This window comes from Denitromonas halophila (genome assembly GCF_007625155.1).
GTDB lineage: Bacteria > Pseudomonadota > Gammaproteobacteria > Burkholderiales > Rhodocyclaceae > Nitrogeniibacter > Nitrogeniibacter halophilus.
Genome location: NZ_VMNK01000004.1, coordinates 1 through 57,671, shown reverse-complemented (window position 1 = coordinate 57,671; position 57,671 = coordinate 1). Strand labels below are relative to the sequence as shown.

The following is a 57,671-nucleotide window of genomic DNA, read 5'->3' as shown; positions in this document are numbered from 1 at the left end:
TGCCCTTGCTGCCGGGCGTCGACGCCGAGCGCGTGCTGGTGGTCAGCCTGGGCGCGCAGGAGGAACTCAATGACAAAGCCTACCGCGACGCGCTGAACGCCGCCGGCAAGGCACTGGCCGGCCTGCGCGGCAAGGAAGCCAGCGTGAGCCTGGCCGAAGCCGAAGTCCCCAATCGCGATCTAACCTGGCGACTGCGTCAGGCCGCGCGTGTCGTTGCGGCAGCAGCCTATCGCTTCGACGCGCCCAAAAAGGGCGCCGACGAGAGCGCCAAGCGCGGCATCAAGAAAATCCAGTTTCTGATTCCCGGCAAGTCCTCCAAGGCGCTGACCACGGCCGTCGCGCAAGGCTTGGCCATTGCCGAGGGCATGGCGCTGGCCCGAGACCTGGGCAACCTGCCGCCCAATGTTTGCTCACCGAGCTATCTGGCCAACACGGCCAAGAAGCTCGGCAAGGATCACAAACTCAAGGTCACGGTGCTCGACAAGGCGCAGATGAGCAAGCTGGGCATGGGCGCGCTGCTGGCCGTCGCTCAGGGCGCAGAGCAGCCGCCCAAGTTCATCATCATGGAACACCGCGGCGGCAAGGCCGACGATGCGCCGGTCGTGCTGGTCGGCAAGGGCGTCACTTTCGACACCGGCGGCATCTCGCTCAAGCCATCCGCCGAAATGGACGAGATGAAATACGACATGTGCGGCGCCGCCAGCGTGTTCGGCACGCTGCAGGCAGCTGCCCAGCTGAACCTGCCGATCAACGTCATCGGTGTCGTGCCGGCTACCGAGAACATGCCCGGTGGAAATGCCACCCGGCCGGGCGACGTCGTCACCTCCCTGTCCGGCCAGACCATCGAAATTCTCAATACCGACGCCGAAGGCCGCCTCATCCTGTGCGACGCCCTCACCTATGCCGAGCGCTTCAAACCGGCCTGCGTGATCGACATCGCCACGCTCACCGGCGCCTGCGTCGTCGCCCTGGGCAAGATCCCCAGCGGCTTGCTGAGTACCGATGACGCCCTCGCCCGCGAGCTGACCGATCACGGCCAGAGCAGCGGCGACCGCGTGTGGCAGCTGCCGCTATGGGACGACTACCAGGAACTGCTCAAGAGCAATTTCGCCGACATGGCCAACATCGGCGGGCGCTACGGCGGCACCATCACCGCGGCGGCCTTCCTGTCGCGCTTTACCAAGGCCTACACCTGGGCGCACCTGGACATCGCCGGCACGGCCTGGATCTCCGGCGAAGCCAAAGGCGCCACCGGCCGCCCGGTGCCGCTGCTGACCGAGTTCCTGATCGCCCGCGCCGGCCAGCTTTGAGACCGGCGTGACGGACATCCACTTCTATCACAACGCCGAGGACCTGCTCGGCGTCACCTGCCACCTTGCGGTGCGGGCCTTCCGCTCGGGCCGCAAGGTGTCGGTGCTGCTGCCCGACGAGTCCATCGCGCACCAGCTTGATCAGTTGTTATGGACCCGTCCGCCCACCGACTTTTTACCGCATACGCACTTCAGCTCGCCACTGGCCGCCGAGACCCCGATCACCCTGGGTGACGCCCCGCCAGCGGATGGCTGGCCGCACTACGACGTGCTGATCAACCTCGCCGCCGAACTTCCGCCCGACTACGCGCACTTCAAGATGGTGGTCGAAGTGGTCGGCACTGACGAAGCCCTCAAAGTACCCGCCCGCAATCGCTGGCGCCACTACGCCAGCGAGGGGCACACCCCCTCTGCCCACAACACGGCTGCGAGCTGACATGTTCGAGTCCAAGGATCCGTTCATCATTCTTCCGGAAACCGAGGAGGCCGACCGCCTGCTCGACAAGGCCGACGCGCTGCTCCAGCGCCACCGCGCGCCCGGCCCGGACACCGACATTCCGGTACTCACCGAGCAGGTCGAGGACGACGACATTCCGGTGCTCACCGGCGCCGTCCGCGAAGCGCCCGCCCCGGCCGCCGGCTTTGTCGAACAACTGATTGATCTCGACGCCACGCTCAACCGGCGCATTGACGAATGGCTGAGCAACGAGCTGCCGCAAGTGCTGGCCGACGAGCTCGAACAAGCGCGCACCCGCATCCTCAATCAAATCCATACCCGCGCCCGCGCCACCTTGCTGGCCGACATCTCGCAAGAAATCTCCGAACTGCTCGACGCCAACGATCCGCGCAATCGCTGATCACCCCCACGTCAGCGCCGGTCAGCACGTCTGCCATCCGCTATAATCGCGGATTCGCCCCCATTGCCACGCTTACGGAACACCATGGAACTGGCCAAGAGTTTTGAGCCTGCGGAGATCGAACGCCGCTGGTACCCCGACTGGGAGTCGCGCGGCTATTTTGACGCCGGCCTCGACACCTCCAACAAAAACGCCTTCTGCATCCTGCTGCCGCCGCCCAACGTCACCGGCACGCTGCACATGGGTCATGGTTTCAACCAGACCATCATGGATGCGCTCACCCGCTATCACCGCATGCGCGGCGACAACACGTTGTGGCAGCCGGGCACCGACCATGCCGGCATCGCGACGCAGATCGTCGTCGAACGCCAGCTCGACGCGCAGGGCGTGAGCCGCCACGACCTCGGCCGCGAGAAGTTCCTCGAAAAGGTGTGGGAGTGGAAGGAATACTCCGGCGGCACCATCACCGGCCAGATGCGCCGCCTCGGCACCAGCCCGGACTGGAAGCGCGAGCGCTTCACCATGGACGAGGGCCTGTCGGTCACCGTCACCGAAACCTTCGTGCGCCTGTTCAACGAGGGCCTCATCTACCGTGGCAAGCGGCTGGTCAACTGGGACCCGAAGCTCGGCACCGCGGTGTCCGACCTCGAGGTGGTGCAGGAAGAAGAAGACGGCAAGCTGTGGCACATCCGCTACCCCTTCACCGACGGCCCGATCGGCGAGCTGACTGGCCTGACCGTCGCCACCACCCGGCCCGAGACCATGCTCGGCGACGTCGCCGTGATGGTGCACCCGGAAGACGAGCGCTACGCCCACCTCATCGGCAAGACCGTGCGCCTGCCGCTGACCGAGCGCGACATCCCGATCATCGCCGACGACTATGTCGACCGCGAGTTCGGCACCGGCTGCGTCAAGGTCACGCCGGCGCACGACTTCAACGACTACGCCGTCGGCCAGCGTCACGGCCTGGACATGATCGTCATTCTCAATCTGGACGGCACCGTGCCGGCCTGCGCCGAAGTGTTCGACACCAAGGGCCAGGCCAAGAGCACGGTCGCCCTGCCGACCAACGTCGCCGGGCTGGATCGCTTTGCTGCCCGCGCTGCCGTGGTGGCCGATCTCGACGCCGCCGGCGCGCTGGTCGAAACCGAGGCGCACAAGCTGAAAGTGCCGCGCGGCGATCGCACCAATGTGGTCATCGAGCCGATGCTCACCGACCAGTGGTTCGTCGCCATGACCAAGCCGGGCAATGACGGCAAGAGCATCACCCAGAAGGCGCTCGACTGCGTCGCCTCCGGCGAGATCACCTTCTACCCCGAGAACTGGGTCAACACCTACAACCAGTGGCTCAACAACATCCAGGACTGGTGCATCTCGCGCCAGCTGTGGTGGGGTCACCAGATCCCTGCCTGGTACAGCGACGATGGCCGCGTATGGGTGGCCCGCAACGAAGCCGACGCTGTCGCGCTGGCTGCGGCCGACGGCTACACCGGCACGCTCACGCGTGACGAAGACGTGCTCGACACCTGGTACTCCTCCGCCCTGTGGCCATTCTCCACGCTGGACTGGACCGCCGAGTGGCCGGCCAAATCCAACGACGCGCTCGACCTCTACCTGCCCTCGACAGTGCTGGTTACCGGCTTCGACATCATCTTCTTCTGGGTCGCCCGCATGGTGATGATGACCCAGCAGATCACTGGCAAGATCCCCTTCAAGCATGTGTATGTGCACGGCCTGATCCGCGACGCGGAAGGCCAGAAGATGAGCAAGTCCAAGGGCAATGTGCTCGACCCGATCGACCTGATCGACGGCATCTCGCTCGACAAGCTGGTTGAAAAACGCACCTTCGGCCTGATGAATCCCAAGCAGGCTGCCAGCATCGAGAAGAAGACGCGCAAGGAGTTCCCCGAAGGCATCCAGGCCTTCGGCACCGACGCCCTGCGCTTCACCTTCGCCTCGCTCGCCAGCCCGGGCCGCGACATCAAATTCGACCTCGCCCGCTGCGAGGGCTACCGCAACTTCTGCAACAAGCTGTGGAACGCCACCCGTTTCGTGCTGATGAACACCCAGGACCAGGATTGCGGTCTGGGCACTGACATCGCCTGCGACGCCAGCGTGCTCGATTTCTCCTTTGCCGACCGCTGGATCGTCTCCAAGCTGCAGCGCACCGAAGCCGAGATCGCCCAGCACTTCGCCGACTACCGCTTCGATCTGCTCTCCAAGGCCATCTACGAATTCGTCTGGGACGAGTACTGCGACTGGTATCTGGAGCTCGCCAAGGTGCAGATCCAGACCGCTCAGTTGGCAAACTCGGAGGCCCAGCAGCGCGCCACCCGTCGCACCCTGCTGCGCGTGCTCGAAACCGTGCTGCGCCTGGCGCACCCGGTGATGCCCTTCATCACCGAAGAGCTGTGGCAGACCGTGGCGCCCATGGCCAAGCGCCGCGATACCGAGTCGCTCATGCTCGCCCGCTACCCGCAGGCCGACCTCAGCCGCATTGACGAAGCCGCCGAAGCGAAAGTGGCCGAGCTCAAGGGCATGATCTACGCCTGCCGCAACCTGCGCGGTGAGATGAACATCTCCCCCGCCCAGCGCATGCCGCTGATCGCCGCCGGCAACACCGACACGCTGACTGCCTACGCGCCCTACCTCGCCGGGCTGGCCAAGCTGTCGGAGGTTCAGGTCGTCACCGACATCAGCGCCGATGAGCTGGCCCCGGTCGCCGTGGCCGGCGACTTCCGGCTGATGCTCAAGGTCGAGATCGACATCGCCGCCGAACGCGAGCGCCTCACCAAGGAGATCACCCGCCTCGAAGGCGAGATCACCAAGGCCGAAGGCAAGCTCGCCAACGAGAGCTTCGTGGCCCGCGCCCCGGCCGCCGTGGTGGATCAGGAACGCGCCCGTCTGGCCGGCTTCCGCGACACCGTCGCCAAGCTCAAGCCGCAGCTAGACAAGCTACCCGCCGCCTGAGTCCCATCCCCGGTTCTGGCACCTGCCGGAACCGGGGCGTTTTTCTGCGGTCGGACTAGCATCAACTTGACGAGATCAACGCATGCCGATCCCCTGGCTCGCCGCCGCCAAAATCATCCCCTGGACAGAGGTCATCGCCGCCGCCCCCGGCATTGCCCGTGGCGCGCGCGATCTGTGGAAGCGCACCAAGGCGCGCGACGAAGCCCAGGCCGCGCCTGATACCGTCATCGACGACCCGGTCGCCCGGCTGGCGGCCCTGGAACGCTGCATGGCCGACCTGACGCAGGAAGCGGAACAACGCTCCGAACTCATCGCCCAGCTCGCCGAACAGAACGAACGCCTCGTCGCCACGCTCGACCGCCAGAAGCGCAACACCCAATGGGCACTCGGCCTGGCCATCGCTGCGTTGCTCGGGCTGGCGGTCGTTCTGATGACCGCCTAGCGGGGCTTAGCCAACGCGCCGCTTCACGAAGTGGTTCACCAGATACGTCAGCACCGTGTCGCCGTGCTGATTCACCGCCACATACTTCAACTTGAGAATGCCGCGATCGGGCTTTGAGCGCGACGGCGTCACCTCAAGCACCGCCACTTCGGTATGCAGTGTGTCGCCCGGGCGCACCGGCGCCAGCCAGCGCAGCTCATCGATGCCCGGCGAGCCCATGCTGCACGCGGCCAGCAGACCGCTCTGGATGAACAGCCGGAAAGACAGCGACAGCGTCTGGAAGCCGCTGGCGATCAGCCCGCCATAGAGCGACTCGGCCGCCGCGTTCACATCCAGGTGAAAGGCCTGCGGGTCGTACTGGCTGGCGAAGTCGATGATCGCCGCTTCGGTCAGCGTGAAACCGGGCGAGCAGAAGCGCTCACCGACAGAGAAGTCATCCAGATAGCGCGCTTCTGTCATCAGAAAACCTCCGGCAAGGCCCCTCCGTCCGGTGGCGGGCCGCTAAAGCAGAATGTGATCGACCGGCGCCAGCGGTTCCGGCACCGGCTCGTCGAGCGCCTCGGCGATCGAGATGTCGACAGTGCGGCAAATCGCGTCGAGCGACAAGGCATTGGCCGTCTCGCCGAACGGTTGCTCGAGCTCCTCGGCCAAGGCGTCGAGGCCAAAGAAAGTGTAGGCCACGATCGCGGTAAACAAGGGCGTAAACCAGCCCATCGACCCCACCAGGCCGAAGGGCAACAGATAGCAATACAGATAGGCGGTGCGATGCACCAGCAAGGTATAGGCATACGGCAGCGGCGTGCGGCAAATCCGCTCAGAGGCAGCCTGCACCTCAGCCAGCCCGGTCAGCCGCTCATCGAGAATCCGCAGCCCCTGGCCATCGATGCAACCGGCCTCAAAGCAGCGACCGAGCGAACGCCCCGCTTCCCGCAAACAATAGTCCGCGGGGTTCTGCGCGGCCAGCGCATTGGCGGCGCGCGCTTCACCCAGCACCGCTGCCACCTCATCACGTACATCGCGCTCACGCAGACCGCCCCTCAGGGCATGCCCGAAGGCCGACAGCCACACCAGCAGTTCGCGCCGCTCGGGATGCGTCGCACCCAACAGCGCCTCGCTCACCCGAACCAGGCTGCGCACTTCATAGACCATCCGGCCCCATTGCTTGCGTGCCTCCCACCACCGATCGTAGGCCGCGTTGTTACGAAAGCCGAGAAAAAGCGACAACGCAATGCCGAGGAGGGTAAAGGGGCTGGTGGTGTATTGCGCGACATTGGCAAAGTGGCTGCTGTGCACCGCGGCGACCATGAGGCCGAACATGCCTGCACACAGCACCTGCGGAAAAATGCGCGGCAACACCGAACCTTGCAGGGCAAACAACAACGCCAACGCGTTCTGGCGCTTTCGTACGATCATGGCAAAAACTTGATCCATGGCAATTGTGCGGAGGAACGGCATACTGTCACAACTGGCGAAAAAAATCCCGCCACGGCGCCTGGCGACAGCAGGACAGGGTAACGGCCGCTTGCCCGCACGCCGGTTCAATGCCAACATCCGCCTCTCATGGAATCGCTTCTCAAACCCCTCATTACGCTGCTCGCTATCGTCAATCCGATCGGCGTGGTGCCCTTCTTCATCCACTTCACACGCAGCTTTTCGGAACGCCACCGCACCCAGACGGCGCGGGTCGCAGCGTTCTCGGCTTTTGTTGTGATCTCGCTCAGCGCCCTGCTGGGTTTGCAGATCATCGGTTTCTTCGGCATTTCGCTGGCCTCTTTCCAGGTGGGCGGTGGCCTGCTTCTGCTGATGAGCGCCATCCAGATGCTCGGCGCCGAACCGGCCGAATCCAAACCGCAAGACATCGACGAAGGCGCCCACCGCGCCGACGCGGGGTCGAGCATTGCCGTCGTGCCACTCACCATCCCGCTGCTCACCGGCCCGGCCACCATCTCGACGATGGTGATCTATGCCGAAAAAACCGTGAAATGGTGGGAGCTTGGCGTGCTGGTGCTCTACGGCGTCATCGTCGGCCTGGTCACGCTCGCCGTGTTTTCAGCCGCCGAGCGCATCGGCCGCTTCCTCGGCCAGACCGGCATCAACGTCATGACCCGCCTGATGGGCCTGATCCTGGCGGCGATTGCCGTCGAAGTCATGGCCGACGGCCTCACCACCCTCTTCCCCGGCCTGCTCGGCTAAGCGCCGTCCGGTCGTCTATCCTCCAAAGAACGCGTCCGTCATGACGCGGGTGTCGCGTGGCCGGTGCCAGGGCGCAGCCGCCGACCTTTGGAGGATTCTGTTGAGAAAGTTTCTGGCCGTCTGCCTGATGGTGATCCCGCTCGCGCTATTCGCGCTGGTCTTGGGCGTGGAGCTCACGCAGAACAAGACGTTGCTGACCACGACCGCCGGGCAACTCGCCAGTGCAGATGTCCGCCAGCACGATTACCTCGCTGTCCATGGCGGCACGATCGCTCTGGATGGGCCGTACCTGCCCCAACGTGTCTCACACGCCGACTACGTCCCCGTCTTTGCCATCGCGGCCGACGGCACCGCCTCCGCCCACCCCAGCTTCATTGCCATCATGCCGGCCGGCACAATGGCCGGGCTGCTCCAGCCGCCGGCCAGCTCCGACGCCCTGCGGCGGGTCGACATTCTTGGCATGCACGACAGCAGTTGCGGCAAACTGACAAAAACCAGTCTCCCCACCAGCCCGGCGCTGCCCTGCATCACCCACGGCAAGCATCCGCATGACACGCTCGGTATGCTGATCGCCAGCAGCGTCATGCTCCTGCCTTTCGCCGGCCTTGGCCTGTGGCTATGGCGACGCCGTGGCCCTGTCGCCGTCCCGCATCCGCCGCCGGGCTGCCTGATCAAGCTGGGCAAGGCGGTGATGGTGGCGTTGATCTTCGGCGCCATCGCCGTCGCCAAGCTGGGCGACGATGTCTTGCCCCCGCTCGCCAAGACCGCCCCGCACCTGGGCAACACGGCGCCTGCCGCCACCAAGGTGCTGGACACCCTGCGCGCCTATCTGGGCAGTGAAAGTTTCGCCGCCGACACAGTGAACTACGGCTACAAGCTGGCTTCGTTGAAGAAGAACCTCGACACACTCAACATCCAGCCCGGCGACACGCTTGAAGTGCAACTTGTCCAGCTCGACGCCGCCAGCATCTACACCCGCGACACGCTGGGCGCGTTTCGCCGGCGCGCCGCCAACGCGCTGATCGATCACCAGATTTACCTCAACGGCGAGCTCGTCGGCGGACAGTTCTCTACTGCCGACACGACCGACCACTGGCACGCATTGGCGATGCGCCAACGCGAACCGGGCGGACCAGTCGAACTGATTGCCGAACAAACGGTGCACACCGAAAAGGGCGAGCGCCGTTTACGCGTGGCCGGCGAAATCGAATTTCTCGAAGGCGATGCCGCCGCCTACCAGCGTGGCGACAAGGTGGTGTTTCGCTATACCGGGCCCGCGCTGCAGCAAGTCGCCCAGAGGCGCGAGGAAATCTTCCGTGCCGTCGGCCGCAATCCGCGCCTCGCGTTCGCCATGTCAAATGTGTTGTTCACCGCCGAACGCGACATCCTCGTCGCCCGCGCAACCGGCCCCGATCGGCGCAGTTTCACCCCCTGAACGCCCGCCGGTCGGAAAATGCCAATCGGTTGATCCAGCGCAACGAGTGCACCGCCCATCGCGCGAAGATAGACATGAACCCACTGCCTCGGCGCCAATCGCCCGCGGTAGTGCGACGCTCCTTGTCTCGCCCGGTGTATCGGGCGTCAGACGCAATCTGTGGAGGTGAATCATGCGACCACGATATTCCCTGCTCTCAACAGCACTGCTCGCCGCGGCAATCAGCCTATCTTTCGCGCTGCCCGCTCACGCACAAACCCCGCCACCGCGGGGCCCGGCACCGTTCGCAGCCTATGACCAGAATGGCGACGGCGCGGTCACCGAGGCCGAATTCAACGCCTTCCGCGCCAGTCGGCAGGCGGCCGCGGCGGCCGAGGGCCGGCCCATGCGTGGCGCTGCCAACGCGCCCGCGTTCAACAGCCTCGACACCAACGGCGACGGCAGCCTGAGTCCGTCTGAGTTGGCGGCCGGTCAGGCCATGCAGTTCCAGAACCGTCCCGGTGGCGGGATGGGACCGGGTGGCGGTCGCGGACCGGGTGCAGGCATGGGGCCGGGCGGTGGCATGGGCCAGAACCAGCCCGCATTTGCCGATTTCGATCTGAACGGTGACGGCAGGATCCTGCCCGACGAACTCACCCAGGCGCGCAACCAGCGCATAGGCGAGCGCGCTCAGCAGGGCTACCAGATGCGGGGCTTGGCCAATATGCCAGCCTTTTCTGAGATGGATACCGACGGCGATGGTGCGATCAGCCAGGCGGAATTCGCTGCCCACCAGCAAAGCCGCCGACCTGCTCCGCCCGCACAGTGACGCGGCATGCTGAACACAGCACGAATGCCAAGGCATCCGTGCTGTGTTCAGCCTAATCCGACTTGAATCCCGCCTTGACGTGACTGCCGTCGCAAAAGGGCTTGTTCTTCGACGTGCCACAGCGACACAGCGCCACCGTCGTCCCCTGCCAGGCCAGACGGCCGCTTGCCGCGTGCACGCTCAGATTGCCCTTGAACAAGAGCGGGCCATCCTTGAGCGGCGTGATCTGCAGCGACCCGCCCGAGCCAATGGCCGAATCACCCCGCTCGCCCACCGCGCCGTAATCCTTGAAGTCCGCCGCTTCATGGCTGTTGTCGCAAAATGGCTTGTTCTTGGACGCCCCGCATCGACACAGCGCGGCCCGAAACTGCAGGCCCGGCTGCGCCGCCGGATCGACGCCGTCGATATGCAGGTCGCCATGCACGAACAGCGGCCCGTTGCAGGCCACGAACACCGTATTCGCCCCCGGCGCGACCTCCGCCGCACCGCCGCCCTTGTCGCGATAGGCCAGTGCGCCGCTCGGGCAGCGCTCGACAATCTGTTTCGCCTCGTCGGTATCTGACAGATCCGGCTGACACCATGGCTTTCGCCCGCCGACAAACAGCTCACCCGCCGCCTGCCCGCACTCGGCCACATGGATACACAGACGGCTGTCCCACGTCACATCGAGGGTTTTGCCGGAGAACATCAATGGCTTCGCTCTGCTGCTCATTGCGCACGCTCCAAAGGTTCAGGCCCACTACCGCTATAGACCAGCACGCGCACCGACGCGAATTCAGACAGAGAACGCCTGCCAGATCAGGCGCAAGGCCAGCAGCGTCAGAATGACATCAAAGATTTTGGCGAAATGTTTGTCCTGCATGCGTTTGAGCAGATGCAGGCCGATCCAGGTGCCGATCGCACCGCAGGCGATCATGGCGCCGATCAGCGGTAGCAGCGCACTCAGATCGAAGCCGGCCTCCTGAAACACAACGGCCTTCATCCCGTGCTGGAAGGACATCGCCGCCGAAAAGGTCGCCACGGTCGTGAAGCGATCACGATGAATCTGCTTGATGAACGCGCCCACCAGCGCCCCCGTGGCACCCACAAACAGCGACACAAAGGTGGTTACACCGCCCGCCACGGCAATGCCTGGTCGGCTCAGCACCAACCTGGGCAGCCGCGGCCCCCAGCACAGATAGAGAATGAAGCCGGCGATGCTCAAATACATGGTTTTTGGCGGCAGATTGACCAGCACCGCCGCGCCAATCAGCGCACCAACCAGCGCGCCCGGCAAAAAGACACCCAGCGTCCGCCAGTCGATATGCCGCCAGCTCATCAGCGCGCGACCCCCGTTCGACCCGAGCTGCACCACACCATGCACCGGAATGATCACCGCCGGTGGCAAAACCTGCGCCATGATCGCCAGCAGCATGATGCCGCCACCAGCCCCAAGACTCGCGGTCAGCGTCGAGGTGACGCAGGCACTGACAAGCAACAGCAGCACCACAGCCATCGACAGATCACCAAACACGGACAGAGACAGGCTCACAGCGATGACTCGAGGCGGAAAACCCGCATTCTACGGGGCGCGCCAGCCCCCGACCAGTCAGGCTCACTCGTGGCGCAAGGCGTCGATCGGATCGAGCCGCGCTGCGCGCCGCGCCGGAAAGAAGCCGAACACCACGCCGATCAAGGCCGAGATACCAAAGGACAACAGATTGATGGCCGGATCAAACAGATACGGGATACTCATCAGCGACGACAGCCCGATCGACGCGCCGGTGGCCAGCGCCACCCCGATCAACCCGCCAAGGCTCGACAGCACCACCGCCTCGATCAGAAACTGCAGCAACACCTCGTGCTCCAGCGCGCCAATGGCCAGACGGATGCCGATCTCGCGGGTGCGCTCGGTGACCGACACCAGCATGATGTTCATGATGCCGATGCCGCCCACCAGCAGGCTGACCGCCGCCACTGCGCCGAGCAGGGTCGTCATGATGCGGGTGGTGGTCGACAGCGTCTGGGCGATCTGCTTGGTGTCGAGCACGTTAAAGTTGTCGTCCTCGTTGGCGCCGATCTTGCGCCGCTCGCGCAGCAGGGTCTCGACCCGCGCCTTGACCGCATTGGTGGCGTTGCCGTCGCTGGCCGACACCAGCAGCGTGCGCACATCCTGATCGCCGGTCAGACGGCGCTGCACCGTGCGAATCGGCATCACAATGGTGTCGTCCTGGTCCGAACCGAAGGCCGACTGCCCCTTGGCGGCCAGCACGCCGATCACCTGGCACGAGAAGTCTGCCACCCGCATCGACTCGCCCAGCGGGTCGCCGCCGCCAAACAGCTCGCGCTGCAAAGTGGCGCCGATCACACACACCGCCTTGCCACCGCGCTCCTCGGCCTCGGTGAAGATCCGGCCGCCGTTCAGCGTCCAGCCCGCCGCGGTGAAGTAGTCCCGCGTGCTGCCGGTGGCCACGCTCGACCAGTTGCGCGCGCCCACCACCACCGACACCGCCTTGCGCGTCTCCGGCGCCACGGCCTTGACGCCCGACACCTGTGCCGCGATGGCTTGCACATCAGCCACTTTGAACATCGGCGCCCCGGCGCTGCCGCCCGGGCCGATGCGCTGGCCGGGCCGCACCATCAACAGGTTGCTGCCCAGGCTGGCCACCTGGTCGGAAATCGACCGCGTCGCCCCGTTGCCGAGCGTGACCATGGTAATGACTGCCCCCACGCCGATGACGATGCCGAGGATGGTCAAGAAGGAGCGCAGCAGGTTGCGGCGGATCTCGCGCAGTGCGAGCAGGAAGGTATTCCAGATCATGCGCCCACCTCCGCCACCGGTGTGCGCGAGTCGCGATCGACCCGGCCATCGACAAAATGCACCTGCCGATGCGCATACGCCGCCATCTCCGGCTCGTGGGTGACCATCAGAATGGTGATGCCGCGCTGACGGTTAAGCTCGGAGAGCAACGCCATGATCTCGCGGCTGCGCTGGCTATCGAGGTTGCCAGTCGGCTCGTCGGCCAGCAACACCGCCGGATTGGTAACAATGGCGCGGGCAATGGCCACGCGCTGCTGTTGCCCGCCCGAGAGCTCGGCCGGCGTGTGGTCTTCCCAGCCGTCGAGGCCGACCTGGGCCAGCGCGGCGCGCGCCGCCGCGTGGCGCCGAGCCACCGGCTCGCCGCGGTAGAGCAGCGGCAGCTCGACATTCTCCAGCGCCGAGGTGCGCCCCAGCAGATTGAAGCCCTGGAACACAAAGCCGAGAAAATGCCGCCGCAGCAAGGCGCGCTGGTTGCGGTCCATGGTCTCGACATGCACGCCCTGAAATTCGTAGCTGCCGCTGGTGGGCGTATCGAGGCAGCCGAGGATGTTCATCACCGTCGACTTGCCCGAGCCGCTTGGCCCCATCACCGCCACGAACTCGCCGGCCTGGACGCTCAGGTCCACCCCGCGCAGCGCCTGAAAAGCCGCCGGCCCGCTGCCATACACCTTGGTGATGCCAGCCAGCCGGATCAGCGCCTCGGGCGTGTCGATCATGGTGTTCATCGTGCGCTGCTCACCGCTTCGGTGATCACCGCCGTGCCTGCAGGCAGATCGCCCGACATAATCTCGGTCACCCGGCCGTTGGTAGCACCGGTCTTCACCGTCACCGGCGTCGGCTGCCCGTCGCGCAGCATCCACAGCTGGCGCTCGCCGGCGGCTGGGTCCTTCAGCTTGACCGTCTTGGCCTGTCGCGGCGGGCGCGGCATCAGGCTCGACATGAGGCTCTGCTTGCGCTCGCCACGCGCCACCGTGGGTGTATAGCGCAGCGCCGCGTTCGGCACCAGCAGCACGCCAGTTTTTTCCAGTGTGGTGATCTCGGCGGTGGCGGTCATGCCGGGACGCAGGCTGAGGTCTTCGTTACTCACCTCCAGCGTGGTCAGATAGGTCACCACGTTGTCGGTGGTCGTCGCGCCGTAGCTCACACGGGTGATGTGCGCCGGATAGCGCCGGTCGGTGTAGGCATCGACGGTAAAGCTCGCCCGCTGCCCCTCCTTCACCTGGCCCACATCGGCCTCATCGACCTTCACCTGCAACTCCATTTTCGCCAGGTCTTCGGCCAGGGTGAACAGCGTGGCCACCTGCAAGGAGGCCGCCACGGTCTGGCCTGGCTCCACCGCGCGCGACAACACCACACCGTCAATCGGCGAGCGGATCGAGGCTTTGGAGAGATTGGTTTCGTTGGTACGCAGCGTGGCCTTGGCCTGCAGGACACCGGCCTGGGCACTGGCCAGATTGGCGCGCGCACGCGCCCGGGTCGCCTCGGCAGTTTCGAGCTCTGTTTTTGACGGCACCTTGCCGCCGGAGAGCTTGAATACCTCATGCAGCCGCGACAGGCTGGCGCCCGACTCCTGCACCGTGGCCTCGGCCTGGCGCACACCGGCTTCGGCCACTTTGACGGCCGCGCGGGCATTGGCCACCTGGTCTTCAAGCTTCGACACATCCAGCCGGGCCAGCACCTGCCCTTTGCGGACACGGCTGTTGTCATCGACAAACACTTGCTCGATGGTGCCGGACAATTCACTGCCCACGTTCACCTGGTTGGTCGGCTGTAGCGTACCGGTGGCCGACACGGTGACCACCAACACCCCGGTCTCGACCGGGCTGCTCTGGTAGCGCACGGCCGTGGCCGTGCCATTGCCGGCGAGCAGCGCATAGCCGCCAACGCCGAGCACCAGCACCACGAGCGCGCCCAGCCACCAGCGGCCACGGCGGGGTTTCTGGGTGGTCACATCAAGGATGGCGGACGGCGCGATGGCCGCCGGCGTACCGAGTTTTTCGGGCGAATTCATGAGAGATTTCCCTGGGGGGTGTCTGCGGATTCAGTCAGATCGGCACGCGACCAGCCACCGCCCAGCGCCTTGTAGAGCTGGATCAGCGCGTTCAGCCGCTCACCCTCGGCGATGGCCAGGCTATCTTCGGTGCTGAGCAGACTGCGCTCGGTTTCGAGCACGGTGCGAAAATCGATCAGGCCACTGCGATACCGGTCGGCGGCCAACAGGTTGGCGTTGCGCGCTGCAGTACTGGCCGCGGCCAGGGCATTGCGCCGACGGGCGGTGTTGTCCAGCGCGGTGAGCGCGTTCTCGACGTCTTCCAGCGCCGCCAGCACGGCGCTGCGATAGGCTTGCAGACGTTGCTCGCGCACCGCGCTCTGCTGGTCGACCCGCGCTGCCAGCGCACCGCCGTCGAACAACACACCGCTGATGCCGGCGGCCAGCGAACGGATCACCGAGGCGCCATTGCCCAGCGCGCCGAAGGTGGCCGCCTCCAGCCCGATCGAGCCGGTGAGATTGAAGCCCGGGTAGCGCGCCGCCTCGGCCACGCCGATGCGCGCGGTCTCCGCCGCCAGTTGCCGCTCGGCGGCCTGCACATCGGGACGCTGACGCAGCCCCTCGGCGGGAATACCGACGGCGACGGCGGTTGGCAGCGCCGGCAGGTTGCCATCGGCCAGGCTCGCCTGCAAGCGGCCGGGCGCATCGCCCGTGAGCACCGCGAGATGGTTGGCGGCACTGACGATACTGGTCTGCAGGCTGGGGATTTGCGCGCGCGTCTGCTCGGCATTGGTGCGCGCCTGCTCCACATCCACCGAACTGGCCAACCCGGCCTGAGCACGCCAGTCGGTCAGCTGCAAGGTCTCGAGCTGGGTGGCGAGATTGCGGCGGGCGATATCCAGCCGCGCCTGGCTGGTACGCAGCGTCACATAGTTGAGCGCCACCTCGGCCGCCAGCGAGGCATGGGTGCTGGCCAGCGTCGCACGCGCCGCCTCGCGGTCGGCCTGCGCCGCCTCGACGCCACGACGCACGCCGCCGAACACGTCGAGCTCCCAGGCGGCATCGAAGCCGGCGCTCCAGCGCTCGCTCACTGAGGCGTCACCGTACCGGCTGGCGCTCGTCGCACCCGTGGCGCCGACATTCGGACCCTGCCCGGCCCGCGCCACGCGCTCCATCGCACGCGCGGCCTGCAGCGCCGCGCGGGACGATTGCAGATCGGGATTGTTGCGCAGCGCCTGCTCGACCAGCGCGCTGAGCTCGGCATCGCCCAGCGCTTGCCACCAGCGCGCAATCGACTCGCTGTCGGTGGCGACAGCCAAGCTCGAGGTCGCATGCCAGGCCGCCGGCGCCGGCATGGCCGGGGCGACATAATCGGGCCCCAGCGTGGCGCAGCCGCTCAGCAGCAGCGCCAACAGGCCGGCGCCAAGCGTGCGGGGATGCAAAGGTCGCGAAGATGTCATGGCAGTGGCCGTCAAAAAGGGGTTCAGCCGAACACGTCGACTTGCAGGGTGCCGTCTTGTTTCCATCCCTGCAGCATCCCCTCGGCGTCATCGGCGGATACCTGGCCGTGGGTCTGGATAATGCCTAGCAGCGCGGCTTCCACCGACTGCCCCAGCGTGGCGGAGCGACCACACATGTACAACACGCCGCGATCCTCGGCCAGCCAGCGGTAGAGCTCGGCGCCCTGGGCGATCAGCCGGCGATCGATATAGGCACCGTCATCGGCATCGCGCGAGAAGGCGGTGTCCAGTCGGGTCAGCACGCCCTTGTCTTGCCAACGCACCAGTGCATCGCGGTAAAAGAAATCGCCCGCACGTTGGCGGTTGCCGAAAAACAGCCAGCTCGGGCCCGCCTTCAGGCTCGCCTCACGCTCCGAGAGAAAACCGGGAAACGGCGCAATGCCGGCGCCAGCGGCCACCAGAATCAGCGGTCGGCCCACGTCCTCGGGCGGATTGAACTGCGGATGCGCACGCAGGCTGGCGCGGATCTGCGCGCCTTCGGGCAAGTCATGGCAGAGATAGCCGCTCGCCGCGCCAACCCGCGTCTGGCCGGCCGCGTCGCGCCAGCGATGCAGGCTGACGGTGAGGCGGATCAGTGAATCGCCGACGCGCGAGGATGAGCCAATCGAATAGCAACGCGGAGCGGCCTCCGGCGTCGGTGCGATCAGCAATAGATCGCCCGGCCGGAATTCGGTTGTCGGGTCGCTGGGTGCAAAGCTCAGTTGCCAGGTCTCGGTCAGCCCAGCCACGGCCGGATCGTCCAGGCGCTGCCGTTCGACCAGGGTGAGCGACAGCACCTGATCCGCCGCCGGCGCTTCGACCGCCTCCAAGCGACGGCCAAGCAAGGTCGCGACGCGCCCCAGCCAATCCCGCCAGGCGCTGCCGGGCTCGCCATCGGCGCGCTCGATCGGCGCCAGTTCGCAGGCGCCCTGGCCCAACAAGGCGCCGCGCAACTGCTCGCCGCCGCCGCAGAAGTTCGCATAGCGCCGGTCGCCCAGCGCCAGCATGCTGAACCGACTGCCCGCCAGATCCGCGGCCGGCAATTGCTGCATGAAGCGACGCGCCGGATCGGGCAGCTCACCTTCGCCGGTGGTCGAGACGATCATCAAGGTCTGCTCGTATCCTGCAAGCGCGGCCGGCTGCAGCGCCTCGAGGGAGGCGCAGGCCACTTTCTCACCCGCCCGACGCAGCGCTTGCGCGGTCGCCTCGGCCAGGCGTGCCGCGGTGCCGGTCTGGCTGCCAAAGGCCACCAGCGTGGTGGCGCCGATGTCAGTGCTGCCCGCCGTTTGCTGACGACGGCGACGCCACCAGCCCCACGCGCCGGTCCCGGTGAGCCCGGCCAAAGCCAGCGCGCCAACAAAGCTGATACCGGCAGACCACGCGCCGCCCCAGGTACCTTCGTGCAGTTCATGCACCAGGCCCGGGCCCCCGCTCAGTCGGTTGACGCTGCCATCGGGCTGAACCATACGCACGACCTGACCGTCCGGGCCGGCAGTGAAAACGAGCGCGCTGCCGCCGCGGAAGCGTCGGGCCGACAGCACCGCAGCGCCATCGCCTTGCTCGGCCACGCGGGTAATCGCCGCCGCCAGCGCCACCGGTGGGCCGCCTTGCACTCGCGGCAACTCGGGGCCGCCAATGTGCAGGGCCATCAGCGCACCGGTCAGCGGCGCCAGCAGCACCAGCGGCAAGGCCAGCCAGCCGATGCCCAGATGCCAGCCGGCCAGCGTGTTGCGTAACCGTGGCAACCCGAGCAGCAGACCCATGACGATCAAGACCGTCATGGCATAGGCAGCGATCTCCACCACGATGCCGAGGCCGAGCAGCAGGTTTTTGTGCAGGTCGAGCACGACGGCAAAGACGTCGGGGCCCGGCTGCGAGGCGGTCAATTCACCGGTGGACAGCGCGTACTGGCCCGAGGGACCCACTGGATTCTTGGAGGTCACCCGCAAGGTGCTGGCATCGGGCGACACGATCACCCCGGTGGCTCGCCCGCGCGGATCGATCTTAATCAACGCCTCGGCGACCGTCTCGGCACTCACCGATACCGATGCCGCGGGCGCGGCGGTCAGCACTGGCTTGAGCGCCAGCACCGCGCCGGACAGGATGACCAGCACGAACACTGGCGTGAGCGCGAGCGCGATCCAGCGATGCAGCTGGCGCAGGACGGAGCGAAAACGAGCGACTGTCATGATTGACACCAGGAAACAGGTTTCGGTGCCGCGCATTGAGGCATTGATGCGCAGCGTCGTGAGGCCTGAAGTATGTCCCGCCCTCGGGTTAACCCAGGTCAATGCAGTGTAAAGGCAGGTAAAGCCAGGCCTGGCAGCGCGCGCAACACAGCGCTCGGCCAAAAAAATGCCACCCCGGAGGGCGGCATCATCGACAACACAACAGGCGGGATCAGGCCTTGGACGGGTCCACCGCCGACCTGGACGCCTTGAGGCGCTTCTGCCAGAAACTGGCATTCTTGATGCCCAGCGCGTCCGGATCGAAAACCGGCTCCTTGCCCGACTTCTTCTGTGACTCGTAGTCCTTCAACGCCAGCAGGGCCGGTTTTTGCAAAATCAGGATGGCCACGATGTTCAGCCACGCCATGATGCCCACGCCCACGTCGCCCAGATCCCAGGCCGCACCGGCAGTGCGTACCGAGCCGTAAGTCACTGCGGCCAACAAACCAATTTTCAGCACAAAATACAGCCAGCCGCGATGCACCTTGCGGTTGATGTAGGCGATATTGGTTTCGGCAATGTAGTAGTAAGCCACGATGGACGTGAAGGCAAAGAAGCTCAGCGCCAGCGCCACAAATGTCGAACCAAAGCCAGGCAGCATCGACTCGACCGCCGCCTGGGTATAGGCCGCGCCGGCTTCGACGCCGGGCAGATTGTTGACGATCGCCACGCCATCCGCGCCAATCACGTTGTACTTGCCGGTCGACAGCAGCATGAAGGCCGTCGCCGAGCACACGAACAAGGTGTCGATATACACCGAGAAGGCCTGCACAAAGCCCTGCTTGGCCGGGTGCGACACCTCTGCTGCAGCCGCCGCATGCGGGCCCGAGCCCTGACCGGCTTCGTTGGAATACACGCCGCGTTTTACGCCCCACTGCACCGCCAGGCCCAGCACCGCGCCAAAGCCGGCCTCAAGACCGAAGGCGCTCTTGAAGATCAACGCGATCATGCCCGGCACCTGCTCCACATTCAGCAGCACGATGACCAGCGCCACCAGAATGTAGGCCAGCGCCATGAAGGGCACCACGATCTCGGCGAACAGCGCGATGCGCTTGATGCCGCCGAAAATGATGAAGCCGAGCAAGACCACCACAAATGCCGCACTCACCGCCGGCTCGACGCCCCAGGCGGTCTGAATGCCCGAGGCAATGCTGTTGGCCTGCACGCCGGGCAGCAGCAAGCCCATGGCGATGGCGGTGGCTAGCGCAAAGATCCACGCATACCAGCTCTGGCCCATGGCCTTTTCGATGTAATAGGCCGGGCCGCCACGGTACTGCCCGTTGTCGTCTTTTTCCTTGTAGATCTGCGCCAGCGTCGATTCGATGTAGGCCGTGGACGCGCCCAGGAAGGCCACCGTCCACATCCAGAACACCGCGCCCGGACCACCAAAGGTGATGGCCGTCGCCACGCCGGCGATATTGCCAGTACCGACCCGGCCCGACAGCGCGATGGTCAGCGCCTGGAAAGACGACACACCGCTCTCGGAGCTGCGCCCTTCAAAGATCAGCCGAACCATCTCTTTGAAACCGCGCACCTGCATGAAACGCGTGCGGACCGAAAAATACAGACCCACGCCCAGACACAGATACACCAGCGCCGGGCTCCAGATATAGCTATTGAGGATGCTGACAAACTCGTTCACGCGGATTGACTCCTATCGGCCCGGGTCACGGGCACACGCGCCGACTCGGAAAGGTGGTCCGGGCCGGCACATCAAACAGAAGGATCTGCAACAGCCAATCGCTGTGGCAGATCCGGGCGAATCGCGGGGCCGTCAGATGGGAACGCCCCGCGGGGCCGCGATCCTACCCGATTTCGCTGCTCGGCTGACACCCTTGCACATCAAGGCGGCGACACCCGATGTGCGATGATCCAGACCATGACCGCCACCCACACCGATCCGCTCGACGTCGTGCGCCAGTACCACCAGCGCACCAAGCACCGCCCCGATCGCTACGCCGCCTCGCTCGGCTACCTCGACTGGGCCAGCCAGCCCCACCCCTTCCGCCGCTTCGATGGCGCTGCAACGCTCGACCTCCCCCGCCCGGCCCTGCGCGCGGCGCCGACCTACGACAGCCTGTTCGCCACGGTGCCAGCGGCCGCGCCGCTCGACGCCGACACCGTCGGCCGATTGCTGCTGCACAGCCTCGCCCTGTCTGCCTGGAAGCAGGTTGGCCCCGGGCAGTCGTGGTCGCTGCGTATCAACCCGTCCAGCGGCGCGCTGCACCCCACCGAGGGTTACGTAATCAGCGGCGCCGTGCCCGGCCTGATCAACGCACCGGGCGTGTTTCACTACGCGCCCTTCAGCCACCAGCTCGAACGCCGTGCCACGCTGACCGAGGCGCAATGGACGGCATTGACCGCCGGCCTGCTGCAACCGGGCCTGCTGATGGGCCTCACCTCCATCCACTGGCGCGAGGCCTGGAAGTACGGCGAACGCGCCTGGCGCTACTGCCAGCACGACGTCGGCCATGCCATCGGTGCCATCGCCTTTGCCGCACGCACGCTCGGCTGGCAAGCACAGCTGCTCGACAGCGTGATCGACACCGACCTCGCCCGCCTGCTCGGCACCGACACGCAATCCGGCCCCGAGGCCGAGCACGCCGACTGCCTGATCCTGCTCAGCCCGGCCGGTAGCTCCGCGCCCACGCTCAGCGCCGACGCCTGGCAAGCGCGCATCCCCGCCATCGCGCCGCTCGGAACGCCCAACACGCTCAGCCATGACCACCACCCGTGGCCGGTCATCGACGCCGTAGCCAACGCCGCGCACACACCCGGCCCCACCGCCGCCGCACACCACGCAAAGCCACACACCGACACCTCGCCCGACCGCCGCCACAGCGCCGAGCAGATCATCCGTCAGCGCCGCAGCGCGGTGGACATGGACGGCCGCAGCCCGCTCGACCGCGCCAGCTTCTACCGCCTGCTCGCGCGCACCCTGCCCGGCGCCTTTGTGGCCGATGCCCTGCCCTGGGCGCCGCGCATCTCGCTGGCATTGATGGTGCACCGGGTCACCGATCTGTCGCCCGGCTTCTACCTGCTGGTGCGCGACCCGGCCCACGACGCCAGCCTGCGCCAATCGCTGTCCGATCAATTTGTATGGGAAACGCCCGAGGGCTGCCCGCCCGATCTGCCGCTGTTCCGGCTGATCGGCGACGACGCCCGCCGCGCCGCGCAGGCCGTCAGCTGCCAGCAGGCCATCGCCTCGGACGGCGCGTTTGCCGTGGGCATGCTCGCGCAGTTCGACGCCGCGCTGGCGGCCGGCGGCGCCCGCGCCTATCCGCGGCTGTTCTGGGAAACCGGCCTGATCGGCCAGGTGATGTATCTGGACGCCGAAGCCGCCGGCCTGCGCGGCACCGGCATCGGCTGCTTCTTCGACGACATGATGCACGCGCTCATGGGCATTACCGATACCGCCTGGCAGAGCCTCTATCACTTCACCCTCGGCGGCCCGGTCGAGGACGATCGCCTGCAAACCCTGCCGCCCTACGCCCACCTGGACAGCCAATAGTAGCCAGGCGCCGCGCGTTGCGGCATCAGCGCACGGTATAGCCCCGCCCGTCCAGACACGCGCCCATGGCGCGATAGTAGTCCGACCGCACCGAGTCGGGCTGCATGTTCGCCCCCGGCCGCGTGGGATCAAAACCGGTCTGCTCGCGCGACCAGCGATGGCATTCGTAACGGTCGTCGGCCTGCTGCGCTTCGGACTGACCCAGGCGCGGATAGATGAATTGCTGCGGCTCGTCATCCGCCAGTTCATCCTCCGGGTACTCGGGCGCGCCCGCCGGACGCTCGACCACCACATAGCCCTGAGGCGCCGGCGCGTAATAGACCTCGTTGGCGTAGTAATACCGCGACGGCCCGATGCGCAGCGTGAGATAGCCCAACGGCAAGACCGGCACGACAATCCCGAAGGGCGGCGCAATGACGACAAAGCGGCTGCCCGACGGCCGATACCACACGCCATTGGCGAACATGTAGCGGCTGCCGCGGTGAGTCACGACGCGGTGCGCCGGCGGCAAGGCGTGAATGACCGCGCCCCGCGACGGGTAGTGCCGGCGCTCGACATGCACGGCGCGCCGGTCGTCCCAGCGATGATCCCGCCGATCCGTGCGAGTGTCTTGCCGCACCACCGCGCGGGTGTCACGCCCGTCATCGCGGCGATCCTGTCGAGTCTCGCGCGGACTCTGCACGGACTCGCGACGGTCATCGCGACGGTCATCGCGACGGTCATCGCGGCGGTCATCGCGGCGGTCATCGCGGCGGTTCTCGGTCCGGGCTTCGGTCCGGGCTTCGGTCCGGGCTTCCCGGCGCTCATTCGTGCGCGCTTCGCCACGTCCGCGATCCCGCTCGCCGGTCGTGTCGGCATGCGCCAGATTGCCCGTGCTGGCCAACAGCGCCAGCGCGATCAGCATCCCGCGGGATCTCACCAAGGATTTCGTGTTCATCATTGTCGACTCCATGGATTCAGCGCACCGTGTAACCGCGGCCTTCAAGGCACGCGGTGATGGCACGGCGGTAATTGTCGGCACGCTGCTCGCGCGGCTGATCGCGGCGATCGGCCATGCGCTCTTCGATGGCCTGGGCGCGCGCTTCGCGCGCGTTATCGGCCGCGTTGCCGGCCACGCCACCCACCACGGCACCAATGGCGGCGCCTTCCAGCGTGCGTTGCGGGTTCGCCACCGCGGCCCCCACCACGGCCCCGGCCACCGCCCCCATCGTGGTGCTCGTACCCGAGGGCGGATCGGGCTCAACGCGCGGCGCCGGCGCGCGTGTCTGGGCCGACGACCGGGCCGACGACCGGGCCGGATCGAAGCCGCTTTGCTTGACTGCCCACAGATGGCACTCGTAACGATCGCGGTCAGCCCGCCGCGCCGATTGCCCCTGCGCGGGATAAACCGCCATCTCCCGGGACGAGGCCTCGGGCGCCCCGCCGACCGGGCCGGAACGCGGCGCAGCGCACCCGGCCAGCGTCACGACTGCGAGCAATGCGACACCGGTACGGCGTGTTTGAAACAAGGCAAAACGGCCACGCATGGGCGACTCCCGACAAGCTCAACTCACAGGCATCAGTGTGCGGCCCCGCCGGGTGAAGTGCTTGCCGAGCGTGGTTAAGCTGTGTAAAGAAGGAGCACTGAATCGTCTCCAGACGTAAGCCCCCAAAATCAGGTCTCCCGCCATGTCCTTTGTTCACAGTTTTGCGCCCCTGGCCGACGCCAGCGCCACCCGCCTGATCCTCGGCAGCATGCCGGGCAAGCGCTCGCTGGCCGAGCAGCAGTATTATGCTCACCCGCACAACGGCTTCTGGCCAATCATGGCCGAGCTGTTTGGTTTCGAGGTCACCGCCTCCTACGCCGAGCGCTGCGCCGCGCTCACCGCCGCCGGCGTTGCGGTATGGGATGTGCTCGCCGCCTGCACCCGCGAGTCCAGCCTGGATTCGGACATTGTCGAGGCGAGCATCGTACCCAACGACTTCGCCGGTTTTCTCACGGCGCATCCGGGCATTGAGGCCATCTACTTCAATGGTGCCAAGGCCGAGAGCAGCTTCAACACCCATGTGCTGCCCACGCTGAGCGAGGCGCACGCCGCCATCCGCCGCCACCGTCGCCTGCCCTCGACCAGCCCGGCCCACGCCGGAATGCGCTTCGACGCCAAGCTCGACGCCTGGCAACGCGCCATCGCGCCCTGAGCGCTCAGAAGTCATGAATTGATCGACTGCGCTTGGCATCTCAGGCTTGAGCGGTGCTCGCAATGCTCTTGGCCTTCAGTGCATTCCGCTTGCAGCGCGCCGGCCGCCCCTCACCTGTCGGCGCTCGCTACGATTTCTTCACAACTTCTCAGGCCTTGGCCGGCGCCGACGAGGGGTAGCGCACCGGCCGAGGAACACCACCGGGCGCTGCCATCGCTCGCTGCACCACCAGTACGCTGCCCAGCACCACCACCAGCCCGACCAACGACAGGCCGCGCATGCTTTCGTCGAGCAGCGCCCAGCCGACCAGCACCGCAGTCAGCGGGCTGAGCAGGCCGAGCGAGGACGCAGCCACCGGCGACAACCGCGCCACGCCGCGAAACCACAGCGCGTAAGACACCAGCGCGCCAAACACCGCCAGATAGGCATAGCCGGCCAGGTTTGCCGCGCTGAGCGTCGGCAGCGGCGGATCGATGGCCCAGGCCACCGGCGCCAGCATCACACCGCCGAGCAACAGTTGCCAGCCGGTGAAAGCCAGCACCGGCAGCTCGGGCCGCCAGCGCCGCGCCAGAAACGTTCCCGCCGCCATGCAGGCCGCACCGGCCAGCGCGGCGGCAATGCCCACCGGCGACCACACCGCATCGGGCGACAACAACAGCGCCGCCATGCCCAGCACGCCGGCCACGCTGGCCCACACCGCCAGGCGCACCGGCCGCTGCTGGTCGACCGCCCAGGCCAGCGCCATCACCAGCAGCGGCTGAATCGCCCCCACCACGGCCGCCAAACCGCCCGGCAACCGGTAGGCCGCCACAAACAGCAGCGCCTGAAAGACTGCGATATTCAGCGCCGAGAGCACCAGCAAGCGCCCCCAGAACCCGACCGCCGGCAAACGGCGACACCACAGCACCAGCAGCAGCCCGGCCGGTAGCGCTCGCAGCAAGGCGGCGGTGAACGGCCGGTCCGGCGGCAGCCATTCGGTGGTAACAATGTAGGTGGTGCCCCAGATGATCGGGGCCAACGCAGTAAGCACCGCGTCGCGCCATTGGCTTTGGGATTGTGTCGTTTTCATGGTTTTATCTTCATATCAAGATAAAATAAAGCCTGACACAGAGTTGTCTTGACTTCAAGATAGTTAACGGAGGCAATCGATGAACGGAAGCCCGTCCAAGGACGCAGTCGACACCATCCTGGCGCAGTGGGGCCGCGAACGGCCGGACCTGGATCTGGCGCCGATGGGTGTGATCGGCCGCCTCAAGCGATGCTCGGCACTCATGCAGCGCGAGCTCGACACGGCATTCAGCGCCTTCGACATGAGCCGGTGGGAATTCGACGTGCTGGCGACGTTACGCCGCGCCGGGGCGCCCTACTGCCTTAGCCCCACCATGCTGTTCGCGTCATTGATGATCACCTCCGGCACCATGACCCACCGCCTGCAAGGCCTCGAAGCCCGCGGCTGGATCGAACGCCTGCCCGACCCGAAGGATGCACGCAGCAAATTGGTCAAACTCACGCCAGCCGGCTTGGCGCTGATCGACCGCGCGGTGGAAGCACATCTGGAAAATGAACGCAGAATTCTCGCGCCCCTCAACGCCGAATCCCTCGACGCGCTGGACGCCCAGCTCGCCAGGCTGCTGGCCGTGCTGGAGCCATCAACAGACTGACTCAGCGCGGCTCCTGCCAGGTGCGGTGCCGCACCATCACCGCAGCAAACAAGGGCGAGGCCAGCCAGACCTTGAGCCAGCGGCGCAGCGCAAGCAGTCGCGCCGTCTCGAACCACGCGGCATCCACCGCGGCGAACTGGCGTACGAAGGGAAACAAGGCCGCATCGGCCAGCGAGGGCGTGTCGCCAAACAGATAGGCGTGGTCAGTCAGGCGCGCCTCGAGATCGGTCAGATGCGCCGCAATCGCCGCATTCCGCCATGCCACCGCCGATTTCTCGGGGAAGCGTTCGGCGTACTTGTAGCGGTCGAGCAGCGGCTTGAAATCGACATCATTGCGGGCGACGAGCGTCGCCTGCTCGGCGCTGTCGCCGGCGCGCAGCCAGCCGTCCGGGTCGTTCTGCTGGAGCGCCCAGTGCATGATATCCAGGCTTTCTTCAAGCACACGGCCATCGGGCAGTCGCATCACCGGCACCGTGCCCTTGGGCGAAAGCTCGAGCAGATGTGCCGGTTTGTCGCGCAGCACCACCTCGCGCAGCGCCACCACCACACCCGCCTGCCACAAGGCCAGCCGCGCCCGGATGGCGTAGGGGCAGCGGCGAAACGAGTACAGGATCGGTCTCACGGCTTGAGGCGGTACCCGGTCTTGAAGATCCAGGCCACCAGACCAATACACGCCAACAGGAAAAACACCGTCATCCCCAGGCTCAGCGCCGGACTCACGTCGGCAATGCCATAAAAGCTCCAGCGAAAGCCGCTCACCAGATACACCACCGGGTTGAACAGCGTCACCGTCTGCCAGAACGGTGGCAGCATATTGATGGAGTAGAAGCTGCCACCGAGGAAGGTGAGCGGCGTGACGATCAGCATGGGCACCAGTTGCAGCTTCTCGAAACCGTCGGCCCAGATGCCGATAATGAAACCGAGCAGGCTGAAGGTGATCGCCGTGAGCACGAAGAACAGCACCATCCAGAAGGGGTGTTCGATGCGGATGTCCACGAACAGCCCCGCCGTGGCGAGGATGATCACCCCCAGAATCAGCGACTTGCTCGCCGCCGCGCCCACATAGGCGATGACGATCTCCAGATACGACACCGGCGCCGACAACACCTCGTAAATCGTGCCGGTAAAGCGCGGAAAGTAGATGCCGAAGGATGCGTTGGAAATGCTCTGCGTCAGCAACGAGAGCATGATCAGGCCCGGCACGATGAAGCTGCCGTAGCTCACCCCATCGACCTCCGGAATGCGCGAACCGATGGCGGCGCCGAAGACCACGAAATACAGCGAGGTCGACAGCACCGGCGAGATGATGCTTTGGGTCAGCGTGCGCCAGGCGCGCGCCATCTCGAAACGGTAGATGGCCTTGATTGCGTAGAGATTCATTTCTTCACCAGGCTCACGAAGATGTCTTCGAGCGAGCTTTGCGTCGTGTTCACATCCTTGAAGCCGATGCCCGCCGCGTTCAGGTCGGCCAGCAGATCGGTGATGCCGGGGTGCTCGCGTTCGGTGTCGTAGGTGTAGGTCAGCGCGTGGCCGTCCTCACCGCGCTCCAGCGCATAGGCCGCCAGCGATTCGGGCACCGCGTCGAGCGGCGTTTGCAGATGCACGGTCAGCTGCTTCTTGCCCAGCTGGTGCATCAGCGTCGCCTTGTTCTCCACCAGAATGATCTCGCCCTTGCGGATCACCCCGATGCGATCAGCCATCTCCTCCGCCTCTTCGATGTAGTGCGTGGTCAGCAGAATCGTCACGCCGTCCTCACGCAGCCCACGCACCAGATTCCACATATCGCGGCGTAATTCCACATCGACACCGGCGGTCGGCTCATCCAGAAACAACATGCGCGGCTCATGCGAAAGCGCCTTGGCAATCAGCAGCCGCCGCTTCATCCCGCCCGACAGCGTCATGATCTTGTTGTTGCGCTTGTCCCACAGCGACAACGAGCGCAACACCTTCTCGATGTAGGCCGGATCCGGCGCCTTGCCGAACAAGCCGCGCGAAAAGCTCACCGCCGAAAACACCGTCTCGAAGGCATCGGTGGTCAGCTCCTGCGGCACCAGCCCGATCAACGAACGCGCCGCGCGGTAGTCGTCCACGATGTCGTGGCCGCCCACCGTCACCTTGCCGGCCGAGGCATTCACCAAACCGCAGATGATGCTGATCAGCGTCGTCTTGCCCGCACCGTTCGGCCCGAGCAAGGCAAAAATTTCACCGCGGCGGATGTCGAGATTGATGTCCTTGAGCGCAGTAAAACCGCCCTCGTAGATCTTGGAGAGATGGGAAACAGAAAGCATGGTCGTCATGGGCTGGGACGATACCAGAGCCGGGCCAAAAACGTCCCGGCACAATCAGTGCGGATTGCGCCGTCAGTAGCGCTGCTTGATGAAGATGGCCTGCCACCATCGACGCCGGAAAACAGCTCCGCACCGTTCAATTGTGGGCTGCCGACCAAGGCTACGCCCGAAGCATCCGCTCCGCGTCCACGAACTAGCCCCGGTCAGACAGATTGAGATCGATGCCGGCAGTCGACCTTGAAGCGCCTGACACACCGAGGCCTCAACTCGAACCGGCCTGATCCAACACAAGATCGAAGAACGCACTGGCCGCCGGCGACAGTGTGCTGTTGCGTTTACGAAGGATGACGATCTTGCGTTTGATCGTCGGACTGGTCAGCGGAATCCGGCACAGGCCCGGTCGCGCGCCCTCTTCAAGCGTGGAGTTGGGCAAAATGGCGACGCCCACGCCGGCCGCGACGAGCCCGATGGCCGTCGACAGATGGCGAACCTCGTAGGTGCCGGACAGCTTGATGCCGCGCTTCGCCAGTTGATAGTCAAGAAAGATCCGGTTGGCACTCATGGTGCTGATGCCGATCAACTCGGCTTCGTGCAGGTCGGACCACACGATCTGCTTCTTGCGGCTGAGCGGGTGTTCTTCGCGACAGAAGAACATGTAGGGCTCTTCGAGCAGAAGCGCCTCTTCAAGCTCGACATGACTCTCGGTCGGCAGACCAATGCCGAGCTCCGCCTGCCCATGCAGGACCGCGTCCCGCACCTCGAAGCCGCTGGCATCGATGATGCGTATGCGGTTGCCCGGATGGGTTTCGGCGTAGCGGCGCATGGCCTTCGGCAGCATCTGCGAGGCCATGGTGGGAATGCAGGCCAGCGTAAAGTTGCCGCGGCTGCGGCTCGACACATCCTTGAGCCGGCTGACCGCTCGGGTCACATCGCCAACAATGGTTTGCGCCTGAGGCAGGAACTCCCGTCCCACCACGGTCAGCTCCACGTAGCGTGTTGTACGATCCAGCAGACGCAGGCCAAGATAGGCTTCGAGCTTCTGCAGGCGACGAGTCAGTGCCGTCTGGGTCACATGAAGATGCTCGGCCGCTTTGCTGAAGCCCCCCAACTCGGCGATCACGACAAAGGCCTGGATTCCGTCAAAGTCGATCTTCATCTCAACACTCTCAATAAACGCCACTTATGCGAGTATAGAATCAATTCTCGCATTTATTGCATTTCCGTCAGATCTTGTCGCGCTCTACCATGCAATCAAACAAGGCATGTGGATGGAGACAAGCAAATGGAGAAAATACCCTGTGTTCTGATGCGAGGCGGTTCCTCAAAGGGGCTGTTCTTCCTCGCGCAGGACTTGCCCGCTTCAACGGCAGCGCGCGATCGCCTGCTGCTGGCGGCCATGGGGTCTCCTGATCTGCGACAGGTCGACGGCATGGGTGGCGGCGATAGCCAGAGCAGCAAGGTGGTGATCGTCGGCCCGTCGAGCCGGCCCGATGCCGATCTCGAGCACCTGTTTGCTCAGGTGTCGGTGGCGCGCAACTTTGTTGATGTGCGGCCCAACAGCGGCAACATGCTCTCCGGCGTCGCGCCCTTCGCCATTGACGCAGGGTTGATCCCGACGAGCTCACCGACCACCACGGTCCGCGTGCTCAACCTCAATAGCGGCAAGATCGCCGAGGTCATCGTCCAGACGCCCGGCGGTAAACTGACCTATGACGGTCGGTGCCAGGTCGATGGCGTGCCCGGCAGCTTTGCGCCGATCGAACTGCGCTTTCTCGACCCGGCAGGCACCCGCACCGGCGTGTTGCTGCCTACCAGCAAGGCTCGCGAAGAAATCTGCGGCGTTGAAGTCACCTGTATTGATTGCGCGATTCCCCTGGTGCTGGTCAAAGCCGAAGCCCTCGGCAAGACCGGGCACGAATCCAAAGCCGAACTCGACGCCGATACGGAATTTTCGAATCGCCTGAAAACCATTCGCCTCGAGGCCGCCAGGCAGATGCGGCTCGAAGACAGCGAGAGCGTCGCCCTGCCCAAGATCGCCATTGTCGCGTCGCCGCGCCACGGCGGCAGCATCGCCGCGCGGTATTTCTCGCCGAAATGGTGCCATGCCACCTTCGGAATTTCAGGCGCGCTGGCACTGGCCGCCGCCTGCCATGTGACCGGCTCGATTGCCGAGGACCTGGTCGAGCTCGATGTCCGAAAACTCGGCCATATCATCATCGAACACCCGAGCGGCACGATGGCCTTCGATATCGACATTTCCGAGCACGACGATCAAGGCATCCCCGTGTTCAAACAGGCCCGCCTGATCACCACCGCCAGGCCATTGCTCAGCGGTGTCGTGCTGGTGCCGGAGCGCCTCGAGCCCCAGATCGCATGATCTTCATCATTACCGCGCCGCATGCCCACAAAAAAGATGGCATGCGAGGAGAAAAACGCATGAGCACGACAACACGATTTTTACTCACAGCCCGAAGATCCACAGAGGTCTGGCACGCCAAGCCCAACGGCTTTCACCACATAGCAACAACGACTTGAACGACACATCAGGAGGAGCACTCATGACCAACAACATTACCCCTCGACGCAATTTCCTGGGCATGTCCGTGGCGCTCGCAACCGCCGCCTTCATCTTGCCCGTACCGGCCATGGCCGACGCGGTCGACTTCAGCGGCAAGACCATCGAATTCGTCATCCCGTTTGGCGTGGGCGGCGGTTCCGACACCTGGGCGCGCTTCAACGCACCCTTCCTGTCCAAGCACCTGCCCGGCCAGCCGACCGTGGTCGTCAAGAACCAGCCCGGCGGCGGCTCGATTACCGGCGCCAGCCAGTTCGCTTCCCGCGCCAAGCCGGACGGTCTGTCCATCCTGGGCACCTCGGGCTCAACGCAGTTCCCCTACCTGCTCAATGATCCGCGTGTGAAGTACGACTACAAGGACTGGAAAGTCGTGCTCGCCGCACCGACCGGCGGTGTGGCCTACATCAGCAGCAGCTTTGGCGTGAAATCGCTGGCCGACCTGGGCAAACTCAAGGGCGAGCGTCTGGTCTACGGCAGCCAGGGCGCCACCTCGCTCGACCTCGTTCCGCTGCTCGGCTTCCGTCTGCTTGGCCTCGATGTGCAGCATGTGTTCGGCATGAAGAGTCGGGGCGAAGGCCGCCTGGCTTTCGAGCGCGGCGAAGCCAACATCGACTACCAGACCACCTCGGCCTACCTGAAGAGCTCGCTGCCCATCGTGCAAGAAGGTAAAGCCGTTCCGCTGTTCAGCTGGGGCGCCACGGACGACGACGGCAAGCTCATCCGCGACCCGAACTTCCCGGAGCTGCCGCACATCGGCGAAGCCATCGAGATGGTCACCGGCAAGAAGCCGTCGGGCACCGAGTGGGAAGCTTTCAAGTCCTTCCTGATCGCCGGCTTCCCGGCACAGAAGCTGTTGGTGCTGCCCAAGGGCACGCCTGACAACATCGTCGAGGCCTACCGCGCCGCCGTGCGCAAGATGAAGCTCGATCCGGAGTACCAAGCCGCGAAAGTCGAGGCACTGGGCGGTTACGAGCAACTGACCGACAAGGCCGGCGAGTCGCTCTTCAAGGAAGGCACGACCATCGACCCCAAAGCCCGTGACTGGGTCCGCGCGCTGCTCGAGAAAGAGTACAACGCGCGCTTCTAACGCTGACCGCCGTCAGGGTAACCACCATCGGCCGCCCTGACGCACCAGCCACTCAATACTGGAGTTTCCAATGCTAGAAGCCATGCAGAGCGCCTTTGTCGGCCTCCTCTCGTTTCAGCACTTCGCCTACATGCTGCTCGGCATTGTTGTTGGCCTCGGCGTGGGCATTCTGCCCGGCCTGGGCGGCATCGCAGGCATGTCGCTGCTGATGCCCTTCATTTACGGTATGGACCAGGTCTCCGCACTGGCCATGCTCGTGGGCATGGTTGCCGTGATCCCCACCGGCGACACCTTCACCTCGGTTCTCATGGGTATCCCCGGCTCAAGCGCCAGTCAGGCCACCGTGCTGGACGGATTCCCACTCGCCAAAAAAGGCCAGGCCGCCCGTGCCCTGAGCGCCGCGTTCTCTGCCTCCTTGCTGGGCGGCGTGTTCGGCGCGCTGCTGCTGACCGGTTTTGTGGTGGTCGCCAAGCCGCTGATCCTGTCCTTCACCACCGCTGAACTGTTCATGTTCGCCCTGCTCGGGCTGTCGGTGGTCGGTGTGCTGGCCGGCGAAAGCATCATGCGCGGGGTCGTCGCTTGCGGCCTGGGCCTGATGGTTGGCGCGATTGGCGCAGCCCCCGCCACCGGTGAAAGCCGCTTTGATCTGGGTATCGACTATCTGGTCGACGGCGTGCCGCTGGTGATCATCGGCCTGGGCCTGTTTGCCATCCCCGAGATCGCCGACCTGATCCGCCGCTCCCGCCCGATTGCCGCCGATTCCGGCCTGGGCGCTGGCTGGCTGCAAGGCGTTCGCGACACCTTCAAGAACTGGTTCCTGGTGCTGCGTTGCTCGGCGCTGGGCACCTTCATTGGCGCCATCCCCGGCCTCGGCGGCGGCGTGGTGGACTGGATCGCCTACGGCCATGCCGCGCAGACCAGCAAGGATTCGTCCAACTTCGGCAAGGGCGAGATCAAGGGCGTGATCGCGCCCGAATCGGCCAACAACGCGCTGCAAGGCGGCGCGCTGATGCCAACCCTGCTGTTCGGCATTCCCGGTTCGGGCAGCATGGCGGTGTTCCTCGGCGGCATGGTCCTGCTCGGGCTCCAACCCGGCCCCTCGATGGTCACCACCGACCTCGAGCTGACCTACACCATCGCCTGGACGCTGGCCTTCTCGAGCATCGTTGGCGCCGCCATCTGCTTCTTCCTGGCCGTGCCCATCGCCCGACTGACCTTCGTGCCCTTCAACCTGATCGCGCCGTTCATGATCATGATCATCTGCTTCGCCGCCTTCCAGGCGCGACGCGATCTGACCGATCTGCTGGTGCTGTTCGCGGTGGGTATCGTCGGCATCTTCCTGCGACGCTTCGGCTGGCCACGGCCCGCCTTCCTGATCGGCTTTGTACTTTCGAGTCAGGCAGAGAACTACCTGTATCAGGCGCTGCAGTTCTACGGCTGGGAATTCGTTCAACGCCCGGGCGTGCTGATCATCGGCGCGCTGACCATCGCCTCCACGCTGATGGCCCTGCGCAGCCGGGTGTCTGAAGAAGGCGCGGTCACCAAAGAGGCCCGCGGCGAAGAAACCGACCGCCCGGTGCACGGAGGTGCCACCAAGGCCGAGCGTCGTCCGCAAATCGTGTTTGCCGTGTTGCTGCTGGCCACCTTCCTGTACGGCGTGATGAGCAGCGCACCGCTGAGCTTCCTGGGGTCGGTATTCCCGTTCTACACCTCGGCGCTGATGGTCGCCTTCACCGGCTACATGGTGATGATGCTGGTCGTGGCCAAGCCAGGGCACAGCGCGCACTTCGACCAGGAACTGGCAGCCAAGGCCAAGGGCACGGACGACGGCACCACCGTCTGGCCGTCCGTGGGCTGGTTCGTGTTCCTCTTCGGCATGACCTCGGTGCTCGGTTTCATCATCTCGATCGCGATCTTCATCACGACCTTCCTGATGGTGCGCACCCAGCTCGGCGTGGCCCGCAGCCTGCTCTACACCGGTCTGTGCATCGCCTTCATGAGCACGCTGGGCCACTACCTGACGCTCGACTTCCCGGCTGGCCTGCTGCAGCACTACGTCGAGATGCCCTGGCCGCTCAAATAAGCCCGATGGGTCATTTGATTTCAACACGCTTTTTCTGATCCCGCACCTGTCCGCCCGCACTGGCGGGCGACAGGCAGGTGCCCCGCCCGTACCCGACGGAGGACGCAACACCATGAATCTCAAGGACTGGATCGGCCGCTCGGAAGCTGTCTCCGACATCGCCACTGCCACCCCCTACGCCGCCTTGTCGGCCACGTTTGACCGCCCGGCAGAGCGCCCCGCCGCCGGCACGCCGCTGCCCGGCTTGTGGCACTGGCTGTACTTTCTTCCGCTGCACCGCCAGTCGGAAATCGGCCCGGACGGCCACGCCAAGCGCGGCGGTTTTCTGCCGCCAGTGCCGCTGCCGCGCCGCATGTGGGCCGGTAGCCAATTCACCTTCCACAAGCCGCTGCGCATCGGCGACGCCATGACGCGCACCTCGACCATCCACGACGTGACCGAAAAGAGCGGCCGCACGGGCCCGCTGGTCTTCGTCAAGGTGCGTCACGAAATCTGCCGCGACGGCGAAACCGACATCGCGCTGACCGAGTTCCACGACATCGTATATCGCGAGGCGGCCAAGCCCGACGACGTCGCCCCGCCGCCCAAGGCCGCGCCGGCAACGTCCACCTGGGAAAAGCAGTGGGTGCCCGACGACGTGCTGCTGTTCCGCTACTCGGCGCTGACCTTCAACGGCCACCGCATCCACTACGACCGCAAGTATGTGACCGAGGTGGAAGGCTATCCCGGCCTGATCGTGCACGGCCCGATGGTGGCCACCATGCTGCTCGACCTGCTGCGTCATCAGTTGCCCGATGCCGAGTTGGCCAGCTACGAGTTCCGCGCCGTTCGCCCGGTGTTCGACATCAACCACTTCTTCGTCTGCGGTGAGCCGCAAGCCGACGGCAAGACCTTCCGACTGTGGGCGAAAGATCACGAAGGCTGGCTGACCATGGAAGCCACCGCGGTGATCAAGTGAGGAATGAACAATGAGACCCCTTGAAGGCATTACCGTCGTTACCCTCGAACACGCCATCGCGGCGCCCTTCGCTACCCGCCAGCTCGCCGATCTGGGCGCGCGCGTGATCAAGGTCGAGCGCCCCGGCGTGGGCGACTTCGCCCGCGGCTACGACGAACGCGTACGCGGCATCGCCTCGCATTTCGTGTGGATCAACCGCTCCAAAGAATCGCTGACGCTGGATGTGAAGCATCCCGAAGCACAAAAGGCACTCCTCAAGCTGATCACCGAGGAAGCCGACGTGGTGGTGCAGAACCTCGCCCCCGGCGCGGCGGCCCGGCTCGGTCTGTCCTACGAAGCGCTGTCGGCGATCAAGCCCGAGATCATCGTCTGCGATATTTCCGGCTACGGCGCTGATGGCCCCTATCGCGACAAGAAAGCCTACGACCTGCTGATCCAGAGCGAATCGGGCTTTCTGTCGGTCACCGGCACCGAAGACGAGCCCTGCAAGGCCGGCCCGTCGATTGCCGACATCTCCGCCGGCATGTACGCCTACACCAACATCCTCGCCGCCCTGATGCAGCGGCAGAAGACCGGTCGCGGCCAGCACCTGGACATCTCGATGCTCGAGAGCCTGGTCGAGTGGACCACCTACCCGCTCTACTACGCCTTTGACGGCGCCGCCCCACCGCCGCGCACCGGCGCCAGCCACGCCACCATCTACCCTTACGGCCCCTTCCCGGCCGGCGACGGCAAGACGGTGATGTTCGGCCTGCAGAACGAGCGCGAATGGGCCGGTTTCTGCGCCAAGGTCCTGCTGCAGCCCGAGCTGGCCCGCGAGGAGCGATTCTCGACCAACTCCCGCCGCAGCGCCGCCCGCGTGGAACTGCGCCAGATCATCGTCGACGCCTTTGCCGATCTGAGCGCCGAGCAGGTGGTCGAACGCCTCGACGCCGCGAGCATCGCCAACGCGCAGGTCAACGACATGCATGCCGTGTGGGATCACCCGCAGCTCAAGGCGCGCAAACGCTGGCGCAACATCGAAACCTCGGTCGGCACGGTGCCGGCCCTGCTGCCGCCGGGCTCGTGGGAAGAAGGCGATCCGCGCATGGACCCGGTGCCCACGCTGGGCGCGCACTCCGCCGTCATCCTCGCCGAACTCGGCTACACGGCCGAGCAGGTCGCCGAGCTCAAGTCCGCCGGCGTGATCTGAGCACCGAGGAGACGCGCCATGACCCAGCCCATCAGCTACCTCTTTGTGCCCGGCAACCGCCCGGAACGCTTCGACAAAGCCTTCGCCACCGATGCCGGCGTGATCATTCTTGATCTCGAAGACGCGGTCGTGCCGGCCGACAAGGCCGGCGCCCGCGACGCCATCGCCAACTGGGTGGCATCGCACGGTGATGCCGCCAAGCGCATCACCGTGCGCATCAACGACACACAGTCCGAGTGGTTTGCCGACGATCTGACGATGATCCGCGAGTCCGGCATCGGCGTGGTGATGCTGCCCAAAAGCGAATGGCGCGAGCAGATCGACCTCGTCCGCGCCACGGCCACCCAGGCGCAGGTACTGGCCCTGGTCGAAACCGCTCGCGGCATCCACAACGTCGACCAGATCGCCACCACCGAGGGCGTCGCCCGGCTGGCCTTTGGCACGCTGGACTATGCCGTCGACCTCGACCTGTCGGGCGACGACGCCGGGCTGGCCTACGCCTCATCGCGCATCGCCATCGCCGCGCGATGCGCCGAATTGCCTTCACCGGTGGCCGGGGTCACCCCTTCGGTCACCGACGAAGCGCGCGTGCTCGCCGACTTCGCCTTCGCCCGGGCCTTCGGCTTCGGCGCAAAGATGTGCATCCACCCCAAGCAGGTGGACTGGATTCACGCCGCCTGCCGACCCAGCGCCGAAGACCAGGCCTGGGCGCATCGCGTGCTGGCCGCCGCCGAAGCCTCCGAAGGCGCGGTGCAGCTCGACGGAAAAATGATCGACCGGCCGGTGGTGCTCAAGGCACAGGCCATTATCGCCCGCAGCCACGCAGGCGAACCGAACTGACACCCCATTCAAAACAACACCGAATCCCCCCCCATTCAAGGAGCAACACCATGGCCGCGAGCATCATTGACTCAAGCATCTTCGGCAACATCTTCAGCACCGACGCCATGCGCGAGGTGTGGTCCGACCGAAACCGCACCAAACACTACGTTGAAATCGAACGTGCGCTGGCGGTGGTCCAGGGCCGGCTCGGCATCATTCCGCAGGAAGCCGCGGACGAGATCATCGGCAACTGCCATATCGACAAGATCGACATGGACCGCCTGCGCGAGCAGACCGAGCGCATCGGTTACCCGGTGCTCGGCGTGGTCACCCAGATCAACCAGCTGTGCCGCGACAAGCTCGGCGAGTTCGTGCATTGGGGCGCCACCACCCAGGACATCACCGACACCGCCACGGTGATGCAGATCCGCGAAGGCCTGGAGATCATCGACGGCGAACTGGCCGCCATCTCCGCCGCGCTGGTGTCGCTGTCCAAGCGCTACCGCGACACCCCGGTGATCGGCCGCAGCAACCTGCAGCAGGCGATTCCGGTCACCTTCGGCTTCAAGACCGCCGCCATCCTGGCCGGCATCGAACGCCACCGCGAGCGTCTGGCGCAGCTGCGCCCGCGCGTGCTGATGGGTGAATTCGGCGGCGCCTGCGGCACCCTGGCCTCGATCGAAACCGGTGCCATGGAAACCCAGGCCGGGCTGATGGAAGAACTGGGTCTGGCCCAACCGGACATCGCCTGGCACACCGTGCGCGACACCATCGCCGAAGTCGGCGCCTTCCTCGGACTGGTCGGCGGCTCGCTGGGCAAGATCGCGATGGACGTCAAACTGATGATGCAGCACGAAGTGGCCGAGGTGTATGAGCCCTTTGCACCCGGCCGCGGCTCGAGCAGCACCATGCCGCAAAAGCGCAACCCGATCTCCAGCTGCTACATCCACGCCGCGGTGTCGGTGGTGCGCCAGCATTCCGCCGCGCTGATGGACGCGATGATCGCCGACCACGAGCGCTCGACCGGTCCGTGGGAGATTGAATGGATCGCCCTGCCCGAGTCCTTCTGCCTGCTCGCTGGCGCACTCAAGCAGACGCGCTTCGTGCTCGAAGGGCTGGAAGTCGACGAAGGCAACATGCGCGCCAACATCGACCTGACCAAGGGCCTGGTCATGTCCGAGGCGGTGATGATGGGTCTCGGCGCCTACATCGGTCGCGAGTACGCGCACGATCTGGTGTATGACCTGTGCCGCCAGGCAATCAAGACCGATCGTCCGCTGCTGGACATCCTGGCCGAGCATCCGGAAATCAATGTACACCTCGACCGCGCCGCGTTGGCCAAACTCTGCGACCCGGCCAACTACCTTGGTCAGGCCGGCGTGATGGTCGACAAAGTGCTGGCTCGGGCCGCTGCGGTGAAATGACAATGCAACACGCACACTTCACCGAGCTGACCACGCAACAGCTCGACTGCCCGGTGCTGTTCGGCTCGATCAGCGACACGGGCGGCCGGGCACCGGGCCAGGCCGGCGAACGCGCCGACAGCGCTAATCTCGACGCGTACCGGCCATTGAGCGAACTGGCCATGGTGGCCATATTGAGCGAGAACTGACTCGCGCTTGAGGCGGGCTGGCCGCAAGGCCATGCCCGCCTCAAGCATTTTTGAACAGGCATATGAAGCGATGGAACTGAGGCAACTGCGTTATTTCGTGCGGACCGTCGAGCTGGGCAGCATCAGTCAGGCAGCACTCGATCTGGGCGTCGCCCAGTCAGCCATCAGCCTGCAGATCCAGAAACTCGAGAGCGAGCTGTCCACCCGCCTGCTCCAGCGCAACCCCAGCGGCATCGAACCCACCGAAGCCGGGCTGGCCTTCATGGCCCACGCGCAACTGAGCCTGCGCCATGCCGACGAAGCCGCCTCCGCCGCGCAGCACTCGCGCCTGTCTGGCGTGGTCAGTGTCGGCCTGGCGCCGACCACCGCCGGCCTGCTCGGCCTGCCCCTGATGCAGGCCATGCGCACGCAGTATCCCGACATCCGCATTCGCCTGGTCGAGGCCATGTCCGGCCATCTCGGCCAGATGCTCAACGGTCGCGAACTCGACATCGCGGTGCTGTTCGACGGCCACCAGGCGCGCCGCTGGTGCATCCAGCCCATGCTCGACGAGCGACTGTTTGTCATCGCCCGCGCCGATGCCTCGCCCACACCACTGCCCACCCGGCTCGGCGCGCTGGCCGGCCTGCCGCTGGTGCTGCCCACCCAGCGCCATGGCCTGCGCCGCGTCATCGACACCGCACTCAATGCCCTCGGCGTCGCCCCAAATGTAATCGCCGAAGTCGACTCACTCTATGTGTTGATGGACATGGTCAACCACGGCATTGGCGCCAGCGTGCAGCCGTGGTCGGCCCTCGCCCGCCAACCGGACGCGGACTCGCGCCTGCGCTGGAGCGAGCTTGAAGACGAAGGCACCACCCGCCGCAACCTGCTGTGCAGCCTGTCCGAAGACGAGCTCTCGCCCGCCGCCCTCGCCACCCGCAACACCCTGCGCCACACGGTGAGTCAGTTGGTCAACAACGGGCACTGGCGCGGGGTCACACCACTGCATCTCGAATCGAGATAGCCCGATCTTGGGTCGGCGTTGGGTGGCCGGCGCCAAAACAACGATAGTCGATGGCAACCGAGCAACACACAGGAGTTCGACCCATGAAAGAAAAGCATCCCGGCACCGTCGACGTGCTGGTCATTGGCGGCGGCAACGCCGCGCTGTGCGCCGCGCTGATGGCGCGCGAAGCCGGCGCCTCGGTGCTGCTGCTCGAAGCCGCACCGCGCGAATGGCGCGGCGGCAACTCCAGCCACACCCGCAACCTGCGCTGCATGCACGACGCCCCGCAGGACGTGCTGACCGAGCGCTACCCCGAAGAAGAATTCTGGCAAGACCTGCTCAAGGTCACCGGCGGCGTCACCAACGAAAAGCTCGCCCGCCTGGCGATCCGCGAGTCCTCGCACTGCCGCGACTGGATGCGCAAGCATGGCGTCAATTTTCAGCCCTCGCTGTCCGGCACCCTGCACCTGTCGCGCACCAACGCCTTCTTCATGGGCGGCGGCAAGGCGCTGGTGAATGCCTACTACCGCAGCGCCGAAGCGCTCGGCGTGCGCATCCGCTACGAAGCGCCGGTCGACCGGATCGAACTGGAAAACGGCGTGTTCCGCGCCGCCTGGGTTGGCGACGAACGCATCGCTGCGCGCGCCTGTGTGATGGCCGCCGGCGGCTTCGAGTCCAACCGCGAATGGCTGCGCGAGGCCTGGGGGCAAAATGAAAACGGGGAGTGGCCGGCCGACAACTTCGCCATCCGCGGCACCCGCTTCAACCGCGGCGTGCTGCTCAAGGCCATGATCGAGGCCGGCGCCGACATGATCGGCGACCCCTCGCAGTCGCACTGCGTGGCCATCGACGCCCGCGCCCCGCTTTACGACGGCGGCATCTGCACCCGCATCGACTGTGTGTCGCTGGGCATCGTGGTCAACAAACACGCCGAGCGTTTCTACGACGAAGGCGAAGACTTCTGGCCCAAGCGCTACGCGATCTGGGGCCGTCTGGTGGCGCAGCAGCCCGGCCAGATCGGCTTCTCGATCATCGACGCCAAGGCCAACGGCCGCTTCATGCCGCCGGTGTTTCCCGGCGCCACGGCGGACACGCTCGAAGAGCTCGCCCGCCAGCTCGGCATCGATGAAGCGGCTTTTGTGCGCACCGTGGGCGAGTACAACGCCGCCTGCCACGTCGGCACCTTCGACCACACCGTGCAGGACGACTGCCACACCGAAGGCCTGTCGCCGGCCAAGACCCACTGGGCGCTGCCGATCGACACCCCGCCCTTCCGCGGCTATGCGCTCAAGCCCGGCATCACCTTCACCTACCTCGGGCTGAAAGTGAATGAGCAGGCCGCCGTCCATTTTTCGGATGCGCCGAGCCCCAACCTGTTCGTGGCCGGCGAAATGATGGCCGGCAACGTGCTCGGCAAGGGCTACACCGCCGGGGTCGGCATGACCATTGGCACCACCTTCGGCCGCATCGCCGGCGCTCACGCCGCGGCTGCCGCGCGCCAAGGAGAATCCCATGCAATCGCTTGAAGCCCTCGCCCGCGAAGCCACTGATCTGGCCGCCGGACGCAATCTGCCGGCGCTCAACGCCGACGAGGCCGAAGTCGGCCGCATCCTGCAAATCTGCAACGCCTGTCGTTACTGCGAAGGCTTTTGCGCGGTGTTTCCCGCCATGACCCGGCGCCTGGCCTTCGACAAGGCCGATGTGCACTACCTGGCCAATCTGTGCCACAACTGCGGCGCCTGCCTGCACGCCTGCCAGTACGCCCCGCCACATGAATTCGCGGTCAATGTGCCGCAAGCCATGGCCACGGTGCGCGCCCGAACCTACTCGGATTTCGCCTGGCCGGCCGGCTTCGGCAACTTGTATCGCAACAATGGCGTGACCGTCGCGCTGTCCGTGGCGGGCGGCCTGGCGCTGTTCCTGGTGCTCGCGCTGATAATCCAGGGCACGCTGTTTCATGCGCCGCTGGCCGGCGATTTCTACGCCATTTTTCCGCACAACCTGCTGGTCTCGATGTTCGCGCCGGTGTTCCTGTTTGCGGCGCTGGCGCTGGGCATCGGCGTCGCGCGCTTCTGGCGCGAAGCGGCCCCCGGCGCCGCCAGCGGCGCGGCGATTGCGGAGACCACGCATGATGTGCTGCGCCTGACCTACCTCGACGGCGGTCACGGCCAGGGCTGCAACAACGCCGACGACGCCTTCACCCTGGCGCGGCGGCGTTACCACCACCTGACCTTCTACGGCTTCATGCTGTGCTTTGCCGCCACCAGTGTGGCCACGCTGTATCACTACGTGTTTGGCTGGGAAGCCCCCTACGCCTTCACCAGCCTGCCGGTGGTGCTCGGCACCGTGGGCGGCATCGGCCTGCTGATCGGCCCGGCCGGTCTGTTCTGGCTGAACCTGAAGCGTCACCCCGAGCATGGCGACGCAGCACAAAAACCGATGGACCGCGGCTTCATCGCCCTGCTGTTCTTCACCAGCCTGACCGGCCTGGCCTTGCTCGCCGGACGCGATACCTCCGCCATGGGCCTGCTGCTGGCGGTGCATCTGGGCGTGGTGATGGGCCTCTTTCTGACCATGCCCTACGGCAAGTTTGCCCACGGCTTTTACCGCAGCGCGGCACTGCTCAAGTGGGCGATCGAAAAGCGGCGCCCCAATCCGGTCGGCGTCGGGAGCGATGGCTAAGCCCTCACACGACGCTGAACGTCCGGGGCCGGCGAAGCCGGCGCGTGGCCAGGCCTGGCGCGCGCTGGCCTCGCCGGCCTACCGGCGTTATTTCTTCGGCCAGTTGCTGTCGCTGGTCGGCACCTGGATTCAACAGGTCGCGCTCGGCTGGCTGGTCTATCGACTCACCGACTCAACCGTGCTGCTGGGCGCCGTGGCCTTTCTGAGCAACGCCCCGCAACTGCTGGTGGCGCCCTTCGCCGGCATCGTCATCGACCGCAGCGACCGCAAACGCCTGATGCTGCAGATCCAGACGCTGATGCTGGCGCAGGCGATCTTCCTGGCGGTATTCACCTACTTCGGCTGGCTCGAACGCTGGCTGATTCTGGTCGCGGCGGGCGTGCTGGGCGTGCTCAACAGCTTCGACGCGCCGCTACGGCATTCGCTCGCCGGGCAGCTTGTGGCCCGGCGCGACGACATTCCGAACGCCATCGCACTCAACACGCTGACCTTCAATGTGGCCCGCTTCGTCGGCCCACCGACCGCCGGGCTCTTGCTCGCCGCCACCTCGGCGGCGGTGTGTTTCGCGGTCAATGGCCTGTCCTTCCTGGCTTTGATTCTGGCGCTTCGACACATCGACAGCCCCTCGTCGCGCCCCCCGCCGGCGTCATTTCGCGCTGCCCTGCGCGAAGGCCTCGCCTATGTCCGCGGCAGCGTGCCCGTGCGGATGTTGCTGATCCAGGTTGCGCTGGTGAATTTCTTCGCCGCCAGCTATCTGCCGATGATGCCGGCCTTCGCCCGCGACGTGTTTCAGGGCGGGCCCAACACCCTCGGCGTGCTGCTCGGCAGCGCGGGGGCCGGGGCGCTGGTGGCCTCGGTGTATCTGATGTCGCGCCGGTCGGTGCGCGGCCTCACCGGCAGCATTCTTCACGCCAGCGTACTGGCCGGCACCGCGCTCACCGGCTTTGCACTCACCGCCGAGCTATGGCTTGCCCTGGCCCAGCTGTTCCTGCTCGGTTTCAGCATGATCGTGTGCAACGCCTCGAGCAACACCATCCTGCAAACGATTCTGCCCGAGGGGCTGCGCGGACGCGTGCTGGCACTCTACACAGCAGCCAATCTCGGCGCCGCCGCGGTCGGCGGCTTGATGGTGGGCTGGGTCGCCGATGCGATCGGTCCCGACGCCGCCTTGCTGTCGGCCGGGCTGTTGCTGGTGGCAGTGGGCGCGCGCTTTTATCAGCGCCTCGAATTCATGCGGGTGCACCTGCGACCGCTATATGCCGCGCAAGGCATTGCGCCACGCACGATGGACTGACCTGGCGACACTTCCGGAGACCGACACATGAACCAAATCACCGTACTGGACGACTATCAGGGCGTCGTGTCGCGACTCAACGCCGCACGCCTGCTCGACGGCATCGATGCCCGCCTGCAGGTGCTGCACGAGCCCATCGACACCGAGGCCGCACTCATCGCGGCACTACGCGGCACCCGTTGCCTGGTGCTGATCCGCGAGCGCACCACCATCACCGCCGCGGTGATCGCCGCCTTGCCCGAGCTTGAGCTGATCGTCCAGACCGGACGCTTGGCCGGCTGCATCGACCTCGACGCCTGCGCACGGCATGGGGTTGAAGTGCGCGACGGCAGCGGCAATCCGATCGCCCCGGCCGAGCTGACCTGGGCGCTGATATTGGCCGCCTCGCGGCGCCTGGTGCCCTACGTCCGCCAGCTCGACGCCGGGCGTTGGCAGCGCAGCGCCGAGCGGCGCGAAGACGAAGCCCTGGGCACCGTGCTCCATGGCCGCACGCTCGGCATCTGGGGCTACGGACGCATCGGCGCACGGGTGGCGAGCTTCGGCCGCGCCTTCGGCATGCGGGTGATCGCGCATGGGCGCGAGGGCTCACGCGGCGCCGCCGAGCAGGCGGGTGACCACTTTATCGCCGACCGCCAGCACTTTTTCTCACAGGCCGATGTGCTCAGCCTGCATTTGCGGATGACACCCGACACACGGCACATCGTCACCGCCGAGCACCTGGCCGCCATGCCACCGCACGCCCTGCTGGTCAACACCAGCCGCGCCGAGCTCGTCGCGCCCGGTGCCGTACTCAACGCACTGGCAGCCGGTAGGCCAGGTTTTGCCGCGCTCGACGTGTTCGAAAATGAGCCGACCGGCGTGCAGGCCTATCTGAGCCATCCTCGCATTCTGTGCACGCCCCACCTCGGCTTTGTCGAGCACGACACCTACGAGGCCTATTTCGAGAACGCATTCGCGCATGTGAGAACCTTTCTGCACGAAAACCGGCGCGCCAATTAATGCGATTTACGCACCAAAACGACAATACATTGCATTTCTAACATTTATCGCATCACGCCAGAATGGGTTGCTCACAGTCGTTCGGACAACGAGGAACCCATGTTCAAAAACATCCCCTGCACCTTGATGCGCGGCGGCACCTCGAAGGGGCCGTACTTCCAGGCCCATGATTTACCAAGCGAGCCGGCCGAGCGGGACCGGATTCTGCTCGCGGCCATGGGCTCGCCCCATATCCGCCAGGTAGACGGCATTGGCGGTGGCGACACCCTCTCCAGCAAGGCGGTGATCGTCAGCCCGTCAACACAGACCGGCATCGACATCGAATACCTGTTTGCTCAGGTGTCGGTCGATCAGTCGAGCGTGGACACCATGCCCAACTGCGGCAACATGCTGGCCGGCGTCGGCCCGTTTGCGATCGAGAACGGATTGGTCAAGGCTCAGCATCCGGTCACGACGCTGCGCATCCTCAACCGGAACACCGGCAAGATCGTCGAATCCATCGTGCAAACGCCCGGCGGGAAAGTGACCTACGACGGCGACACCCGGATTGACGGCGTACCCGGCACCGGCGCGCCCATCGTGCTGAACTTTCTCGACGCGGCCGGCGCCAAGACCGGCAAGCTGTTTCCAACCGGGCAGCGTATTGACCGCGTCGGCGACATCGACGTGACCTGCATCGACTTCGCCTCGCCGCTGGTCTTCGTGGCGGCCGAATCGCTCGGGCGAACCGGGCATGAAACCCGGCAGGAACTCGACGCCGACAGCGACCTGAAAGCCCGACTCGAAACCATTCGCCTTGAGATTGCTCTACGCGCCGGCATGGGCGATGTCCGCCAGTCCGTCCTGCCAAAGATCGCGCTGGTCGCCTCGCCGGCGCATGGCGGCACCATCACGTCGCGCTATTTCACCCCCTGGACCTGCCACTCCGCCTTTGCGGTAACGGGTGCGCTGTGCCTGGCCGCAGCCTCGAGCATTGAAGCCACGATGCCATCGCGCTACGCACGGCGCTCGGCAGACGACCCCGACTTGATCCGCATCGAGCACCCCGCCGGCGGCCTCGACATCCGCATGGGCCTCGACCCGCGCTCAAGCCCGGATGCGCCGCATTTCGCGGTGGCCGGCCTGGTCCGTACCGCGCGCCCGCTGTTCATCGGCGTCGTCCACGTGCCGCTCGACAAAGCCAAGGCCGCCGCCTGAAAAACCGTGCCTTTTATCGATGCGAACATCGCATAAATAGACACTGACAATGCATTTCAAAGCATCAATGAAGCTCGCCATACTTTGGCCAAGCTAGCGGGATCAGACACAGCTTGCCGCAGCCCTAGCCCTGACGACATACCCAGAACAAACCGAGGAGACACCATGAAGCAGCAGCGCATTCCCCTACTGATCCAGATCCTGGTCGGAAGCCTGGCCCTGGCCGGCACCGCATCGGCCGCCGACACCAAAGGCCATTCGCTGGAACTCAAAGCCCGTGGCATTTACTTTGACCGCGACTACGAAAACGACGCCAACGATCGCAGCCAGTCGGCCCTGGGTCTGCAGCTGAACTACGAATCGCCCTACTACTGGGACTTCATCGGTATCGGCCTGTCCGGCTACAGCGTGACCGAACTGGGCGCCAGTGGCCGCCTGACCTCGGACATCCTGTCGGTCGACAAGGACGGCGATGTGCATGACTCCTTCGGCAAGCTGGGCCAGGCCTTCATCAAGCTCAAGTACCAGGACGTGGTCAGCGCCAAGCTGGGTCGCCAGGTGCACAAGAGCATGCTGCTGAGCAGCTCCGGTAGCCGCGCCATTCCCAACTCCTTCTCTGGCGGCACAGTGAACGTCACGCCGATGAAGGGCCTGAAATTCTATGGCGCGATGTACAACGAATGGTCGCCGCGCTCCGACGCCCACTTCTACGAGTTCAAGACCGACCGCTCGGCCGAGGGCGACATCGAGTACATCGGTCTGGTCGGCGTGAGCTACGACTCCGGCCCCTTCAGCATCGACTTCGAATACCTCAAGGCCGACAACTTCCTGAGCAAGACCGGTCTGGTGGCGTCCTATACCTTCGCCCTGGCCAACAAGTCAAAACTGAAAGTGACCGGCGGTGTTCACGCCTCGCGCGACGACGGCGACCTGTTCGTGACCGGCTCGGAAAGCAGCGAACTCGACGACGAAGATGTCGCGGGTTCGGTCGCCGGCAAAACCGCCAGCGACAATGACGGCCTCGGCGTGTACGTGGCGGCCGACTGGACCTTTGGCAACGTGCTGTTGGGCGGCGCCCTGTCCAAGTTCGACGGTGCATGGATCGAAGACAACTTCGCCGGCGATCACGGCACCAACGCCTTCCCCACCGGCGGCGTGCTGGCTGACTTCTCCAACCGTGACGAACTGGTGTGGATGCTCAAGGCCGGTTACGACTGGAAGGATTACATCAAAGGCCTGAAAACCACCCTCAGCTACAAGAAAGGCACCGGCGCACGCAACAGTCATGTCCCCTCGCTGGGCGAAGCCGACGAGAGCGAATGGGCCCTCGACGTGCGCTACGCGATCCCGGTCGTCAAAGGCCTGGCGCTTCGCTACACCTACCTCGACTACCAGTCCGACAAGACCGGCCGTCTGGATGGCGTGAAAGAGAACGAACGCGATCATCGTCTGTACCTCGACTACACGTATCGCTTCTTCTAATACGGTCGCACAAAGTAGAAACCCCCGTCAGGCCAAGGCCGGCGGGGTTTTTGTTTGTCGGTGCGATGCGCCGATGCAAGCCACATCGTCACCGCCGCAATTCAAGAAACAAAGCGCGAACCATCCGTTCCGCCTGGCCGAGATACCCCCGACCGAACTGGTTGAGGTGGTTGAGCACGTGATAGAGGTTGTAAAGCGTCTTGCGTTGCTCGTAGCCCTCGGCCATCGGCCAGGCGCGGCGGTAGGCGACGTAGAAGCTGTGCGGGAAGCCACCGAAGAGTTCGCTCATGGCGAGGTCGGTGTCGCGGTCGCCACGGTAAACAGCGGGGTCGAAGATGGCGGGTCGGCCGGTGTCGTCCATCGCGGCGTTACCGTTCCACAGGTCACCGTGCAGCAGGCTGGGCTGAGGGCGATAGTCGACAAACAGGCCGGGTACGCGTTCGAGCAAGGCGTCGGCGTCGCGGCCGAGGGCGCCAGCGTAGCCTTTGGCGCGGGCCAATTCGAGCTGAGGCGTGAGCCGGTGCAGGATGAAGAAGCGAGCCCAGCCATCGCCCTCGGTGTTGCTTTGCGGGGTGCTTCCGATGAAATTGTCGCGCGGCCAGCCGTAGTGCGCACCGATGTCGTGGTGCAGTTGCACCAACGCCTCGGCAAAACGCTGACCGTCGTCGTCACCGGCCAGCGGACGAAGCTGGAGGTGTTCGAGCAGCAAAAATGCCACGTCGTCGGTCATGCCGTGGCCGAGTACGCGCGGGACGCGAAAGACATCGCTCGCCGCCAGCGCCACGAGACCGTCAGCTTCAGCCTCGAACAGGGAGAGCGCATCGGCACGGTTGCATTTGAGGAAGTACGACTGCGCACCGAGGCGGAGGTGATACGCGCGATTGATACTGCCGCCGCTTACGCGCTGAAGCGTGGCACGGCTCACATCGATGCCGCTGACGTGTTCAATGGCCTGCGCAAGCGCGGCGCTCGGCAGACTTGGTTCATTGACGTGCGCCACCGTTGGACTCCCTGTGTATTGGACTGCGCCGGCGCGGCTGAGCGCAGCGCCGGCAAAAAATGATCGCCGGGATCACACGCGAGTTCAAGCGGTGCGGGTGCGCGAGAGCATCAATATCTTGCTTGACCATGTGCGCGTCGATCCGCGCCTGAACATCGGCCGTGACAACCGTCAGCCCTGTGTCTCGATCAGGGGTCCAGTGTGTTGTCCACCCCGGCACATAGCCGGTTGCGGCCGCCGCGCTTGGCGTCGTAGAGGCGCCGGTCGGCCTCGACGACCAGGTCGTTCGGGCTCTGCGAACCGTTCGGATGCAACACTGCCAGCCCCACGCTGATACTGACCGCAGCCCGCACGGACGGATGCTCGTGCGGCAGCGACATCTCCGACACCGCGGCACACATGCGCCGACCGACGGTCTCCGCGCCGTGGAGGTCCACATCCGGCATCAAACAGACAAATTCCTCACCGCCGAACCGCGCGAGCAAATCGCCAGCGCGCTTGACCTCCTGGCTCAGCGCCTGCGCCACACGCTTGAGGCAGTCGTCGCCGGCAGAATGGCCGTGGTGGTCGTTGTAGGCCTTGAAGTGATCGACATCGACCATGATCAGCGCCAGCGGTTGTTTCTGGCGCATCGCGGTGCGCCAGGCGGTCTCCAGTGCCTCGTCGAAGCAGCGTCGGTTGGCGACTTGGGTCAGCGCGTCGACTGTCGACAAGCGCTGCCAGTGATCGCGCAGGCGTTTGAGTTCAACATGCGTGCGCAAGCGCATTTTGAGAATCGCCGGCGAAAAGGGCTTGGTGACGTAGTCGACGGCTCCGATGCGCAGGCCCAGCGCCTCGTCATCCTCCTCACCCATGGCGGTGATAAAAATCACCGGAATGTCTCGGGTGGCGTCGTTTTCCTTGAGCTGCTTGCAGACCTGATAGCCGTCCATGCCGGGCATCATGACGTCGAGCAGGATGATGTCGGGTTTCACCTCGGCGGCAGCGCGACGCAGGGCCGATACGCCGTCGGTGGCGACGAGTACCTCGCAGTCAGGCTGGAGCAGGTTGCCGAGCAGGCTGATGTTGGAGCGCTCGTCGTCGACGATCAGGACTCTGGGCTTCTCGTTAGTCATGAACTTGTTCCCGGGTAAACGTCGCCAGCAGCGCTGAGAGTACGGCCAGCGCAGCCGTGGCGGCGTCGTAGTCGAAAGCGCGTACCCGCTGCGCAATCTGTCGATAGTGCTCATCCCACCGGCCGGCCAGCGCATCGGCCAGTGGTTCGAGCAGGTGCTGCGCGTCGAAGTTGCCGTCGCGCAGTGCATGGTGCAGGGCCTCGATGCTCGCTTCGAGGCGCGCCACATCGAACGGCCCCGTGACATCACGATCGACCAGCTCCGGTGTATCGAGTCTGGCGATCCCATCGAGCAACTCGGTCAGGGCCTGGTCCACCGCGTCCAGCGCCTCGGCCGGATCGACCTTGCTACGCATCGTCCGCTCCAGCGCCAGCAGACTGCGCTCCAGCGCGCGGGCGCCGAGGTTGCCGGCCGTGCCCTTGAGATTGTGGGCAACCCGCAGCGCCTCGCCCGCTTGCCCGGCCTGAATGGCATGGCGCATCCGCTGCGCGCTGTCGGCATGATCCTGACGGAAATCGCCCAGCAACTGGCGATAAAGCGCGGACTTGTGGCCGGCCCGGGCCAGCCCGGCTGCAACATCAACGCCCGGCATATCAAAGGCCGCAGCATCCGGCGACATTCCGGTCACGACGGGCAACACCGGCGTATCGATCGGGATCGCCGGCGGTATCCAGCGGGCCAACGTGGCAGCCAGCAGCGCCGGATCGACGGGCTTGCTCAAATGGTCGTTCATGCCGGCCGCCAGACACTGCTCGCGGTCTTCGTCGCGGCCATGCGCGGTCATGGCGATGATCGGCAGACCGAGCGCGTCATGCTCGGTGCGGATGCGGGCGGTGGCCTGGTAGCCGTCCAGATGCGGCATTTGCAGGTCCATCAGCACCAGGTCGAAGCGATGCCCCTCGACCGCCGCCAGTGCCGCCAATCCATCCCCGGCCAGGCGCACCTGCAGCGACATGCCCTCAAGCAGCTCACGCATGATGCGCTGGTTGATTGGATTGTCCTCCACCACCAACACCCGGGCGCCCGGACGCGGCATGGCCAGATCGCCCTTCCCCGGCTCGGCCACCGGAAGGGCGGGATGCCCAACACCCAGTTCGGCGGTGAACCAGAAGGTGCTGCCATGCCCCGACCGGCTCCGAACGCCGATCTGCCCCCCCATCAGGTCGACCAGGCTGCGGCAGATCGCCAGTCCGAGGCCGGTGCCGCCATGCTTGCGAGTGATGGAACTGTCAGCCTGGGTGAAGGACTCGAACAGCGTCGGAATAGCTTCCTCGGCGATACCGATGCCGCTGTCGCTGATCTCAAAGCGCAGACTCACCCGGTCGCCTGTCGCGGCGTCCAGGCCGACCCGCAGCTGCACGCCACCGACCTCGGTGAATTTGAGCGCATTGCCGAGCAGGTTGATCAGCACCTGCCGCAGCCGCTGCGGATCGCCACACACCCAGTCGGGAACGGCGGCGTCCACCTCGGCCGTCAGACGCAGGCCACGTTGGTCAGCCAGCACGCCAAACAATTCGAGCAAATCGTCGATCACGCCGGCGAGCCGGAAGTCGACCTGCTCCAGCACCAGCTTGCTGGCATCGAGTTTGGAAAAATCGAGGATGTTATTGATGACCGACAGCAGCGCATCGGTGGCCTTGCGGATGTTACCCAGATAGCCGCGCTGCTGTGTATTCAACGGGGTGCGCCCCGCCAGATGGCAGAAGCCGATCACGGCATTGAGCGGCGTGCGGATCTCGTGGCTCATGTTGGCCACGAACAGGCTCTTGGCGTGGGTCGCCGCCTCGGCCGCCTCCTTGGCCACGGTCAGCTCCTGCTGGATGCGCTTGAGGGCGGTAACGTCGGCGTAGCTCAGAATGTGCGCCGGTTCGTCGAAATAGCCCATTGCATAGGCCGAGGCCAGCACCCAGTGGTGCGCGCCCCGGCGGTCGGTAAATTCAATCTCGCGGCTATCCACGCTGCGCTCGTCGGCCTGCGGGCCACACAGCGGCGTCTGTCCGTCGGCGGTTCGGTGGAATTCATTCGCCGGCAAACCGGGCAAGGCATCGATCGATACCCCGAACAACTCGGCCGCGGCCTGGTTGCCGCGCAGCACATGGCCATCGCGACGGCGTACCAGCACCATCGGCACCGGCGCCACCTCGAACAGTGCGCGCAGGTTACGTTCGCTGCGGGCAATCTTGTGCAGCAGACTCACCACCGCCCACCAGATGCCGCCGATGACCACCAGCAGCAGGGCCGCGCCGATCGACAACTTGTCGCGCACATCGTCCTTGAGTGTTCGCACAAACAGCATGTTGGCCCGAAACTGGGCAATGCCGAGCAGCTCGCGCGAGCTGCGCGCATACAGCGGCACATCGATGTCCAGGCATTCGCTGCACTGTCCGCTGTCCTTGGAGATGTCGAGCAGACCGGACGGTACGCGCACCACGTCGTAGTCGATCTCGGTCTTCAGGCCGAGGAAGATCGGCTCTCCGGTGGTCGGTTCGCGGGCAATCAGGATCTCATCCATGATCCCCGCCAGCCGCCGTCGTGCCGCATGCGGATCGCTGCCGGTGAGCGCATCGGCCAAGGTGTGGGCCTGAGAGTTGGCCAGCGCCGTGGCGTTGGCGCGGGCATTGGCATCCAGCCGAGGCGCCAGCACCGCAAACCAGTAGTAGGCAAGGAACGCCGCCAGACACACCCCCAGCCCGAGGAACAGCCGCGACACGGCGACGCCGGTCGGGCGCTTGGCGCGGGGACGCCGCGTTTTCTCAACGCTGGTCATAACGCTCCGCAATTCTCAGAAAAAAAGGCTTGATGCGAACGCCGGCAGCATCGACCGCGTCAATATTGACGTAAGGCAGCACGCGATCACTGACGGAGATACCGGCGGCAACGCCGCGCTCAACGTCCCCCGGGAACGGCGAGAAACTCAGCAACTGGTGACGACGACTGAAGTCCAGCACCGCGTCGATGTCGTCGCCCATGCGCTGTGCCACAAACACACCAGCCACTTTCGCCGTAGCATAGTCGGCGAGCTCACTTACCAACACCGGTTGGACCCGCAGCGGGATGCCGCGGATCGCGCCCTTGTCGCGCAATGCCGCTGCGAGTTGCTCGACCAGTTGCACCTCGTCACGGTGGATCAGCAACAACAGCAGGGGCCCCGAGCCGACGCGCTTGTCAGCAATGTTCTGGTCGGCAGCCAGCAAGGCAGGGAACAGGTTGAGGCCGACCGTCACGCGTCGGGCATCCTGCTCGTCGGCCGCGATGGCTCCCAGCCAAGGCGAACCGGCAATCAGCAAGGTCGCCAGCACCGAGCAGAGGATTCGACGGATGCGCACCACGCACCTCACCGCGGCCACCGGGTCACCCCGATGGCACAGCAGTGAGCGAATTCCCGGTGTTCCCGAGGCGAGGCCAGACATGTCAATCGTGCGCCCCGTCCATGGTCTGTGGCATATCTTCGTTTTCCTTCACCCTCTGGCGGCGCCCCGCCGCCGATCGGCGATCCGGGCAGCGCGGCCGCAGGGCATCTAAAACGCCAGGGTGCCTTCGACACCCCGGCAGAAGCCATTGAGCTCGACATAGGCCTTGCCGGGGCTGGCACCGCCGACACTGGCCGCGCCCTCCCAATATTCCGGCCCCGGCCACAAGCCGTGCTTGGCGTGCAGTTCCTGGTCGCGCACCATGGGTTGAACCTCGAAGGTTTCGCCCTCGACGATAACACGCCAGCCCGACGGATAGATGCATCCGGTATGCGGGCTCTTCCACTGACCGAGCACCTCGACCTGGAACTGATGCCCGGCCAGCGCGCGGGTGTTGCCGTCGGCATCGGTGATCGACCCGGCGCGCTCGACCTGGTTGGATTTGCCGAGGATGTCGTAGAGCATGATCTGGCGGTTGTCCGCCAGCTCGATGGCAAACCACTGCCAGCCCTTGACGATGGCCTGGTAGAGCTCGCCGTATTGACGGTCGTACCAACTGCTGCCCTTGACGTGATAGGTCTTGCCATCGACGGTAATGGTGCCGCGGGTCTTCATCTGCACCCGCGAGTAGTAATAGGTGTAGCCACCGAAGCGGTAGGGGTGGGCATCGCCGCCATAATGCAGCACCGGCGCCTTGCTGGCTTCGAGTTCCAGATCGAGCACATAGCCGCCGACCTCGCTGTGCAGCCGATCGAACTGACTATCGCCCACCGCCCGGATGATGTCGCCCGGCCCGGCTTTCAGGTCGAAGCGCTTGCTCGTGCGTTGCGGCAGGTGAAAGGCCAGATGCTCGTCGAACTTGAAGGTGTCGGCCTCCACATCGGTGATCGCCACCTGGGTGAGCTGGTCGCGCATCACCAGAAAGCTGTCGAAGCTGAAGAACACCACTTCGAAGCCGAACTTGCGCCCCTCCTCCGTTTCCAGATGGCCGGTCCAGTACCACCACTGCACATCCTGGCTTGGCAGGAAGGCATCGTCGCCGGGCAGATTGACCGGCCCGATCAGCCCCTTGTCGGGCGTGGCGGCGGTGAGGCCGACGCCGGCCACCGCACCGACGAACAACATCGCCAGCATGCGCTTGCGCGACACCGACGCGGCGGCCGGATGCGCCGCCCGCGATGCCACGCCCAGCGCGTAGCGATACGGCCACAGGAAACCGGCCATGCCGAGCAGCGTGAATGCCGGCAGCACCAGCACCAGCTCCGGCTCATGCCGATGCAGGGGTGTGCCGAAAAGGATCGCCAGCGAGGCGCTGAAGAGGAACAGCGGCGCCGCCAGCGTCCACCCGCTGAGCGTGTTGTCGCCGCGCAGACGGGGCAGCTGCGGCAGAACGATGAGCAGCCACAGGCCGAAGAGCATCGCCACCAGCGTCTCCGGATCGACGAAGGCACGGCCTTCCAGCCACAGGTAGCCGAGCATCACGCCAACGAAGGCGCCGAAGGCCGGCGCGATCGCCAGCCACGGCGCGAGCATCTGGAACACGCTGCGCTTCGGGCCGAAACGCGTGACCAGCTCGAAGCACGCCGTGTAGGACGCCACGATGACGAACCAGCCCACGTAGTTGGTCCACGGAATGCCGAACCACGCGCCGGGCTCGGCCCATACCCAGAAACCCAACGAGACGAAGGCCGGGTCCGAGACGAAATCGATCGACGTGGCCAGCAAGCCCGCCACCACCGGCGCCCAGCGCGCCGGCACGGCCAGCGAGCGGACCGTGGCCAGCACCGCGTAGATGATCGTCCCCCAGCTGAGCACCACCCCCAGCGGCACCGGCCCAGGCAAGGCGAGCAACGCTTCGGTGTAGTAATACGGCGGCACCGCTTTCGAGACCTGCGAATACTCGATCACGAAACCGAAGACGATGGCCGCGGGGATGACCCAGAACAGCGCACGGTGCCTGCGCCAGGCATGAACCAGCAGCGCCGCAGTCAGCAGATAGTTGAGGGTCTGCAGCACGACAAAGCCGGCCGATGGATTCAAGGAGTGCATGTCGGACTTCCGGTGATCGGCTGACGCCGGGAGTGGAAAGGAACGCGAACTTACATGGCGTAGGACAGCTGCAGCCAGCCGGCGCGGCCGGGCTGCGGATAGTCGTTGGTGTAAGAGCGGATCGTCTGCCCCGCCAGGTCGAGCGTGTTGAAGGCCGGATAGCGCACGTCGCGATCGAACAGGTTGCTCACACCAATGCGCAGGGTCAGCCCCTTGACCCCCAGGTTGCCAAAGCTGGCCGCCACATCAACGGTCTCGTAGCCCGACAGTTGCTCACGCGAGTCGCTCGCTTCCCGACCCCGCTCGCCCACATGGCGCAGCCACATCGCATAGGTGTGGGTGGAGCGCGGCTCGTAGCGCAGCACCAGATTGGCCAGCCGGTTGGCCGCCCCGGCCACCGATCCGCCGCCGGCCTGTTCGGTATCCGTGACCGTCAGGTTGGCCTCGATGCGGAAGTGCGGACCGAAGCGCTGCTGGATCTCGCCCTCGGCGCCATGGGTACGCACGGCATTGGCATTGATATAGCCCAGAATGCCGCTGTTGACGATCAGGTTGCTCAGACGCGAACGGAAGGCCGTGAGATGCACCTCGGTCTCGGCCGACTTGAACACATAGCCCAGTTCGGCGGTGCGGATCGTCTCGGGTTTCAGATCCGGGGCGAAGCCGGTCTCGTAGAAGGTGGGCGGGCGAAAAGCCTCGGCATACTGCGCCTTGAGGATGTGGTGCCGGTCGAGCCGCCACACCGCAGCCAGGCGTGGCGAGGTGTTGCTGCCGAAGTCGTCATAGTCGTCGTAACGTGCCCCAGCGGTCAGGGTCACATTGTCGGCGAGGCGGTATTCATCCTGCACGGTGAAACTGACGATGCGTCGCGAGCGATGCTCCGAGGGCCAGGGAACACCATCTTCCTTGAAAAAACGCTGCGTCGTCGTCGGATTGTTGGTCGCCGGATTCACGTTGTTCTCCTGCCACGAATCGCCGACCGAAATACGTGCCAGGCCCAGACTCGCCAGCCAGCGATGCCCTTCCCAGCCATCCCAATGCACATCCAGGTCGGCCGACAGGCGCTGCTCTTCGTAGTAGCCCTTGGTGACGTAGCCGCCTGGCAGCACGGTCAGTGCCGGCGTCTTGTTGAACCAGGTGAAGCCATTCGGCAGCAGGCGCGTGTTGAAGCGGTTTTCGTAGTACTGCCAGCCCAGTGCCAGTTCAGCGCTCAGGTGCTCGGTCAATGCCCAGCTCCCCTTACCACTGGCCATCAGGTAGCGGTTGCGGTAATCGACACCTTGGTCAGTATCGAGCACGTTGATGGTTCCAAAATGATCGCCATGGCCATCCTCCACATACACCAGCGACAACGACAGCGCATCGCGATACAGGTCCAGCAGGACCGAGCGCTGCTCGACTTCGTCATCCACCGCACCAGGGGCGTTCGACAGGGAAGACTGGGAAGCGTTGAAGCCGTTATATAGCGCATCGCGACCGGCTTTGGTCCCAACCCCGGCGCTATGCCAACCGCCCACGTTGAGGCTGCCGCCACCGCGTCCGTCCTCGCTACGCCAGTGGGCAAAGCCGCCAGCCGAGTAGACCTCCGATTCGCCAGCGCGCAAAAACACCTCACGCCCCTGCTTGCGGGTAATCACGTTCAACACCCCGGCGTAGGCAAACTCGCCGTGCACCGCCGACCCCGGCCCGCGCACCACCTCAATGTGGTCGACCTGCGCGATCGACAGGTTCAACACCGGGTTGGCCGATGCCGACAAGGCCGAGTTCATCGCCCGGCCGTTGAGCAGGATCTTCATGTTGCCCGAGGCGAAACTGCCCCCGATGCCACGAACCAGAATCTGACGCGCACCGATGCCGTCGGTCGATGGCTCGATACCAGGCACCAGGCGCATGGCATCCCACACCGTACGCGCCCCCAGGGCCAGCATTTCCTCCCCATGCAGTACCGTCACCATGCCCGGCACGTAATCCGCGTTGAGCTTGGTCTTGGTCGCAATCTCGGTCTGTTGCTCAAGCACCTCGAGCAGCCCCTGCAGCTCAGCGACGTCATCACCTTCTGCCGCGCCGCCCGCAAATGCCGATGCGCCCATAAAACCGGTCAGCACCATTCCCGTCGCCCAAACGCGGCGTCCGATTATTCTCATTCTTGTCTCCCTGTGGCGCCCGCCCCTGGCGCCGCCAACGTTGATCGGTGTCGCAAATCATATCGACGAAAATTGCGACACCTTTACGCTTGGCCGGCAACGAGCCTGTCTCCGAGGCCCTCACCGCCCACTATGACTTACGGCAGCATCACTGCCATCGAGCCGACAGCCCGCCCGTTCCGACCAATCCGCGCTGCATGTCATGCCCTCCGACAACCGACATCCGTGCCAAACACATACGTCGAATGGACGAATGCACCGATGCGGTCATGCCACGCTGGGTCGTGACCCTAGAGGCAAAATTCCCGCCTGACAATAACTGTCTAAGCAGCGACATTGCTGCCCAGGCAGCTATCTTCCCCCCACAGAGTCACCAACCCATGACCACCACGCCCCCGACACCTCCCGGTGCGAGAACGCCGCCCCGCTGTACACAGCCGAAAACCTGGACCATGGACGAGAGCCTCGGCGACCTCCTCGCCCAGGTCCGGGCGCGCATCGTGGCAGCCATCGCCGCCAAGATCGCGCCCATGGGCATCACCTGGGCGCAGTGGGGCACACTGCTGCAGATCGCCAACGGCAAGGCCGACACAGCCGCGCCGCCCTGGTGCGCTTCGACGAGGCCTACCGCCTGGCCCTGCTGCGCTACCGGGAGAGCCTGTCGACTTACCTGACGGTGCTCACCGTCGAGCACCAGGTGCTCGAACAGCGCCGCCAGCTCGCCGACCTGGAAGCGCGCCGCCGCGACACCGCGGTCGACCTGATCCGCGCCCTGGGCGGCGGCTACCCCCCCCCCCGACGCCCTGCCCGCC

At 65.4% G+C, this 57,671-nt stretch carries 49 protein-coding genes and 1 pseudogene (1 of these 50 running past the window's edge); 27 read left to right on the top strand and 23 right to left on the bottom strand.

Annotation, left to right across the window (positions count from 1 at the left end):
- The 5 genes from FHP91_RS05815 to FHP91_RS05795 form a co-directional block, all read left to right on the top strand.
- Positions 1–1,310, top strand: partial view of a leucyl aminopeptidase gene (locus FHP91_RS05815; protein WP_144308702.1) — the 3' portion only. The gene continues 184 nt to the left of window position 1, outside the view; 1,310 of the gene's 1,494 nt are visible here — the last part of the coding sequence; the start codon falls outside the window, past its left edge; it ends in the stop codon at positions 1,308–1,310.
- 7 nt (positions 1,311–1,317) lie between these two features.
- Positions 1,318–1,746, top strand: a complete 429-nt coding sequence (locus FHP91_RS05810; protein ID WP_144308701.1) for a DNA polymerase III subunit chi — start codon at positions 1,318–1,320, stop codon at positions 1,744–1,746.
- Between the two features lies 1 nt (position 1,747).
- Positions 1,748–2,167, top strand: a complete 420-nt coding sequence (locus FHP91_RS05805; RefSeq protein ID WP_144308700.1) for a hypothetical protein — start codon at positions 1,748–1,750, stop codon at positions 2,165–2,167.
- A gap of 84 nt (positions 2,168–2,251) precedes the next feature.
- Entirely contained in the window at positions 2,252–5,137 is a 2,886-nt protein-coding gene (locus FHP91_RS05800; protein WP_144308699.1) for a valine--tRNA ligase, read from the top strand.
- 82 nt (positions 5,138–5,219) lie between these two features.
- Positions 5,220–5,579, top strand: coding sequence for a hypothetical protein (locus tag FHP91_RS05795; RefSeq protein WP_186300267.1), 360 nt, complete (start codon positions 5,220–5,222; stop codon positions 5,577–5,579).
- 6 nt (positions 5,580–5,585) lie between these two features.
- On the opposite strand, the gene FHP91_RS05790 is transcribed toward FHP91_RS05795, so the two are convergent.
- The gene (locus FHP91_RS05790; RefSeq protein WP_144308698.1) at positions 5,586–6,038 is read right to left on the bottom strand and encodes a MaoC family dehydratase; all 453 of its coding nucleotides are present in this window, start codon (positions 6,036–6,038) and stop codon (positions 5,586–5,588) included.
- 42 nt (positions 6,039–6,080) lie between these two features.
- Positions 6,081–7,010 carry a bestrophin family protein gene (locus FHP91_RS05785; protein ID WP_246116229.1) on the bottom strand — a complete coding sequence of 310 codons (930 nt, stop codon included), beginning with the start codon at positions 7,008–7,010 and terminating at the stop codon, positions 6,081–6,083.
- A gap of 129 nt (positions 7,011–7,139) precedes the next feature.
- Between FHP91_RS05785 and FHP91_RS05780 the strand changes: the two genes are divergently transcribed.
- The 3 genes from FHP91_RS05780 to FHP91_RS05770 all read left to right on the top strand — a co-directional run bounded on the left by FHP91_RS05780 (position 7,140) and on the right by FHP91_RS05770 (position 10,015).
- The gene (locus FHP91_RS05780) at positions 7,140–7,772 is read left to right on the top strand and encodes a MarC family protein (RefSeq protein ID WP_144308697.1); all 633 of its coding nucleotides are present in this window, start codon (positions 7,140–7,142) and stop codon (positions 7,770–7,772) included.
- A gap of 100 nt (positions 7,773–7,872) precedes the next feature.
- Complete coding sequence (locus FHP91_RS05775) at positions 7,873–9,207, top strand: hypothetical protein (protein ID WP_144308696.1); 1,335 nt, start codon at positions 7,873–7,875, stop codon at positions 9,205–9,207.
- A 172-nt stretch (positions 9,208–9,379) separates the two neighbouring features.
- Entirely contained in the window at positions 9,380–10,015 is a 636-nt protein-coding gene (locus FHP91_RS05770) for an EF-hand domain-containing protein (protein ID WP_144308695.1), read from the top strand.
- 52 nt (positions 10,016–10,067) lie between these two features.
- On the opposite strand, the gene FHP91_RS05765 is transcribed toward FHP91_RS05770, so the two are convergent.
- The 8 genes from FHP91_RS05765 to FHP91_RS05730 all read right to left on the bottom strand — a co-directional run bounded on the left by FHP91_RS05765 (position 10,068) and on the right by FHP91_RS05730 (position 20,174).
- Entirely contained in the window at positions 10,068–10,727 is a 660-nt protein-coding gene (locus FHP91_RS05765; RefSeq protein ID WP_144308694.1) for a CDGSH iron-sulfur domain-containing protein, read from the bottom strand.
- A gap of 63 nt (positions 10,728–10,790) precedes the next feature.
- The gene (locus FHP91_RS05760; RefSeq protein ID WP_222105124.1) at positions 10,791–11,546 is read right to left on the bottom strand and encodes a sulfite exporter TauE/SafE family protein; all 756 of its coding nucleotides are present in this window, start codon (positions 11,544–11,546) and stop codon (positions 10,791–10,793) included.
- A 63-nt stretch (positions 11,547–11,609) separates the two neighbouring features.
- Positions 11,610–12,815, bottom strand: a complete 1,206-nt coding sequence (locus FHP91_RS05755; RefSeq protein ID WP_144308693.1) for an ABC transporter permease — start codon at positions 12,813–12,815, stop codon at positions 11,610–11,612.
- Positions 12,812–13,540: an ABC transporter ATP-binding protein gene (locus FHP91_RS05750; RefSeq protein ID WP_222105123.1), complete on the bottom strand. Its 729-nt coding sequence runs from the start codon at positions 13,538–13,540 to the stop codon at positions 12,812–12,814. Before FHP91_RS05750 ends, FHP91_RS05755 begins: the two co-directional genes overlap by 4 nt.
- Positions 13,537–14,826, bottom strand: a complete 1,290-nt coding sequence (locus FHP91_RS05745; RefSeq protein ID WP_144308692.1) for an efflux RND transporter periplasmic adaptor subunit — start codon at positions 14,824–14,826, stop codon at positions 13,537–13,539. Before FHP91_RS05745 ends, FHP91_RS05750 begins: the two co-directional genes overlap by 4 nt.
- Positions 14,823–16,265: an efflux transporter outer membrane subunit gene (locus FHP91_RS05740; RefSeq protein ID WP_144308691.1), complete on the bottom strand. Its 1,443-nt coding sequence runs from the start codon at positions 16,263–16,265 to the stop codon at positions 14,823–14,825. The genes FHP91_RS05745 and FHP91_RS05740 overlap by 4 nt, the downstream gene beginning before the upstream one ends.
- A gap of 23 nt (positions 16,266–16,288) precedes the next feature.
- Positions 16,289–18,493, bottom strand: a complete 2,205-nt coding sequence (locus FHP91_RS05735; RefSeq protein ID WP_186301455.1) for a PepSY domain-containing protein — start codon at positions 18,491–18,493, stop codon at positions 16,289–16,291.
- 211 nt (positions 18,494–18,704) lie between these two features.
- Positions 18,705–20,174 carry an alanine/glycine:cation symporter family protein gene (locus FHP91_RS05730; RefSeq protein WP_144308689.1) on the bottom strand — a complete coding sequence of 490 codons (1,470 nt, stop codon included), beginning with the start codon at positions 20,172–20,174 and terminating at the stop codon, positions 18,705–18,707.
- Between the two features lie 237 nt (positions 20,175–20,411).
- Here FHP91_RS05730 and FHP91_RS05725 point away from each other — a divergent pair, with 237 nt between their 5' ends.
- Positions 20,412–22,043 (top strand): nitroreductase family protein, encoded by a 1,632-nt coding sequence (locus FHP91_RS05725; protein ID WP_144308688.1) that lies wholly within the window; start codon positions 20,412–20,414, stop codon positions 22,041–22,043.
- Positions 22,044–22,068: 25 nt separating this feature from the next.
- Here the strand turns inward: FHP91_RS05725 and FHP91_RS21085 are convergent, their stop codons facing one another.
- Both FHP91_RS21085 and FHP91_RS05715 read right to left on the bottom strand, forming a co-directional pair.
- The gene (locus tag FHP91_RS21085; RefSeq protein WP_186301454.1) at positions 22,069–22,983 is read right to left on the bottom strand and encodes a DUF6515 family protein; all 915 of its coding nucleotides are present in this window, start codon (positions 22,981–22,983) and stop codon (positions 22,069–22,071) included.
- Positions 22,984–22,999: 16 nt separating this feature from the next.
- Entirely contained in the window at positions 23,000–23,569 is a 570-nt protein-coding gene (locus FHP91_RS05715) for a glycine zipper 2TM domain-containing protein (RefSeq protein ID WP_144308687.1), read from the bottom strand.
- Positions 23,570–23,711: 142 nt separating this feature from the next.
- On the opposite strand from FHP91_RS05715, the gene FHP91_RS05710 reads away from it, so the two are divergent.
- The gene (locus tag FHP91_RS05710; protein ID WP_144308686.1) at positions 23,712–24,221 is read left to right on the top strand and encodes a DNA-deoxyinosine glycosylase; all 510 of its coding nucleotides are present in this window, start codon (positions 23,712–23,714) and stop codon (positions 24,219–24,221) included.
- A 148-nt stretch (positions 24,222–24,369) separates the two neighbouring features.
- Here the strand turns inward: FHP91_RS05710 and FHP91_RS05705 are convergent, their stop codons facing one another.
- Positions 24,370–25,290, bottom strand: a complete 921-nt coding sequence (locus FHP91_RS05705) for an EamA family transporter (protein ID WP_144308685.1) — start codon at positions 25,288–25,290, stop codon at positions 24,370–24,372.
- 79 nt (positions 25,291–25,369) lie between these two features.
- Between FHP91_RS05705 and FHP91_RS05700 the strand changes: the two genes are divergently transcribed.
- Complete coding sequence (locus tag FHP91_RS05700) at positions 25,370–25,882, top strand: MarR family winged helix-turn-helix transcriptional regulator (protein WP_144308684.1); 513 nt, start codon at positions 25,370–25,372, stop codon at positions 25,880–25,882.
- Position 25,883: 1 nt separating this feature from the next.
- Here FHP91_RS05700 and FHP91_RS05695 read toward each other — a convergent pair whose 3' ends face one another.
- The 4 genes from FHP91_RS05695 to FHP91_RS05680 all read right to left on the bottom strand — a co-directional run bounded on the left by FHP91_RS05695 (position 25,884) and on the right by FHP91_RS05680 (position 29,326).
- Entirely contained in the window at positions 25,884–26,504 is a 621-nt protein-coding gene (locus tag FHP91_RS05695; protein ID WP_144308683.1) for a glutathione S-transferase, read from the bottom strand.
- The gene (locus FHP91_RS05690; RefSeq protein ID WP_144176451.1) at positions 26,501–27,262 is read right to left on the bottom strand and encodes an ABC transporter permease; all 762 of its coding nucleotides are present in this window, start codon (positions 27,260–27,262) and stop codon (positions 26,501–26,503) included. The genes FHP91_RS05695 and FHP91_RS05690 overlap by 4 nt, the downstream gene beginning before the upstream one ends.
- Entirely contained in the window at positions 27,259–28,170 is a 912-nt protein-coding gene (locus FHP91_RS05685; protein ID WP_246116228.1) for an ABC transporter ATP-binding protein, read from the bottom strand. The genes FHP91_RS05690 and FHP91_RS05685 overlap by 4 nt, the downstream gene beginning before the upstream one ends.
- A 262-nt stretch (positions 28,171–28,432) precedes the next feature.
- Positions 28,433–29,326, bottom strand: coding sequence for a LysR family transcriptional regulator (locus FHP91_RS05680; RefSeq protein ID WP_144308681.1), 894 nt, complete (start codon positions 29,324–29,326; stop codon positions 28,433–28,435).
- A gap of 126 nt (positions 29,327–29,452) precedes the next feature.
- Between FHP91_RS05680 and FHP91_RS05675 the strand changes: the two genes are divergently transcribed.
- The 15 genes from FHP91_RS05675 to FHP91_RS05605 all read left to right on the top strand — a co-directional run bounded on the left by FHP91_RS05675 (position 29,453) and on the right by FHP91_RS05605 (position 47,141).
- Positions 29,453–30,547, top strand: a complete 1,095-nt coding sequence (locus FHP91_RS05675) for a 2-methylaconitate cis-trans isomerase PrpF family protein (RefSeq protein WP_144308680.1) — start codon at positions 29,453–29,455, stop codon at positions 30,545–30,547.
- 181 nt (positions 30,548–30,728) lie between these two features.
- Positions 30,729–31,832, top strand: a complete 1,104-nt coding sequence (locus FHP91_RS05670) for a Bug family tripartite tricarboxylate transporter substrate binding protein (protein WP_144308679.1) — start codon at positions 30,729–30,731, stop codon at positions 31,830–31,832.
- A gap of 70 nt (positions 31,833–31,902) precedes the next feature.
- Positions 31,903–33,915, top strand: coding sequence for a tripartite tricarboxylate transporter permease (locus FHP91_RS05665; RefSeq protein ID WP_144308678.1), 2,013 nt, complete (start codon positions 31,903–31,905; stop codon positions 33,913–33,915).
- A 112-nt stretch (positions 33,916–34,027) separates the two neighbouring features.
- Positions 34,028–34,873, top strand: a complete 846-nt coding sequence (locus FHP91_RS05660; RefSeq protein WP_144308677.1) for an FAS1-like dehydratase domain-containing protein — start codon at positions 34,028–34,030, stop codon at positions 34,871–34,873.
- A 10-nt stretch (positions 34,874–34,883) separates the two neighbouring features.
- A complete protein-coding gene (locus tag FHP91_RS05655) occupies positions 34,884–36,065 on the top strand; it encodes a CaiB/BaiF CoA transferase family protein (protein WP_144308676.1) in 1,182 nt (393 codons plus the stop codon).
- An 18-nt stretch (positions 36,066–36,083) separates the two neighbouring features.
- Positions 36,084–36,905 (top strand): HpcH/HpaI aldolase/citrate lyase family protein, encoded by an 822-nt coding sequence (locus FHP91_RS05650; protein WP_144308675.1) that lies wholly within the window; start codon positions 36,084–36,086, stop codon positions 36,903–36,905.
- 50 nt (positions 36,906–36,955) lie between these two features.
- Complete coding sequence (locus tag FHP91_RS05645) at positions 36,956–38,311, top strand: class-II fumarase/aspartase family protein (RefSeq protein ID WP_144308674.1); 1,356 nt, start codon at positions 36,956–36,958, stop codon at positions 38,309–38,311.
- A 2-nt stretch (positions 38,312–38,313) separates the two neighbouring features.
- The gene (locus tag FHP91_RS05640) at positions 38,314–38,499 is read left to right on the top strand and encodes a hypothetical protein (RefSeq protein ID WP_144308673.1); all 186 of its coding nucleotides are present in this window, start codon (positions 38,314–38,316) and stop codon (positions 38,497–38,499) included.
- A 70-nt stretch (positions 38,500–38,569) separates the two neighbouring features.
- Complete coding sequence (locus tag FHP91_RS05635; RefSeq protein WP_144308672.1) at positions 38,570–39,505, top strand: LysR family transcriptional regulator; 936 nt, start codon at positions 38,570–38,572, stop codon at positions 39,503–39,505.
- A gap of 83 nt (positions 39,506–39,588) precedes the next feature.
- The gene (gene tcuA / locus FHP91_RS05630) at positions 39,589–41,013 is read left to right on the top strand and encodes an FAD-dependent tricarballylate dehydrogenase TcuA (protein ID WP_144308671.1); all 1,425 of its coding nucleotides are present in this window, start codon (positions 39,589–39,591) and stop codon (positions 41,011–41,013) included.
- Positions 41,000–42,169, top strand: coding sequence for a tricarballylate utilization 4Fe-4S protein TcuB (gene tcuB, locus FHP91_RS05625; protein WP_144308670.1), 1,170 nt, complete (start codon positions 41,000–41,002; stop codon positions 42,167–42,169). Before tcuA ends, tcuB begins: the two co-directional genes overlap by 14 nt.
- Positions 42,162–43,463: an MFS transporter gene (locus tag FHP91_RS05620; RefSeq protein WP_144308669.1), complete on the top strand. Its 1,302-nt coding sequence runs from the start codon at positions 42,162–42,164 to the stop codon at positions 43,461–43,463. Before tcuB ends, FHP91_RS05620 begins: the two co-directional genes overlap by 8 nt.
- A gap of 27 nt (positions 43,464–43,490) precedes the next feature.
- On the top strand, positions 43,491–44,462 hold the full coding sequence (locus FHP91_RS05615) for a D-2-hydroxyacid dehydrogenase family protein (RefSeq protein WP_144308668.1): 972 nt from the start codon (positions 43,491–43,493) through the stop codon (positions 44,460–44,462).
- 99 nt (positions 44,463–44,561) lie between these two features.
- On the top strand, positions 44,562–45,659 hold the full coding sequence (locus FHP91_RS05610) for a 4-oxalomesaconate tautomerase (protein ID WP_144308667.1): 1,098 nt from the start codon (positions 44,562–44,564) through the stop codon (positions 45,657–45,659).
- Positions 45,660–45,824: 165 nt separating this feature from the next.
- Entirely contained in the window at positions 45,825–47,141 is a 1,317-nt protein-coding gene (locus tag FHP91_RS05605; protein WP_144308666.1) for an OprD family outer membrane porin, read from the top strand.
- A gap of 88 nt (positions 47,142–47,229) precedes the next feature.
- Here the strand turns inward: FHP91_RS05605 and FHP91_RS05600 are convergent, their stop codons facing one another.
- The 6 genes from FHP91_RS05600 to FHP91_RS05575 form a co-directional block, all read right to left on the bottom strand.
- Positions 47,230–48,066 (bottom strand): fructosamine kinase family protein, encoded by an 837-nt coding sequence (locus FHP91_RS05600; protein ID WP_313791145.1) that lies wholly within the window; start codon positions 48,064–48,066, stop codon positions 47,230–47,232.
- Positions 48,067–48,329: 263 nt separating this feature from the next.
- On the bottom strand, positions 48,330–49,256 hold the full coding sequence (locus FHP91_RS05595) for a diguanylate cyclase domain-containing protein (protein WP_144308665.1): 927 nt from the start codon (positions 49,254–49,256) through the stop codon (positions 48,330–48,332).
- The gene (locus FHP91_RS05590) at positions 49,249–52,023 is read right to left on the bottom strand and encodes a hybrid sensor histidine kinase/response regulator (protein WP_144308664.1); all 2,775 of its coding nucleotides are present in this window, start codon (positions 52,021–52,023) and stop codon (positions 49,249–49,251) included. Before FHP91_RS05590 ends, FHP91_RS05595 begins: the two co-directional genes overlap by 8 nt.
- Positions 52,010–52,543 carry a YfiR/HmsC family protein gene (locus FHP91_RS05585; RefSeq protein ID WP_186301453.1) on the bottom strand — a complete coding sequence of 178 codons (534 nt, stop codon included), beginning with the start codon at positions 52,541–52,543 and terminating at the stop codon, positions 52,010–52,012. The genes FHP91_RS05590 and FHP91_RS05585 overlap by 14 nt, the downstream gene beginning before the upstream one ends.
- Positions 52,544–52,774: 231 nt before the next feature.
- Positions 52,775–54,715: a carotenoid biosynthesis protein gene (locus FHP91_RS05580; protein ID WP_144308662.1), complete on the bottom strand. Its 1,941-nt coding sequence runs from the start codon at positions 54,713–54,715 to the stop codon at positions 52,775–52,777.
- Positions 54,716–54,765: 50 nt separating this feature from the next.
- The gene (locus tag FHP91_RS05575; RefSeq protein ID WP_144308661.1) at positions 54,766–56,859 is read right to left on the bottom strand and encodes a TonB-dependent receptor plug domain-containing protein; all 2,094 of its coding nucleotides are present in this window, start codon (positions 56,857–56,859) and stop codon (positions 54,766–54,768) included.
- A 550-nt stretch (positions 56,860–57,409) separates the two neighbouring features.
- Between FHP91_RS05575 and FHP91_RS05565 the strand changes: the two are divergent.
- Positions 57,410–57,671: pseudogene (locus FHP91_RS05565) on the top strand (hypothetical protein); the annotation flags it as partial.

Coding starts and splice junctions, on each gene's coding strand:
- FHP91_RS05765 (WP_144308694.1), bottom strand. CDS start 10,727: ATGAGCAGCAGAGCGAAGCCATTGATGTTCTCCGGCAAAACCCTCGAT.
- FHP91_RS05645 (WP_144308674.1), top strand. CDS start 36,956: ATGGCCGCGAGCATCATTGACTCAAGCATCTTCGGCAACATCTTCAGC.
- FHP91_RS05700 (WP_144308684.1), top strand. CDS start 25,370: ATGAACGGAAGCCCGTCCAAGGACGCAGTCGACACCATCCTGGCGCAG.
- FHP91_RS05740 (WP_144308691.1), bottom strand. CDS start 16,265: ATGACATCTTCGCGACCTTTGCATCCCCGCACGCTTGGCGCCGGCCTG.
- FHP91_RS05705 (WP_144308685.1), bottom strand. CDS start 25,290: ATGAAAACGACACAATCCCAAAGCCAATGGCGCGACGCGGTGCTTACT.
- FHP91_RS05710 (WP_144308686.1), top strand. CDS start 23,712: ATGTCCTTTGTTCACAGTTTTGCGCCCCTGGCCGACGCCAGCGCCACC.
- FHP91_RS05665 (WP_144308678.1), top strand. CDS start 31,903: ATGCTAGAAGCCATGCAGAGCGCCTTTGTCGGCCTCCTCTCGTTTCAG.
- FHP91_RS05655 (WP_144308676.1), top strand. CDS start 34,884: ATGAGACCCCTTGAAGGCATTACCGTCGTTACCCTCGAACACGCCATC.
- FHP91_RS05670 (WP_144308679.1), top strand. CDS start 30,729: ATGACCAACAACATTACCCCTCGACGCAATTTCCTGGGCATGTCCGTG.
- FHP91_RS05675 (WP_144308680.1), top strand. CDS start 29,453: ATGGAGAAAATACCCTGTGTTCTGATGCGAGGCGGTTCCTCAAAGGGG.
- FHP91_RS05795 (WP_186300267.1), top strand. CDS start 5,220: ATGCCGATCCCCTGGCTCGCCGCCGCCAAAATCATCCCCTGGACAGAG.
- FHP91_RS21085 (WP_186301454.1), bottom strand. CDS start 22,983: ATGATGAACACGAAATCCTTGGTGAGATCCCGCGGGATGCTGATCGCG.
- FHP91_RS05635 (WP_144308672.1), top strand. CDS start 38,570: ATGGAACTGAGGCAACTGCGTTATTTCGTGCGGACCGTCGAGCTGGGC.
- FHP91_RS05660 (WP_144308677.1), top strand. CDS start 34,028: ATGAATCTCAAGGACTGGATCGGCCGCTCGGAAGCTGTCTCCGACATC.
- FHP91_RS05750 (WP_222105123.1), bottom strand. CDS start 13,540: ATGAACACCATGATCGACACGCCCGAGGCGCTGATCCGGCTGGCTGGC.
- tcuB (WP_144308670.1), top strand. CDS start 41,000: ATGCAATCGCTTGAAGCCCTCGCCCGCGAAGCCACTGATCTGGCCGCC.
- FHP91_RS05640 (WP_144308673.1), top strand. CDS start 38,314: ATGCAACACGCACACTTCACCGAGCTGACCACGCAACAGCTCGACTGC.
- FHP91_RS05725 (WP_144308688.1), top strand. CDS start 20,412: ATGACCGCCACCCACACCGATCCGCTCGACGTCGTGCGCCAGTACCAC.
- FHP91_RS05685 (WP_246116228.1), bottom strand. CDS start 28,170: ATGCTTTCTGTTTCCCATCTCTCCAAGATCTACGAGGGCGGTTTTACT.
- FHP91_RS05580 (WP_144308662.1), bottom strand. CDS start 54,715: ATGCACTCCTTGAATCCATCGGCCGGCTTTGTCGTGCTGCAGACCCTC.
- FHP91_RS05690 (WP_144176451.1), bottom strand. CDS start 27,262: ATGAATCTCTACGCAATCAAGGCCATCTACCGTTTCGAGATGGCGCGC.
- FHP91_RS05680 (WP_144308681.1), bottom strand. CDS start 29,326: ATGAAGATCGACTTTGACGGAATCCAGGCCTTTGTCGTGATCGCCGAG.
- tcuA (WP_144308671.1), top strand. CDS start 39,589: ATGAAAGAAAAGCATCCCGGCACCGTCGACGTGCTGGTCATTGGCGGC.
- FHP91_RS05790 (WP_144308698.1), bottom strand. CDS start 6,038: ATGACAGAAGCGCGCTATCTGGATGACTTCTCTGTCGGTGAGCGCTTC.
- FHP91_RS05610 (WP_144308667.1), top strand. CDS start 44,562: ATGTTCAAAAACATCCCCTGCACCTTGATGCGCGGCGGCACCTCGAAG.
- FHP91_RS05575 (WP_144308661.1), bottom strand. CDS start 56,859: ATGAGAATAATCGGACGCCGCGTTTGGGCGACGGGAATGGTGCTGACC.
- FHP91_RS05805 (WP_144308700.1), top strand. CDS start 1,748: ATGTTCGAGTCCAAGGATCCGTTCATCATTCTTCCGGAAACCGAGGAG.
- FHP91_RS05770 (WP_144308695.1), top strand. CDS start 9,380: ATGCGACCACGATATTCCCTGCTCTCAACAGCACTGCTCGCCGCGGCA.
- FHP91_RS05595 (WP_144308665.1), bottom strand. CDS start 49,256: ATGACTAACGAGAAGCCCAGAGTCCTGATCGTCGACGACGAGCGCTCC.
- FHP91_RS05605 (WP_144308666.1), top strand. CDS start 45,825: ATGAAGCAGCAGCGCATTCCCCTACTGATCCAGATCCTGGTCGGAAGC.
- FHP91_RS05755 (WP_144308693.1), bottom strand. CDS start 12,815: ATGATCTGGAATACCTTCCTGCTCGCACTGCGCGAGATCCGCCGCAAC.
- FHP91_RS05615 (WP_144308668.1), top strand. CDS start 43,491: ATGAACCAAATCACCGTACTGGACGACTATCAGGGCGTCGTGTCGCGA.
- FHP91_RS05650 (WP_144308675.1), top strand. CDS start 36,084: ATGACCCAGCCCATCAGCTACCTCTTTGTGCCCGGCAACCGCCCGGAA.
- FHP91_RS05620 (WP_144308669.1), top strand. CDS start 42,162: ATGGCTAAGCCCTCACACGACGCTGAACGTCCGGGGCCGGCGAAGCCG.
- FHP91_RS05590 (WP_144308664.1), bottom strand. CDS start 52,023: ATGACCAGCGTTGAGAAAACGCGGCGTCCCCGCGCCAAGCGCCCGACC.
- FHP91_RS05715 (WP_144308687.1), bottom strand. CDS start 23,569: ATGCGTGGCCGTTTTGCCTTGTTTCAAACACGCCGTACCGGTGTCGCA.
- FHP91_RS05785 (WP_246116229.1), bottom strand. CDS start 7,010: ATGGATCAAGTTTTTGCCATGATCGTACGAAAGCGCCAGAACGCGTTG.
- FHP91_RS05735 (WP_186301455.1), bottom strand. CDS start 18,493: ATGACAGTCGCTCGTTTTCGCTCCGTCCTGCGCCAGCTGCATCGCTGG.
- FHP91_RS05800 (WP_144308699.1), top strand. CDS start 2,252: ATGGAACTGGCCAAGAGTTTTGAGCCTGCGGAGATCGAACGCCGCTGG.
- FHP91_RS05780 (WP_144308697.1), top strand. CDS start 7,140: ATGGAATCGCTTCTCAAACCCCTCATTACGCTGCTCGCTATCGTCAAT.
- FHP91_RS05745 (WP_144308692.1), bottom strand. CDS start 14,826: ATGAATTCGCCCGAAAAACTCGGTACGCCGGCGGCCATCGCGCCGTCC.